The sequence below is a fragment of the Sphingomonas sp. 2378 genome, assembly GCF_038084995.1.
Taxonomy (GTDB): Bacteria; Pseudomonadota; Alphaproteobacteria; order Sphingomonadales; family Sphingomonadaceae; genus Sphingomonas.
On the sequence record NZ_JAXCMJ010000014.1, the window covers coordinates 1 to 55,927 of the forward strand.

Sequence of the window (55,927 nt, forward strand, 5' to 3'; positions counted from 1 at the left end):
GTGGGGCGCTTCCACAAACGCAGGGGCCCGGGGGTGATGCCCCACCCCAACCCCTCCCCTGAAGGGGAGGGGCTCGGCTCAGGTCGATTCCATGTCATACGGCCACCTCGTTCAGCCGCATCTCCTCCTCACAAGCCCGCCACCCCTATGCGGGTTTGTCCCGGACGAAGCGAAGCACCCCGGCCAGCCGCGCCGGTTGGTGAGTGTCGCTGGGGTGGTTCACCCCGTCATTGACCGGAACCTCGGCGAAGTCGAAGGGCGATACCCCCTCCAGACAGGCAACGTTGACGCCATATTGATCGGGATTCGATCGCCGCTGATGATGGGTATAGATGCCGCACACCGAGCAGAAGAAATGCTCCGCTTGCCGCGTGTTGAACCGATAGCTGGTCAGCCTGTCCGCCCCCTGAAGGATGGTGACGCCGCCCATTTCGGCGGAGACGACGACCGCTCCGCGCATCCGGCAATAGGAACAGGTACAGCGTCGGACCGTGTCGAACCCGGCGGTCAGCCTCGCCTCGAATCGGACCGCCCCGCAATGGCAGTTTCCCGACACCATGTCGCTCATCCCGCTCTCCCTGTCAGCGCGCCCGCAGATCGAGCGCGAAAAACTGGTTATGCGGGCTGGGCGCATAGTCCGCGAACGCCTCGCACGGCACGAACCCCGCGCTGCGATACAGCGAGACGGCGGGCGCATGGAGCGGCGCGGTTCCGGTTTCCAGGCTGAGGCGGTCATAGCCCCGCGCCCGAGCCTCGCCGATGATATGAGTGAGCATCGCGCGTCCCACGCCCTTCCCACGCGCCTCCGATGCGGCGCGCATCGACTTCACCTCGCCATGGCGCGGGTCGAGTTGCTTCAGCGCGCCGAAGCCGAGCAGCGCCTCCCCCTCCCACGCCGTCCAGAAGGTCACCGCCGGCGCCGACAGGCCCGATGCGTCCAGCGCGAAATCATATCCCTCCATCGCCCCCTGCAATTCGCGTAAGTGGAGCGCCAGCAGATCGGCGACATAGGGTGCGTTCGGGTCGTCCTGTCTGATCTCCACCGGGTCCTCCTTGTCACCACCCCGCGATCGTATCCCGATCGCGGCGGGTGGCAAGGCCGCCGGGTTCAGCGTCCCAGCGCAAAGCCCGTGCGATAGGCGGGCTTCACCGCCGCCAGGATCGCCCGCGTCACCGGCAGGGTCACCTCATAGCTGCCCTCGGCATAGGAGCCCGCGACATAAGGGTCGGCGATCAGGCCGATCCTATCGATCGCCCGGCCGTTGCTCGATCCCAGCAACAGGGTCAGGTCCTTGAGCGGCGGGCAGGCGTTCATCGACGACAGATCCCCCTGGTTGCGCCGCATCTGTTCCGCCTTCAGGCGGGCGCAGTAATCGGTGCGGGTCGCGGCTTGCAGCGCGGCCAACGAGACGAAGACCGATTGGGTCTCCAGCCGCCGCCCCGCCGCCTTGTCCCAGAGCAGCGCCGAAGAGGCGGGCTGACCATGCGCGCCGCCGGTGTAATGATAGCTGTCGCTCGACAGGCTGAGGAAGCGCGGCGTGTCGGTCACGACCTTCCACGTCTTCTGGTAGGAATAGGGGCGAAAGGGGAAGCCGGAAGCCTTGGCCTCCCGCCGATCCGATGCCGCGTCCTGCGCCATTTTCCGGCGAAGGTCGGCCGCCTCGGCATCCAATGCCCGCTTCAACGGCCGGATGCGGCCCGCGACGGCGGGATAGCGATAGGTGAATTCATAATCCGCCGTCTTCGCCTCGATCGCCGCCGTCTGGGCCGCCGCCGGGCCCGCGACGCCCGACAGCGCCAGTGCGATCATCGTTTTCCGCATCGTCCATCTCCCTCAAGCCCACGCAATCTGGATCAACCCGGCTGTACGAACGATGACCGGCGGCCTGCGCCTTGTTCCGCGCCCCGTGAGAACGTATATCGAACAAATGGCGCAACTCGACACCCGTGAGAAGCTGGCGATCCTGGCGGACGCCGCCAAATATGACGCCTCCTGCGCGTCCTCGGGCACGTCGAAACGCGATAGCCGCGATGGCAAGGGGATCGGCTCGACCGAGGGGATGGGCATTTGCCACGCCTATGCGCCCGACGGCCGCTGCATCTCGCTCTTGAAGATATTGCTGACCAATAGCTGCATCTTCGACTGCCATTATTGCATCAACCGCAAATCCTCCAATGTCCGCCGCGCGCGCTTCACCGCGCACGAGGTGGTGAACCTCACCCTCGCCTTTTACCGGCGCAATTATATCGAGGGGCTGTTCCTTTCCTCGGGCATCATCAAATCTTCGAATTACACGATGGAGCAGATCGTCGAGGTGGCGCGAAGCTTGCGCGAGGATCATGGCTTTCGCGGCTATATTCACCTGAAGACCATCCCCGACGCCGATCCCGAACTGGTGCGGCTGGCCGGGGTTCATGCCGACCGCGTGTCGATCAATGTCGAACTGCCCACAGTCGGCGGGTTGCGTCGCCTTGCGCCCGAAAAGGATGCGGCCCGGATCGAGGGCGCGATGGCCGAGGTGAAGACCGCGATCGACGACCGGCAGGACGCGGCCAAGAAGTACAAATCCGCCCCCGGCTTCGCACCAGCGGGCCAGTCGACCCAGATGATCGTGGGCGCGGATGCCGCAACCGACCGCGATATCGTCGGACGCGCGGCGACGCTCTATGACCGCTTCCGCCTTCGCCGCGTCTATTATTCGGCGTTCAGCCCGATCCCCGACGCCTCGGCGGTGCTGCCGCTGCAACGCCCGCCGCTGATGCGCGAGCATCGGCTGTACCAGTCCGACTGGCTGATGCGCTTCTACGACTATCAACCGCGCGAAGTCGCCGCCGCCGCCGATGAGGCGACGGGGATGCTGCCGCTCGACATCGATCCCAAGCTCGCCTGGGCGCTGAAATTCCGGCAGCATTTCCCGGTCGATGTGAACCGTGCCCCGCGCGAGATGCTGCTGCGCGTGCCCGGCCTGGGGGTGAAGGCGGTGGACCGGATCATCGCCAGCCGCAAATGGCGGCGGCTGCGGCTGGAGGATGTGGGACGGCTGACCGTGTCGATCGCCAAGTTGCGCCCCTTCCTGATCGCGGAGGACTGGCGGCCGGTCGCGCTGGCCGAGCGGGCGGACCTGAAACCGCTGGTCAAACCGAAGGACACGCAGCTCGAACTCTTCGCCTGAATGAGAGTGATTCGCGGGTGAAACGGGCGGCGTGGTTCGCCGTTTGCCCTCGCGAAGGAGACGATCATGGCCACCGCCGACATCTATGCCGATCTGAAGCGCGATCACGACAAGCAGCGCGAAATGCTGAAACAACTCGCCGAACTCAAGGGCGACGGGGCCAAGCGCAAGAAGCTGTTCGAGGCGTTCCGCATCGAGATCCAGAGCCACGCCGCCGCCGAGGAGGAGTCGCTCTACGCCACCATGCTGGGCGAGCCCGAACTGCGCGACGACGCCCGCCATTCGGTGTCCGAGCATAAGGAGATCGACGATCTGCTGGGCGAGATGATGGACCTCGACTTCGCCTCGGACGAATGGGAATCGAAATTCTTCCACATGCGTCATCGCTATGAGCATCATATCGATGAGGAAGAGGAAGAGATGTTCCCCGCCGCCGAAAAGGAACTCGACGACGCGACCGAACAGAAGCTCGCCGAAATCTATGAGACGCGCAAACCCATCGAGGCGAAGGAGGCCAAGGCCAACCCGCCCGGCGGGGACGATCGCGATTGATATCCGATGACCTTGATCCTCCCCGGCACGGGGAGGGGGACCATGCAAAGCATGGTGGAGGGGGGGAGCCGCAAAGGACGACCTATGGGGAGCCCCCCCTCCGTCAGGCCTGCGGCCTGCCACCTCCCCGTACCGGGGAGGATCGGTGGGCGATTGCCGCTCACCGCCACTAACCCATGCGCATCGTTACCCTCCCCGCCCCCGACGATTTCGACGCCTGGCGCGACGCCGCACGGGGGCTGATTGCCGACAGCGTGCCGCCCGATCAGGTGGTGTGGCAGGTCGGCGAACAGGTCGGCGACCTGTTCGGCGCGGTGGCGGAAAAGGCCCCGGCCACAGACGCCCCGCGCTTCTCCGTGTCGCGCGGTTTCCTCGACCTCGCGCGCAGCGTCATCCTGTCCCACGACCCGCAGCGTTTCGCGCTCCTCCACACCGCGCTCGACCGGTTGCGTCGCCAGCCGCGGTTGATCGAGGATCAGGCTGACCCGCTGGTCCGCCGCCTCGATCGACTGGCCAAGGCGGTGCGACGCGACATCCACAAGATGCGTGCCTTTCTCCGTTTTCGCGAGACCGAGGATGACGAGGGCTTACGCTATGTCGCCTGGTTCGAGCCCGAACATCATATCGTGCGCGCCAATGCGGCCTTTTTCGTCAACCGCTTCACCACGATGCGCTGGGCGATCCTGACGCCCGAGGTGTCGCTGCACTGGGACGGCAGGACGCTGTCCGAGGGCCCCGGCGCGACCCGGGCGGACGCGCCGGAAGGCGATCCGACCGAGGCGGTGTGGAAGACCTATTATGCCAGCATCTTCAACCCCGCCCGCGTCAAGGTCGGCGCGATGCTGAAGGAGATGCCGCGCAAATACTGGAAAAACATGCCCGAAACCGCGTTGGTCTCAGCACTGATCGCAGGAGCGCAGGCGCGGGAGACGGGCATGATCGACGCCGCCAGAACGGATGTGCGGACGGGGCGCGGCGGCAATGCCCAGAGCGCCTGGGCGGCGTTGCGGGACGAGGCGATGGGCTGCACCCGCTGCCCGCTCCACACGCCCGCCACCCAGACGGTGTTCGGCGAAGGCCCGGTCGACGCGCCGCTGATGTTCGTCGGCGAGCAGCCTGGCGATCAGGAGGATCTGGCGGGCCATCCCTTTGTCGGGCCCGCCGGCCAGGTCTTCGACCGCGCGGTGGCGGAGGCCGGGATCGACCGCGCGCGCGCCTATGTCACCAACGCGGTCAAGCATTTCAAGTTCGAGCCGCGCGGCAAGCGCCGCATCCACAGCTCGCCCAATGCGGGCGAGATCCAGGCCTGTCGCTGGTGGGTGGAGCAGGAACGGCTGCTGGTCCAGCCGCAGGTGACCGTGGCGCTGGGCGCGACGGCGGCGCGCTCGCTGTTCGGCAGGGTGATGACCATCGGGCACGCGCGGGGCAAAGCGTTGACCCTGCCCGATGGCGGCATGGCCTTTATTACCGTGCACCCAAGCTATCTGCTCCGCCTGCCCGATCTGGAGGCGAAGAAGGTGGAATATGCGCGATTCGTGGAGGATTTGAAGCTGGCGGCGGAAGCTTTGGGCTAACGACACGGCTTGGATATGGCCCCATTTTCGTCCAGACCGTGACATAAGCGGAATGACGGGGGTGGACACATGGCGATGGACTTTCGATGGACCGGCATGGTCCTGACGGGACTTCTGGTCCTATTCGCCACGCCCGCTCGAGCGCAGCAGAAGCCGCCTTCGATAGTGCGATCCTCCGTTCGGACGACACCGGTGGTCGATACGGATATCGCCCGTTTCTGGCGCGCATTCGATGCGATCAACGCCGCCACTCCCGCCGATCGGCTGCGGCTGATCCAGACGCTCTACATCGATCCAGGCACGCCCGGCCTTCACGCGCTGATGGCGGCGCGGCGCTACACGGCGCAGGAATATGTCGACGCCATCGCCAAATGGCCCAAATTCTGGGCCTCGGTCCGTCCCCTGACCGCACGGTCGGCCGATGCCACGACGACACTGAATGGCGATGTGGAGCGGTTCCGCCGCCTCTATCCCCAACTCCGCCCCGCCACCATCACCTATGCCATTGGGGTGCTGAGAACCGGGGGTACGACGGTCGGCGACAAGGTGCTGATCGGCGCGGAACTGGGGCTGGGCGATGAGAGCGTCGACGTGTCCGAACTGCCCGAGCCGTTGCGGACGCGGCTGGGCACCTTCTTCCGATCGCGCCCCTTCGCCAACAATGCGCAGAACAATATCCATGAATATGTCCATACGCAGCAGCAGGAAACGCAAGGCAATCTGCTCCAGCAATCGCTGCGCGAAGGCGTGGCGGAACTGGTCGCCGAACTGATCACCGGTCGCAAGCCCGCGCTGCCGGTCTATAGCTATGGCCCATCGCACGAGGCGGCGATCAAGGCGCGTTTCGTGATCGAGATGGGCGGCAACGATTACGACAACTGGCTGTGGAACAGCGCCGCCAATCCCTTCGGTGTCAGCGACTTGGGCTATTTCGTCGGCTATCGGATCGCGCGCCGCCATTATGACGCCGCGAAGGATAAGCGGGCGGCGATCAGGACACTGATCGAGCTGCCCTATGACGATGCGTCCGCCATTCGCGGCTTCGTGGAGCGGACGGGATATTTGCGGGGGGCCTGAGCGCCCTCACATCTCCCTGGGATCAGGCCCGATGCGCCCGTCCGCATCGTCCAGCGCATCGATCGCGGCGATATCCTCGTCGTCCAACCTCAGGTCGCTGGCCGCGAAATTGTCCGCCATGTGCGCCGCATCCGCCGCCTTGGGGATCACCGAAAGGCCATGCGCCAGATGCCAGGCGAGGACCACCTGTGCCGCCGAACGGCCATGCTTCTCCGCGATCCGAACGATCTCGGGGAGTTGCAGCAAATCCCCACCCCGACCCAACGGGCTCCAGCTTTGGGTGACGATGCCCTTGGCCTCATGATAGGCCCGCGCCTCGCGCTGCTGGAAACGGGGGTGGAGTTCGATCTGGTTGACGGCGGGCACCACGCCCGTCGCCTCGATGATCCGGTCGAGATGCTCGGGGAGAAAGTTCGATACGCCGATCGACTTCGCCTTGCCCACCTCGCGCAAGCCGATCAGGCTCCGCCACGCCTCGACATAGGCGTCCTCGGCAGGCACCGGCCAGTGGATCAGATACAGGTCTACCGCCTCGACGCCCAACAGCGCCAGGCTCTCGTCCAGCGCCGCTTCGGCATCACGGTGGCGGTCGTTCCACAGCTTGGTGGTCAGGAAGACATCGGCGTCGCGCAGACCGTCGCCCACTCCCCGCTCATTGCCATAGATGGCGGCGGTGTCGACCAGCCCGTATCCGGTATCCAGCCCGCGCCGCACCACCAGCGCGACCTGCGAATCGGGAATCTGATAGGTGCCCAGCCCCATTCGGGGCATGGACCGGCCGTCGTTCAGGGTCAGCATGGTCATGGCGTCCCAAACCGACCGATGCGCGCGCCGGTTCCGATTGACCCCCGCCCCCCGATCGCGCAAGTCGCTGGCCCCATGGTCGAGCATATTCTTTCCGCGCTGGCGAGCTTCGCCATCTGGGTGATTTCCACCGGTGGCTATCTGGGCATCATGCTGCTGATGGCGATCGAGAGCGCCTGCATCCCGCTGCCCTCCGAAATCATCATGCCGTTCGCGGGCTATCTGGTATCGACCGGACAGTTCAACCTCTACCTCGCCGCGACGGCGGGGGCGCTGGGGTGCAACCTCGGCTCGATCGTCGCCTATGAGATCGGCAAGCGCGGCGGGCGTCCGGTCGCGGAACGCTGGGGCAAATATCTGCTGATCGGGCCGGGTGAGTTGGACGCCGCCGACCGGTTCTTCGCGCGCTATGGTTCGATCGCGGTGCTGATCGGGCGGCTGCTGCCCGTCATCCGCACCTTCATCGCCTTTCCGGCGGGGGTGGCGCGGATGAAGCTCGTCCCCTTTCACCTCTATACGTTTCTCGGCAGTTGGCCCTTCTGCCTGGTCCTGGCGATCGTCGGGCGCGAACTGGGAGAGAAATGGGATTCGGACCCGCGCGTGAAGGCCTTTTTCCACCGCGCCGATCTGGCGATCGGGATCGTGCTGGTCGTGCTGCTCGGCCTTTATGTCTGGCACCGGGTGCGCGGGCTCAAGCGCGCGCAGGACTGAACCAGCCACAGCGACAAGGGGACGGCGATCAGGGCCCAGAGTGCCAGGCCGTTCCACGGGGTCCATCCCCACCATTCGGACGCGACGGTGCGGAGGTCGCCGAAGCGGAAATGCTGCTGGATCACCGCGTCCCACCAGGCCCAGCGGAACGGCGGCGGCGCGAAGATTTCCGCCGCCGCAATGGTCAGGTTGATACCGATCGACACCAGCAGGAACGCGACATTCACCCCGCGCAGCCAGATCGACCGTGTCGCCGCCCAGAAGGGCGCGAGGCCCAGCGCCGCCACCCCCGCCAGCGGCATGGCATGGCGCGGGCCGGTCGCATTGCCGCCCTCCCAATAGACATAGGCGGCATTGACCAGCAGCGCGACCAGCGCCACCCCGCCCGCCGTCAGCGCCAACCCGCGCGTGTCCCGCTCCTCCCCCAGCCGCCACAGTCCGAAGGGTGCCAGGACCAGGATCGGCGCGACCCAGATCAGCCCGCGCGTCGGCCCCGCCAATATCGCCAACAGCACGCGCGGATCGGGGGCGGTCAGGCCGAACAGCCCCCGGTTCATCCCCTCGAACCCGACCACGCCCGAATAGCCGATGCGGAACAGCGTCCCGAACGCGAAGAGATTATAGGCGAGCAGCGGCAGCAGCCCGATCAGTCCCCCCGCGATCAACGGCCATAGCGCCATGGGGTCACGGCGATCACGCCATAGCGCCCATAGCCCGATCAGCGATCCCGCCAGCACCGCCTGATACTCGACCACCACGGCCCAGCCCAGAGCGAGCCCCGCCACCCCCAGCCATCGCCCTCCGCCGCGCGCGATGGCGGCCAGCGCGATGACGAACAGCGCCGCGACGCTGGCATGACCGAGCAGGGTCGTCGCATAGCCCCAGATCGGCGTCCCCAGTGCATAGCCCAGCGCCGCGAACAGCCCCGCGCCCGCCTGCCCCGTCACGCGGCGGCCCAGGTCGAACAACAGGACCGCCGCGATCGCGGTCAGCAGCGCCGAGCCCAGCGCCGAAGCGACCCGCGTCCGCAACCGAAGATAACGGACAAAGCCTTCGTCCCCCGCCGACATCGGATGCCGGTCCGCCCGGTCGCCGGTGATCGCATCGACCATCGCCACGGCGGGCAATGCCATCAGGGTCATGCCCGGCGCCTTGTCGAGATAGACATGGTCCCCGAACTGCGCCTTGTCGATCGTCAGCGGCGCCATCGGGTCGATCGTCGCGGTGCCGTTCTCCACCATGCGGATCGTGGCGAACAATCGGGTGGCGTTGTTGGGGTTCAGCTCCCACGACCCGAACCAGCTCGCCGAGAACCAGACCAGCAGGAAAAGGCCGATCCGGATGCCGCTCAAGCTCTTGCCCCTTGTCATCGTCTTCTCCCCGCTCCGCCGCCGCTATCGCCCCCATTCCTCGCCTGCAAGGGGAGGAATGATCGGACCTATCCCGCCGGAATGGGCAGTGCGCTGGTCGATTTGATTTCCGACAGCGCGACGGTCGAGTTGATTTCCTGCACGCCCGGCAGGTTCGACAGCCGCTCGAAGAACAACCGCTCATAGGATTCGATGTCCGCCGCGACGATGCGCAGCATGAAGTCGACCGAGCCCATCAGGACGTGACACTCCATTACCTCGGGGATGTCCCGGATCGCGGCGGCGAATTCGTCGAGATTGGCGCGGCCATGGGCATTCAGCTTCACCTGCGCGAAGATCTGCGCCTTGAGCCCGACCTTGGCGCGGTCGACCAGTGCCACCCGCCGCTTGATGATCCCGTCGCGTTCCAGCCGGTCGATCCGCCGCCAGCAGGGCGAGGCGGACAGACCCACCGCTTCGGCGATGGCGGCGGTGGACAGACTGGCATCCTCCTGAAGCAGAGCGAGGATACGCCGTTCCCAGACATCGAGATCATGCGGCATGATTATCCGATTATGTCTTCTTTATAGGTATATTCAACCGAAAACAGCGCGTTCGTCCTTGCAATGCGGCCAGTTTCGCCTCGCATCCTGCGCTATCACTCCCCTCGTCAGACCATTCAGGGATTACCGCATGTCGTTCACCGCCCAACATCACCAGGATCTGCCGCCCGAAGAGGTGGTGACATTCTATGACCGGGAAAGCGGCGCGCGGGGGATCATCGCGCTCCATTCGACCACCCTGGGACCGGCGGCGGGCGGGTGTCGGTTGTGGCGTTATCCCGATCACCACACCGCCACGCTGGACGCGCTGCGGCTGGCCGAGGGCATGGCGCTCAAGAACGCGCTGGCCGAGCTGCCCTTTGGTGGGGGCAAGGCGGTGATCTGCCTGCCCGATGGACCGTTCGACCGGGCCGCGCTGTTCCGCACGTTCGGCCGGCAAGTCGCCGCGCTCAAGGGCCGCTATGTCACCGCCGAGGATGTCGGCACCAGCGTCACCGACATGAGCGAGGTCGCCACCCAGACCCGCCATGTCGCCGGACTTCCCGCCAAGGGCGCGCAGCCGGGTGGCGATCCGTCGCCCTGGACCGCGCTGGGCGTGATGCAGGCGATGCAGGTCGCCGTCCGCCACCGGCTGGGCGCGGAGCTGTCCGACGTGACCGTGGCGGTGCAGGGGCTGGGCCATGTCGGCTATGCCCTGTGCGAATTGCTGCACGAGGCGGGAGCCAAGCTGGTCGTCGCCGAACCGCGCAGCGAGGTCGCGGCGCGCGCCGCCGACCGGTTCGGCGCGATGGTGATGAGCAGCCGCGCGCTGCTGTCGGCGAGGGTCGATGTGCTGGCGCCCTGCGCGCTCGGTGGTGTCCTGAATGCCAGGAGCGTGGCGGAACTGAAGGCCAGCGTGGTGTGCGGCGCGGCCAACAACCAGCTGGTCGATGACGGCATGGCGGAGCGCCTAGCCGAACGCGGCGTGCTCTACGCGCCCGACTTCCTCGTCAATGCGGGCGGAATCGTCAATGTCGCGGGCGAGTATCTGGGCTGGCGCAAGCCGGAGGTCCGCCGTCGCGTCCTGGCGATCGGCGCACGGATGAAGACCGTGCTCGCCCAGGCCGAGCGAGGCGGGCTGACCCCGCACCATGCCGCGCGTGGAATCGCGCACGACCGTATCGCGCAGAGCCCGCGGGTGCAGGCGGAGGCGGCCTGACCCATGGCCTTGGACTTCGCTCAGGCCGAACGGAGGGTGGGAAAGTATCCCAACCCCCGTTCACGCTAAGCGAAGTCGAAGCGCGCGTCTCGCCCTATCAACAAGCACCATTCCTCCCTGTAAGGGGAGGGGGACCATGCGCAGCATGGTGAAGGGGGGATTCCGCACAGGTCACCCTCGCGGAAATCCCCCTCTCATACCCCTCCCCAATTCCGGGGAGGACGCGATCAAGGATTCTGCGGTTCCTCGTCCCGCTTGCGCTGGGCGTTGACCGCGCGATTCTCCCGCGCGCGCTGGACGAAGCAGCCCGTCGCGCCGCCCGCGCCGACCGCCGAGCAACTGCCGATGCTGTTCACACCGGTCCCCTCGTTGAGCGTACCGGTCGCGCGCGCGGCCCAGCTTTCATTCTCGGGCGTCACCTGAAGCTCGCGAAGCTCCTTGGGAACACGGAACTGCTCCTCGGCGCTGCGGCGAACGCAGACGACGATCTCGTTGCCATTGGTGTCGGTCGGGCAGCGTTCGTTGCCGAACAGGGTCAGCACGCCGTTGACCGGCGCGTTGCGGGATACCTCGCCCGGCCCCTCGATCGGCTTGGCCTTGATCGCGCCCGGTGCCGCGACCTGCTGCGCCATGACGGGGCCGCCCGCCGCAATCATCGCCAAGCCCGTCAGCGCTGCCCAGCGCCATGAACGGTGGAACATCCTCTCTCTCCCGCTCGTCCGACGTCAGACCCGCTTGGCCGCGGCGATCGCGACCTTGCAGCCTGCCCGGATCAATCCATACAGCACCGGATAGGCGATCGCCTCCTCCGCGCCCGCGCCCAGCGCATGATCGCGATGCTCCAGTTCCTCGGCCTGGAAATCGGCGATCGCGTTCGACAATTCGGGGTCGCTGTCGCCCAGTTCGTCGAGCTGCGCCTGATAATGTTTGTCGATCTCGGTCTCCACCGCCGCGGTGCAGGCCATCGCCGCCTTGGGGCTGATCGCCGCCGTGATCGCGCCCAGCGCGAAACCCGCCTTGTCCCAGAAGGGCTGGAACAGCGTCGGGCGGACCCGGCGCTCGGCGATCATCCGGTCGAAAAAGGCGCGGTGACGCTCCTCCTGTTCGGCCATGTGGTGGATGGCGCGGGCGAAGGGATGCCGGTCGCCCAGCACCGCCAATTGCCCCGCATAGATGCGGGTCGCGCCATATTCCCCGGCCTGGTCCACCCGGACCATCGCCTTCATCGGTTCGCGCCGGTCGCCCGGCATCCAGCGAAGCTGGCTCATCGTGCCTTCCTCATCAACACCAGGATCGCCGCCGCGCCTCCCAGCGACAGGATCGCGTTGAAGCCGGCCAGCGAAATCCCGCCCAGGGTCCATTGCGCCACGTCGCAGCGAATGACCGGCGCATGCATGATCGCATTCAGCCGGTCGGTCGCGCTCAACCCATCCAGGTTCACCGTCGAGGTGCAGGCGGTAAAGCCCTGCCACCAGCCATATTCGACCCCGGCATGGGCGACACCGATCGCCCCCGACACCGCGATCAACAACGCGGCAAGGATGACAAGCGATCCCCGGATGCTGCGCTGGGCCACGAAGAAGGCGGCAAGTGCGGGCACCAGCGCGGCGTAATGCGGCCAGCGCTGCCAATGGCACATCTCGCAGGGGTAGAGGCCGGCGAACACCTGGCTGCCCCAGGCCCCGGCGAGCAGCGCCAGCGGCAGGAAGAAGGCGATCAGGTTCGCCCGTGTCTCGTTGCGGGTGCGGGGGGTGCTCATCGTCACTTCACCGGCGGCTTGGTGGCGGCGGCAACCTGCGCGGGACCGCCCAGCCGTGCGACGGTCTTCAGCGCATAATAAAGCTGGAAGTCCTCGACCCCCTGCTTCTTCAACGCTTCGGGTGTCATCGCGAAGCGCGGATCGTCCTTGGTATCCTCTTCCAGGATCGCGTTATCCGCCTTCACCTCGTTGATCAGGTGGCGGCGCAGATCGGCCTCGCGAAAGACGGGACGCGTCTTGTAATCGGGGTCGGAGATCTGCGGCACCTTGATGTCCGGCTCGATCCCGCCCTCCTGCACCGACCGGCCCGAGGGGGTGTAGTAGCGCGCGGTGGTCAGGCGGAGCGCCGTCTCCGGCCCCAGCGGCAGCAGCGTCTGGACCGACCCCTTGCCAAAGCTGCGCTCACCCATCACCAGCGCGCGGTGATGATCCTGGAGCGCGCCCGCGACGATCTCCGACGCGGAGGCGGTGCCGGAGTTGGTCAGCACGATTACCGGCAAGCCATGCGCGTCGTCGCCCGGCTTGGCGTAATAACGCTCGATATCGGTCTTCTCGCGACCGCGCTGCGACACGATCTCGCCATGGTCCAGAAAGGCGTCGCTGACCGCGATCGCCTGGGTCAGCAAGCCGCCGCCATTGTCACGCAGGTCGACGACATAGCCCAGCGGCCGATGCCCCAGCGCCTTGTCGATCGCCATGATCGCCGCGCGCGTGTCCGCGCCGGTATTCTCGGAGAAGGTGTTGATGTTGATATAGCCGACATCGCCCTTCACCTCCCACTTGACCGGGCGCTGGACGATGACCTCGCGAGTCAGGGTCAGCTCGATCGGCTTGTCGCGGCCGGGACGCACGATGGTCAGGTTGATCTTGGTGCCCGGCTTGCCCCGCATCTGGCCGATCGCCTCGTCCAGCGACTGGCCGTAGATCAGCTTGCCGTCGATATGGGTGATATAGTCGCCCGACTTCACGCCCGCCCGGCCCGCAGGCGTATCCTCCTGCGGCGCGATGACCTTGATCGCGCCGTCCTCCATCGAGACGGTCAGGCCCAGACCGCCATAATTGCCCTCGGTCTGGATCTTCAGATTGTCGAAATCGAGCGCGTCGACATAGCTGCTATGCGGGTCGAGCGCCGCCAGCATCCCCTGGATCGCGCCCTTGATCAGCGTGTCGTCGTCGACCTTGTCGACATAATCGGCCTTGATCCGGTTATAGACGTCGAGGAACCGGTCGAACTGGCGGACCGTGGAACTGTCGACCGCCGCCATCGCGGAGGTGGTGATCGGCACCATGGCCAGCGCGCCGACAATGGCAGTAGCAGTCAGAAGCGGACGTTTCGGCAGCGTACGGGGCATCGAGGGTCCTGGACCAGAAAAGCGGACCGCCTGTGTAGCGGCAAGCCGGGAGCAATCAAAGCGCAACCGTGCTGAACGAGGGCTGAGCGGGGGTGGGGTTCGCGTCGAGAGTGGGGAGCAACGACGATGCCGGAGAAGGGGCCATTTCCGAAGGGACCAGATATAGGGAAACCGACTTCGCCACACTGATCGCCAGCGATCCTCAATATGACCGCTGCTTGATGCCCCATCGGCCTTCATCGAAGGTGACGATCCAAAGATTACTGTGGTGGCTCACCGCTGTCCCATCGGCCCGGTCCCGCGTGTATTCAACAACAAGGTGAACCTTGCGGGGGCTGGTGAGAACCGCCCGCTTGTCATGGTAGGTAGTGCGGTCCCAACCTGTTGATGCACTCAGGTCGTCAAAGAAGGAACTCGGAAGCTGACCGGGGCCATCCCAAACTACCAGATTTTCGCCGGACAGGATAACGTGCGGAAAATGTAGCAACCCATCCATTCCGTGAAGGTTGCGCGCGTTGAACTGATCTGTGAAAGCCTCAACGCATCGCAGTGCAGCTTCAACCATCGCTGCTTCGTCAGCGCCGTCTTCGATCGGGATAAATAGTGCGTTCGGGTCACTCATCCCGGCAGTTTGGTGCATTAAGTGCCAAGCCGCAATGTTGTGCGCCACCCATTCCCAGAAACGAACCAGTGACAAGATCCGGTTGCGCCGATCATGCTGATGGACACCTACCGGCTTCGCTTTCCCAAAACCTGTTCCCGATTGCGCCTCCCCAAAACGGCCGTTTGAAGACGGGAAAATGGGAAAGATCGCGCTGCAAGAACGGCAACGTCGATGACGCGAACGGCGCGATGGATCGGGGAGCAAGCAAAGCCCTTGCGCGCCCTCACCCCAAGATCGCCGCGATATCCATCGGTCGCCCGTCACGCCGCAACTCCACCGTCACGCGCGGCTCCCAACCGTTCCGCCCCCGCCCCGCACGGCCGAGCACCGTGCCCGCCGCGACCCGCTGGCCCGGCTTGACCGCGATGCCGCCCAGGCCCGTGACCAGGCTGGTCCACCCTGCGCCATGGTTGACGATGACGATCCCGCCATAGCCCCGGAACGCCCCCGCATAGCGGACCTCGCCGCCCGCAGGTGCGACGACGGGCGCATAGGGGACGGTCGCCAGCGTGATGCCGCGCGCACGGACGCCCGAGTCCGAAATCTCGCCGAAGCCGCCCGCGACCTTGCCTCGCACCGGCAGGCGATAGGTGCCGGGCGCGATGGCCGGGCCGATGACGCCGGGCGCAAGCGGGCGTGAGAGCGGCCCCGGAAGCGCCAGCAATTCGCCCGCCGTCGCATGGGCCTCGCCGCGTTCGGCCATGCGGTCGACAATGTCGCGCGCCGCTTCGCCCAGTGCCAGCGCGCGGTTGGATTCGTCGACCGCCACCTGCACCAGCGCATCGGCACGACCACGATGACGCGCCTCCAGCCGGGCCAGCGTCTGGCGTTCGGCCTCCAGCCTGGTGGTCGTGGCGGCCAGCGCCCGCGCCGCCACGACCACCTGCGCGCGGACGCGGCGGGTGGCGGCCAGTTCGGTGCGAACCGCCGCCGACCGCGCGGCGATGACCGGCGATACGGTGGCGAAGACGGCGCGGACATGCGCCAGATCGGCGATCGAGCCGGGTTGCGCCACCGCCGCGACCGGGGGCCTTGCCGCCATGCTCTGCATCGCCGCCAGCAGATGCGCGAGCGGGGCCTGCGCCTGCGCCAGCCGCGCCCGTTGCCGGGCCAGCAAACCGGCGACCAGATCGACCCGCGCGCGCGCCGCCGTCACCTCCGCCTCCGCCGCCGCGACGCGCGCCGCCATGGCCCGCTCCCTGGCCTGGGCGATGGCGGCGGCATCGCGTTCGGCCCCGGCCTGTCGCTCCAGCGCCGCCGCCCGTGCCTGTGCCGCCGCCGCGCCCGCGCGCGCATCGGCCAGGCGGCGCTGGTCGGCGGCGATGTCGGTCGCGCCGAGCAGCGCCAGGGCCGCCAGCGCCAGCACGCCATGACGCCGCTTCACACGCCTATCCCTCGCGGTGATAGGGATGGTTGGCGAGGATGCTGGTCGCGCGGAACAGTTGCTCGGCCAGCATCGCGCGCGCCATCATGTGCGGCCAGGTCGCCCGGCCATAAGAGATGAGCAGGTCGGCGCGGGCCCGGTCGGCATCCTCGAACCCGTCCGCCGCGCCGATCATGAACCGGCACTCGCGCACGCCATCGTCGCGCCAGCGCTCCAGCCGACGCGCGAAATCCATCGAGGACAGGTTCTCGCCCTTCTCGTCCATCAGGACCAGGCGCACCTGTCCTTCCAGCGGAGGGACCTTCCCCCCTGTGTCGGGGAGTTCGGTGACCTTGGTCGGCCAGCCGATCCGCTTGATATAGCGATCGACCAGCTCGGCCTCGGGCGAACGGCCGATCCGCCCGCGCGCGACGATATGCAGCAGCACGGGGCGGACCCTAAAGCGTCAGAGTTGGCGGTCGGCGGGACTCGCGGGCGGGGTCGGCGCATCGCCAAAGGCCCACATGCGCTCCAGATTGTAGAAGGTGCGGACCTCGGGCCGGAACAGGTGGACGATCACGTCATTGGCGTCGATCAGCACCCAGTCGGCGGTCGGCAGGCCTTCGATCCGCACCGAGCGGCCGAACTCGGCCTTGATCTTCTCGGCGAGCTTCATCGCCATCGAGGCGACCTGCCGGGTCGAGCGACCGCTGGCGATCACCATGAAATCTGCGATCGACGACTTGCCCGCGAGCGGGATCGAAATCGTCTCCACCGCCTGGTCGTCGTCGAGCGAGGCGAGAATGAGGCGGTGCAGCGCCTCCACCTCGGCAGGATCGGACGGACGCGGCGATTGCGGGGAAGTGGCCAAGTGAGCTCCTGTTCAGGGGACGTTCCGGCCCATATGCCGAAACCAGTCCGGATCGCGGGCCCGAAGGCCCGTGGCGGAAGTCGGGTCGGGGCGGAAGCGCAACAGCACGAAGGCCGGCAAACTCCACATCGTCCAGTTCTTCGCCTGGCCCGGACGCCTCTGGAAACGTCTGAACCAGCCCAGCGCGGGTGTCGCGTGGGCGGCGGCATTGTACCCCGGACGGCCGATAACCGCAATCGGGATCGCGCGCGCAATCGAACGCCACCCGCGCCACCTATGAAATTGCTCCAGATTATCCTCGCCCATCAACCAGATAAAGTCATGGCCGGGATAGCGCCGGGTGATCGCGCGCACCGTATCCAGCGTGTAGCGGGTGTGCAGGTCCCGCTCGATCGCGCTCGCCCGGATCGGTGCGCGGCGCGCCATCCGCTCCGCCGATGCCAGCCGCGCCGCGAAGGGCGCCATGTCGCTGGCGCCCTGCTTCAACGGGTTGCCCGGCGACACCAGCCACCACATTTCGTCGAGGTCGAGCGCGCGGATCGCGTCCAGGGTGATGCGGCGATGGCCGCGATGCGCGGGATTGAACGACCCGCCGAGCAGGCCGATCCTCACCCTCTGATCTGCCCCGTGCCCCGCCCGATCCATTTATAGGTGGTCAGCCCCTCCAGCGCGACCGGGCCGCGCGCGTGCAGTCGCCCGGTGGCGATGCCGATCTCCGCGCCCAGCCCGAACTCGCCACCATCCGCGAACTGGGTGGAGGCGTTCCACAGCACGATCGCGCTGTCGACTTGCGCCAGAAAGCGTTCGGCGACGGCGTCATCCTCCGCGACGATCGCGTCGGTATGGTGCGATCCATGCGCGGCGATATGCGCCATCGCGCCGTCCACCCCATCGACCAGTGCCACGCTGGCGATCGCGTCGAGATATTCGGTATCCCAGTCCTCAGCCGTCGCGGCGTCGAGCCCCGGCACGATCTCCCGCACCGCGTCGTCGCCGCGCACCGTGCATCCGGCGTCCACCAGCGTCGCGACCAGTTCGGCGGCATGGCAATAGGCCCGGTCGATCAGCAGCGTCTCCATCGCGCCGCAAACGCCGGTGCGTCGCATCTTGGCATCGCGCACGACGCGCCGGGCCATCTCGTGATCGGCCGAGCCATCGACATAGACATGGTTGATCCCGTCGAGATGCGCGAGCACCGGCACCTTCGCCTCGGCCTGCACGCGCGCGACCAGGCTCTTGCCGCCGCGCGGGATCAGCAGGTCGATCAGCCCCTCCGCCGCCAGCATCGCGCCCACGGCCGCCCGGTCGGTGGTGGGGACGAGTTGCACCGCGTCCGCCGGACCGCCCGCCGCCGTCCAGCCCGCGACGAAGGCGGCATGCAGCGCACGGTTGCTGTGCACCGCCTCCGAGCCGCCGCGCAGGATCGCGGCATTGCCCGCCATCGCGCACAAAGCGGCGGCATCGACGGTGACGTTGGGGCGGCTTTCATAGACGATGCCGATTACCCCCACCGGCACACGGACGCGCGAGAGATGGAGGCCATTGGGCCGGGTGCGTTCGTCAATCCGGTCGCCGACGGGATCGGGCAGCCCCGCCACCGCCTCGATCCCTTCGACGATGCCCGCGATCCGTGCGTCGTTCAGGCGGAGCCGGTCGAGCATCGCGGACGACAGACCATTGGCCTCACCCGCCGTCACGTCGCGCGCATTGGCCTCCAGCACCGCCGGGATCGCGTCGCGGATCGCCCGCCCTCCGGCACGCAGCGCGTCGGCCTTGGCTGCGGTCGGCATCCGGGCGAGCCGCTTCGCGGCGGTGCGGGCGCGGGCTCCCATGTCGGCGATCAGGGCGGGAATGTCGTGATGGTCGGCCATTCGGGCTCGGTATCATGGTCGGGCGTGGGGCCCAAGCATGGTAATCTTGGTCGGCGGAAAGCGCAGGGCTCTGCCCCTCCACCATGCTTCGCATGGTCCCCCTCCCCAAGCACAGCTTGGGGAGGATTTGGGATACGCCATTCCTCCCCAAGCTGTGCTTGGGGAGGGGGACCGCGCCCGAAGGGCGTGGTGGAGGGGCTTTCCCCTCTCCATTTGTTCATCCCAAGCCCCTATGACATTCCCCATGCACAGCCGTTTCGAATCCCTCCCCAACCGTCGCGCCATCGTCGATCGCCGGGCGCTCGCCGAACAGGTCGCCGCGCTCGGCATCACCGGGCCGGAGGGGCGGACGCGGGTCACGCCGATCCTTCGCGCCGCGCTCGACGCCGGGCGGCAGGAGGTGGCGCGGCGGCTTTCGGTCCATCCGTCGCGCGGGCTGGAGGCGGCGGCGGCACAGGCCTATCTGACCGATCAGGTGCTGCGGGTGCTGTTCGATTTCACCACCGAGACGCTCTACCCGCTCAGCAACCCCACGGCGGGCGAGCGGCTGACCCTGATCGCGGTGGGTGGCTATGGCCGGGGCGAAATGGCGCCCTATTCGGACGTCGATATCGGCTTCCTCACCCCCTTCAAGCAAACGCCCCATGCCGAGCAGGTCATCGAATCGATGCTCTATTCGCTCTGGGATCTGGGGTTGAAGGTCGGCCATTCCAGCCGATCGATCGACGAGATGATCCGGCAGGCGCGCGCCGACGTGACGGTGCGCACCGCGCTGCTCGAGGGGCGGTTCCTCTGCGGCGACCAGGCGCTGTATGACGAGGCGTCTCGCCGCTTCAAGGCGGAGATCCAGACCGATTCGCACCGCCAGTTCATCGCCGACAAGCTGGCCGAGCGCGACCTGCGCCACCGCAAGATGGGCGACACCCGCTATGTCGTCGAACCCAATGTCAAGGAGGGCAAGGGCGGGCTTCGCGACCTGCACGCGCTCTTCTGGATCGGCAAGTACGTCTATGACGTGGACCGCGCCGCCGACCTGATCGACCGGGGCCTGTTCACCCGCGAGGAATATCGCCAGTTCCACCGCGCCGACAATTTCCTATGGGCGGTGCGCTGTCACCTCCACACCATCACGGGACGCGCGGAGGACCGGCTGACCTTCGACGTGCAGCGCCAGATCGCCGAGCGGATGCGCTTCTCCGACCGGCCCGGCAAGGCCAAGGTCGAGCGGTTCATGCAGCTCTATTTCCTGCAGGTGAAGACGGTCGGCGCGCTGACCGGCGCGTTCCTGGCGCATCTGGACGAGCGGTTCGCGGCGCGCGGCCATCGCTTCGGCCTGCCCACCATCCGCCGCCGCCCGCGCCGGTTGAACGGCTTCGTGCTCGATCGCGGGCGGCTGGCGCTGCCGCGCGACGATTTCTTTCAGGAAGACCCGGTCCGCCTGATCGAGATATTCCAGCTCGCCGACCGCTATGAACTGGAGGTCCATCCGCTGGCGATGCGCGCCGCGTCGCGCGATGCCAAGCTGGCCGACGATATCCGCCACGACCCGCGCGCCAACGCCCTGTTCCTCGATGTGCTGACCAGCCGCCACGACCCCGAACTCGTGCTGCGCTGGATGAACGAGGCGGGGGTGTTCGGTCGCTTCCTGCCCGATTTCGGCCGCATCGTCGCGCAGATGCAGTTCGACATGTACCACCATTACACCGTCGACGAGCACACCATCCGCGCGCTGGGCCTGCTCGCCCGGATCGAGCGGCAGGATATGGTCGAGGAGCACCCCGTCGCCTCGGCGATCATCGGCCAGATCGTGTCGCGGCGCGTCCTCTATGTCGCGGTGCTGCTGCACGATATCGCCAAGGGGCGCGGCGGCGACCATTCGATCCTGGGGGCGGAAGTCGCCGAACGGCTCTGCCCGCGCCTGGAGCTGACCGACGCGGAGACCGAGACGGTGGCCTGGCTGGTCCGCTGGCACCTCCTCATGTCCGCGACCGCGTTCAAGCGCGACCTGTCGGATTTCAAGACGATCCTCGATTTCTGCGAGACGGTGCAGAGCCCCGAGCGGCTTCGCCTGCTGCTGGTCCTGACCATCGTCGATATCCGCGCGGTCGGCCCCGGCACCTGGAACGGGTGGAAGCGCCAGCTGCTCTCCGACCTGTACGAAGCCGCCGAGGAGGTGCTTCGCCTGGGCCACAAGCAGCGCGGGCGGACCGAGCGGATCGCGGCCAAGCAAGCGCGGCTGGGCGAAGCGCTGGGCTGGCCCGAGGCGCAGATAGCCGCGCATGTCCGCCGCCTGCCCGAGGCCTATTGGATCGCCGAGCCCGAGGATGTGCTCCTCCATAACGCACGGCAGATGGCGGCGGCGGGTGATGCGCAATTGTCGATCGACGCGCAGGTCTATGCCGAGCGTGGCGCGACGCTGGTGTCCATCTACGCCGCCGACCACCCGGGGCTGTTCTACCGCATCGCGGGGGCGATCCATGTCGCGGGCGGCAACATCATCGATGCGCGCATCCACACGACGCGCGACGGCATGGCGATCGACAATTTCCTGGTGCAGGACCCGTTGGGCCGCCCCTTCGACGATCCGGGTCAGCTCAGCCGCCTGCGTCGCGCGATCGAGGATGCGCTGGCCAATCGCAACAAGCTGGCCGACCGGCTGGTCGCCAAGCCCTCGATCCGCCCGCGCGCCGACGCCTTTCCGATCGCGCCCAATGTGTTGATCGACAACCGCGCATCGAACCGCTTCACCGTGGTCGAGGTCCATGCCCGCGACCGCCCGGCATTGCTCAACCAGCTCGCCCATGCGCTGTTCCAGTCGAAGGTGACGATCCATTCGGCGCATGTCGCGACCTATGGCGAGCGCGCGGTCGACGTCTTCTACCTGACCGACCTGACCGGCGACCAGATCACCAATGGCGGGCGGTTGAAGACGTTGGAGAAACGGTTGCTGGGCGCGGCGGCGGGGGAAGCGTTGGAGATTGCGGCTTAGGGCGCCATTGCCCCACTTCCGTTCAGCCTGAGCGAAGTCGAAGGCCACGGGATAACGCTCGCGGCAGAAGTTCGGGCATGCACTTCGACTTCGCTCAGTGCGAACGGGCTCTGGGTTGGCGCGGAGGCGCAGAGGACGCCGAGACAGGGGATCGCGCATAGCGCCTGAACCCGCCCTATCCTTACCACCCCGGCGAAGGCCGGGGTCCAGTTCCTCTGCCCTAAGTGATATGCCATGGCGCATCCACGACATCGCGCCTGAATCGCTGCTGGCCCCCGGCCTTCGCCGGGGTGGTGCGAAACGCGGGACGGTTCTGCTTTCGTCAGCGCCCCCCCAATCCTCCCCTGCCCTTCTGGAAAAGAAGGAACATAGAGCGGGCGGATGGTCGTGCCGATTTCGCTCAAGTTGAACGGCGGCGACGAAGGGCAAATCCTCTTCGCGCCCTCGCGACTTCGCGCGAACACGATCTCCGCGTCCTCCGCGCCAACCAAAGAAAAACCCCGGCAGCCCAAAGGACTCCGGGGTCTTTCAAAGCCATCACCCGGAGGTTCACACCCCCGAGTCGACCAAGCTCACTTCGGCGCCAGCACCATCAGCATCTGGCGGCCTTCCATGCGCGGATAGGCTTCGACCTTGGCGACCTCGGCCACCTGTTCCGCCACGCGCTGGAGCACGTTCATGCCGAGCTGGCCATGGCTCAGCTCGCGACCGCGGAAGCGCATGGTGACCTTCACCTTGTCGCCCTCGCCGATGAATTCGACCACCTTCTTCATCTTGGTGTCGTAATCATGGTCGTCGATGTTCGGACGCATCTTGATCTCCTTGATCTCCTGCGTCTTCTGCGACTTGCGGGCGAGGTTCGCCTTTTTTTGCGCCTCGTACTTATACTTGCCGACGTCGAGGAACTTGGCGACGGGCGGATCGGCGTTGGGCGACACCTCGACCAGGTCGAGTCCCAGTTCCTGGGCCTGGGCCATCGCTTCGCGCGTGTACATCACGCCGAGATTCTCGCCCTCATGGTCGATGACGCGAACCTTGGGGCTTTGGATCCACTCGTTGAATCGGGGACCGTTCATCGGCGGCGCCTGCATCGGACGGCGCATCATGGGAGGACGTATGGGTATTTCTCCTGTGGCAATTACCCTCGCAATATAAGCGATCGGGCGTCAATTTGAAAGGGCGAGACAAACGCCTCGCCCTTCGATTCGATATTCGGTGGTTCAGCCGCGCAGATCGGGCGGAGTCGCTTCCTCGCGCAGCATCGCGATGGCCTCGTCCAGCGTCATCACCTCCTGCGCCTGGCTGCCCAGACGGCGGACGGCGACCTTGCCTTCCTCCGCCTCGCGCTTGCCGACGACCAGCAGCACCGGCACCTTGGCGACCGAGTGTTCGCGCACCTTGTAGTTGATCTTCTCGTTGCGCAGATCGGTTTCGACCCGGATGCCCGCCGCCGCCAGCTTCGCCGCCGCCTCTTCCGCATAGCCGTCCGCGTCCGACACGATCGTCGCGACCACCGCCTGCACGGGTGCGAGCCAGACGGGGAAGCGGCCCGCATAATGCTCGATCAGGATGCCGATGAACCGCTCGTACGAGCCGAAGATCGCGCGGTGGAGCATGATCGGGCGATGCCGTTCGCCATCCTCGCCGATGTACGACGCATCGAGTCGCTCGGGGAGAACGCGGTCCGACTGGATGGTGCCGACCTGCCAGGTGCGACCGATCGCATCGGTCAGATGCCATTCCAGCTTGGGCGCATAGAAAGCCCCCTCGCCCGGCAGCTCTTCCCAACCATATTGCTCGGTCGCCAGCCCCGCCCGCACGACCGCGTCGCGCAGCTCGGTTTCCGCCATGTCCCACATCTCTTCGGTGCCGAAGCGCTTTTCGGGGCGCAGCGCCAGCTTGATCGAATAGGTGAAGCCGAAATCCTTGTAGATCCGGTCCGCCAGTTCGCAAAAGGCGCGGACTTCCTCGACGATCTGGTCCTCGCGGCAGAAGATATGCGCGTCGTCCTGGGTGAACTGGCGCACACGCATCAGGCCGTGCAGCGCACCATGCGGCTCGTTGCGGTGGCAGCAGCCATTCTCATAGAGGCGCAGCGGCAGGTCGCGGTACGACTTGATCCCCTGGCGGAAGATCAGGACGTGCGCCGGGCAGTTCATCGGCTTCAGCGCCATCCACTGCGCATCGTCCGACACCAGCGGGCCTTCGTCCTCGGTGTTCGGCACCTCGTCGGGGATGACGAACATATTCTCGCGATACTTGCCCCAGTGCCCGGACTGCTCCCACTGGCGCGCGTCCATCACCTGCGGGGTCTTCACCTCGCGATAGCCGGTGCCGTCGATCGCGCGGCGCATATAGGCTTCCAGCTCGCGCCAGATGCGATAGCCCTTGGGATGCCAGAAGACCGAGCCATGCGCTTCCTGCTGGAGGTGGAACAGGTCCATCTCGTTGCCCAGCTTGCGATGGTCGCGCTTGGCGGCTTCCTCCAACCGGGTCAGATGCTCGGCGAGCTGTTTCTTGTTCAGCCAGCCGGTGCCGTAGATGCGGCTGAGCATCGCGTTGTTCTGGTCGCCGCGCCAGTACGCGCCCGACACGCGGGTCAGCTTGAAGGCATTGGGATCGAGCTTGCCGGTCGAGGCCAGATGCGGCCCCCGGCACATGTCGAGCCAGGCATCCTCGCCCTTGCCGGCGCGATAGACGGTTAGTTCCTCATCGTCGGGCAGTTCGGCGGCCCACTCGGCCTTGAACGTCTCGCCCTGCTGCTTCCAGCGCTCGATCAGTTGCTCGCGGGTCCAGACCTCGCGGATCAGCGGCTCGTCGCGCGCGATGATCTTGCGCATCTCGGCCTCGATCGCGGGCAGGTCCTCTTCGGTGAAGGGCCGGTCCTTGGGCGCGAAGTCGTAATAGAAGCCGTCATCGGTCGACGGGCCGAAGGTGATCTGCGTGCCGGGAAACAGTTTCTGCACCGCCTCGGCCAGGACATGCGCATAATCGTGGCGCGCGAGTTCGAGCGCGTCGGCCTCGTCCTTCGCCGTCACCAGCGCGAGCGCGGAGTCGCCCTCGAACGGGCGCATGATGTCGCGCAACTCGCCATCGACGCGCGCGGCGATCGCAGCCTTGGCCAAGCCCGGTCCGATCGCGGCGGCGATGTCCGCGGGAGTAGTTCCGGGCGCGACCTCACGGACGGAACCGTCGGGCAGCGTGATACGGAACATCGCGGACATGGATACTCTCTTCGATAGCTATAGGGTGATGCGCCCGCGGAACCGGACGCGCGGGGCTCTATAGGGAAGAATCCGCGCGGCGTATATGGGGTGGCTCAGGCGCGCCCCTGCACCCTCGGCAGCGTCCCCAGCGCGGGACGGGCATACCAGTAACCCTGATGATAGCGCACGCCCAGTTCGTTCAGGGTCGCGGCCTCGGCGGCGGTTTCGATCCCCTCCGCGATCAGCAGCGTGTCGAGTTCCGCGCACATGCCCACCATGGCGCGGACGATGGCACGGCGGCGAGGATCGGTGTCGATGTCGCGGACCAGTTCCATGTCGAGCTTGACCTCGTCGGGGTGGAAGCGAACGAACCGGTCCAGCCCCGAATGGCCCGAACCGAAATCGTCGATCGCGACGGAGAAGCCGATCTGCTTATAGGTGTCGATGATCCCGGCGACATGCTCGGGCGAGCCCATCTGCTCATTCTCGGTGAACTCGAAGATCAGCCGCTCGACCGGCAGGCCCTGGGCCTGGGCGGTGCGCAGGGTCAACTGGATACAGGCCATCGGCGAATAGACCGCATTGGGCAGGAAGTTGATCGACAGCCGCGCGTCACCCCCCATGATCCCCGCCGCCATCGCGGTCTCGATCGCCTTGACCCGGCACGCCTGATCGAAGGAATAGCGATTGGCCTCGGTCACCTGCGACAGGACGCTGTACGCGCCCTCTCCCTCCAGCCCCCGGATCAGCGCCTCATAGGCGAAGGGCAGACCGGTGGTCGTATCCACGATCGGCTGAAACGCCATCGCGAACGGGATATCGAAATCGACACCATCGCGGCATCCGGTACAGATTTTACGCATTTCCATCCACTTGCCCTAGGCGCAAATGGTTAACGCAAGCTGCCGTGCCGAAAGAAAAGGGCGGCGCCGGTCCGTTACCGCCGCCGCCCCTGTCGGTCAGCGACCGCCGCTATGGCTGGCCTGACCGCCCTTGGAACCGGCTTCCGCCGCGCGTTCGGGATCGTTCTTGAAATTGCCGCCGCTTTCCTGGCCACCCTTGCGCCCGGCTTCGGAAGCCTTTTCGCGGTCATTGGCGAAGTTGCCCGGATTGTTCTCGCGGCCACCGCCGCCATTGCTGTCTGCCATGATGGCTCTCCTATGTGCGCCCCCGGCGACAGACGATGGTACGGCCCTTCAAGTTTCGGAAAGCACGCGAACAATATTATTCTGCATAAACGCCTAGAAATGATCTGGTTTATGGAGCGAAGCGGCAGGAATGCCGCGTCACTTCACCCACATCATTATCCGTATCAGAGAAGATACCGCTTCAAGCGCCCCCAGGGACGCGCAATGTCGAGCGACATCACGCACCCCGGGTGCGATCATTGATCGATTGCGTAGGATACCATCAATGTCACGCGCGTCTGGATCGGCTCGGGCGTGAGGACGATGGCAACGGGCGGTGGCATGACGACCGTCATCGGCGGGGCAGGAGTCGCGAACCCCTTGTCCAGCATCATATCCCTGTCGTCGCTCAGATAATCCGAATCCTGCACGCGCAACAGCGGCCCCAGCTTCGCGCCAGAACCTTCGGCAATCAACCGCGCCTGCTCGCCGGCATTGACCAGCGCGGCGCGAAGAGCCTGTCGTCGCGCACCCTGGGGATCGCTGAGCCCGAACTCGCCGACGCTGACATCTTGACCGCCGAGCCGACCGATCAGGCTCACCACGCTCCCGGCCTCATCGACCTGTGGGGTTTCGATCGTGACGGGCATCGTCGCCGCATAGCCCTGGATCGCACATGAACCGGCAGCGGGTTTCGCGATAACGGGGAAATCGGAAGCACCCGGTTCACACCGGGCGGGGCGAACCGGTCGAATGGAAAATCGCGACGCCTGCCAGCGCATCTTCCCCTTCAGATGACCCGAGACACCTGAACTGATCGCCTTCGCATCATCGCGAACCTTGGCGGCGGCCTCATCGGAGGTCTTGCCTTCTCCAGCCACCGTGAAGCCGATCGTGACCCGGCCGGGCGGGGCTTGTACGACACCCGTTGCCGATACCATGATCTGCGGTCGCGACGGCACTTGCGCTCCCGCCGTCGCGGCCATCCCGAGCATCATTCCGAACAGCATAGCTCGCATAGTCTCCCCCCTCGTCCTCACACGATCCCGAACGGCACCACATGATTGTCCTGGATATGCCCGATCCGCGCGCGTCCCAGATAGGGCACGCCCATCTCGCCGCACCAGCGCTGGATCATATATTCCAGCGTCTCGCCCCATTCTGGTTCGTTGGGCTGGACATTGCTGACCGCGCCCAGCCTTACGCCCGCCACGCCCTTCAACTGGGTGGCGTTGGCCATGGTGAACAGCATCCGGTCGACCGCATAGAGATGCTCCGACACCTCCTCGATGATCAGGACATGGTCGGTCAGGTCGGGCAGCCAGGGCGTGCCGATCAGCGCGTGCAGGATCGACAGGTTGAACGCCGCCGCCGGACGTCCGTCGAGTCCGGGCTCCAGCCCCTGCCGGTCGCCGCTGACCAGCCAGCCGAGCGAGCGCGCCACCGTGACGTCGCCCTGCTGGCGCCGGATATCGCTCGCCATCGGCCCGTGCACCGGCCGCCCGATCCGCCGGGCGTAGAGCGCGGCCAGCACGAAGCCGAGATCGGAATAGCCGATATAGGTCTTGTACCCCGCCGCCGCGTTGAGGTTCGGCATGACCCGCGACAGGATGCGGTTCGATCCATAGCCGCCCCGCAGGAACCAGATCGCATCGATCCCGGGATCGTTGGCGAATTCCAGGAAGGCCGAGGCGCGGCGTTCGTCGGACCCCGCGAAATGCCCGTCCTGCTCATAGCATTGCGGGTGAAAGATCAGGTCGACCTCTGGATAGGCGATGGCGGCGAAGGCGCCGACCGGCGCTTCGGCGGCGGGGTTGCCGATGCTGGCCGGGGCGAGGATTCCGATCTTCATTTCAGCGCGTCCCTTCACTGCCGATTTGGGGCTGCCCATCCGGCCGGGCATTGCCCTGCACCACCAACTCGCCGATAGCGTGGCGCCATGACCAACGGCAATTCCTGTTTTCTGGTGGGCATCGGCGGATCGGGGATGATGCCCCTCGCCATGATCCTGCGCGCGCGTGGATGGACGGTGGCGGGCTCCGACAGGGGACTCGACCAGGGGCGGGTCGCGGCCAAGTTCGATGCGCTGCGCGCCGCCGGGATCGCGCTGTTCCCCCAGGACGGATCGGGGGTGACCTCGCCCGATCAGCTGGTCATCGCCTCGGCGGCGGTGGAAGAGACGGTGCCCGACATCGTCGTCGCCAACCGGCTGGGCTGCCCCCGCGCCACCCGCGCCCAGATGCTGGCCACCCTGTTCAACGACAGCCGCCTGCCGATCGGCGTGGCGGGGACCAGTGGCAAGTCGACCGTCACCGGCATGATCGCCTTCATCCTGCATGAAACCGGCCGCGATCCGACCGCGATGAACGGCGCGGTGATGAAGGACTTCGTCTCGCCCGACAGCCCCTTCGCCAGCGCGCTCGTCGGCGGCGGCGAGGCGTTCGTCAGCGAGGTGGACGAAAGCGACGGTTCGATCGCGCTCTATGACCCAGCCATCGCGGTGCTGAACAATGTCAGCCTGGACCATAAGTCGCTGGAGGAATTGCGCACCCTGTTCGGCGGATTCGCCAAGCGCGCGCGCCACGTCGTCGCCAATGCCGGCGATGCCGAGACGGCGGCGTTGCTGGCGGACCTGCCCAACCTGACGACCTTCGCGGTCGGGGGGGCGGCCGATCTGGTCGCCGAAGCGCTGAAGCCCGAGCCCTTCGCGATCCGGTTCGACCTGGTGACCGGCGGCGCGGGCTATCGGGTCCGCCTGTCGGTGCCGGGCCGCCACAATGTCTCCAACGCGCTGGCCGCCATCGGCGCCAGCATGGCGGCGGGCGTGCCGTTGGTCGACGCGATCCGCGCGGTCGAGCGCTTCACCGGCCTGAAACGCCGGTTCGAGAAGGTCGGCGAGGCAAAGGGCGTGACCGTGATCGACGATTTCGGCCACAACCCCGACAAGATCGCCGCGACGCTCGACACGCTCCACGCCTTTCCGGGACGCTTGCTGATCCTGTTCCAGCCACATGGCTATGGCCCGTTGAAGGTCATGCGCCGCGAACTGGTCGACAGCATCGCCGCGCGAATGAAGCCCGGCGACGTGCTGGCGATGCCCGACCCCGCCTATTTCGGCGGGACCGTCGCGCGCGAGGTGACCAGCGCGGACCTCATCGCGGACCTGCGCGATCGCGGAGTCGACGCCCGCCACATCGCCGACCGTGCGGCGGCAGCGGAGGCGCTGGTCGCCGAGGCGCGGGCGGGCGACCGCATCGTGGTGATGGGCGCGCGCGACGATACGCTCAGCCTGCTGGCGCAGGACATGGTGGGGCAACTCGCCGCCACGTAAAGGACGCTTGACGTAAAGCGAGCTTTTCATGTAAAGTATCCTTCACATTCGAAGGAGGTTCGTCATGGCTTTGTCGTCCGCAACACGTCGTTATCAGCGTCGGGTCATCCTGCTCGCGATCCTCTATGCGGCCCTGCTATTCTCGGCGGTATATCTGCTGAACCGCCATATGGTTGGCGGTGCGGCGGCCTATCTTATCGGGGTGTTGCCCGCCTTGCCGGTCATCGGTTTCTTCGTCGCGATCGGCCTGTACATGACCGAGGAGCGGGACGAGTATCTGCGGATGCTGCTGGTCCGGCAGTCGCTGATCGCCACCGGCCTTTCGATGACGGGAGCGACACTGTGGGGCTTTCTGGAAGGGTCCGATCTGCTCCCGCATCTCGTCGGCTATGCCTGGCCGATCCTGTGGTTCGGGGGACTGGGCGTGGGCGCGTGCGTCAACCGGTTCGTCGAGGGCCGCACGGAATGAACAACCATCTTCGCACCTTGCGCGCCGAGCGCGGCTGGAGCCAGCAGGACCTTGCCGAGCGGTTGGAGGTCAGCCGCCAGAGCGTCAACGCGATCGAGACGGGCCGCTACGACCCTTCGCTGCCCCTCGCCTTCAAGATCGCCGAGTTGTTCGAACGCCCGATCGAGGAGATTTTCGTCAGCCCGTCGCGAGGCTGATTTGGCCAATCCCCATCGTCATGATAGGATCGATGCGAACGGCCATAGGAGATCGCAGACCATGTTCCGTCGCCTGTTTACCGATCATCCCGACAGCGTCGGCGAAAGCTATGTCCAGCATTTCGGCGTCGCCGCGCGGTTCGGTGGGATCATGATCATCGGCGGACTGGGCGCGATCGTCCATGCGGTGGTGCCGGGGCTGTGCACCACGACCGGCAGCGATACGGTGGCGCGGCTCCACGCCGAGATGGTCGCCAAGCGGCGCAAGGTTCAGGCGGCGCAGGCGCAGATGAAGAGCGTGGAATATGTGATCTGAGGGGGAACGCCCCTCCACCACTCGCTGGCGCGAGCGGTCCCCCTCCCCAAGCAAGCTTGGGGAGGAATGATCCCCACACCCTGTTCCACCCCCACCGTCCGTTCGGCCTGAGCCAAGTCGAAGGCCACGCCCCGAATCTTCGCCCGGATCCCCCTTTGGCGACGCGACTCCCGTGGCCTTCGACTTCGCTCAGGCTGAACGGAGGTTAGGAGTGGCGCTTTCCATCGTCCCGCCCAGACCCTAAATCCTCCGCATGACCGACACCGCCACCGCGCCTCGCCCCAACCTCGCCTATCACTGGACCGAGGGCACCGGCCCCGCGATCGTCTTCCTGCCCGGCTATGCCTCGGACATGCAGGGGTCGAAGGCATTGGCGCTGGAGGCATGGGCACGCGCACAGGGCCGCGCGTTCCTGCGCTTCGATTATGGCGGGTGCGGCCAGTCGGAGGGGGCGTTCGAGGATCAGGCGCTGGCCGACTGGCGCGACGATGTCCTCGCCATGCTCGACGATGTGGTGAAGGGCCCCGCCGTGCTGGTCGGATCGTCGATGGGCGGCTGGCTGATGCTGCTCGGCGCCAAGGCGCGGCCCGACCAGGTCAAGGCGCTGGTCGGGATCGCGCCCGCGCCCGACTTCACCGACTGGGGCTTTTCGACTGAGGAGAAGATGACGCTGCTCCAGAGCGGTCGACTGGAACGTCCCAATCCCTATGGCCCCGCCCCCACCGTCTATACCCGCCGTTTCTGGTCGTCGGGGGAGGCCAACCGCCTGACCTTCGGCCCGATCGCCTTCGACGGACCGGTCCGGCTGCTCCAGGGCATGGCCGACCCCGATGTGCCGTGGCACCGCACCACCCATCTGGCGCAGCTTTTCCGTTCAGCCGATGTGCAGACTCTGTTGATCAAGGATGGCGACCACCGCCTGTCGCGCGACGGCGACATCGCGCTGCTGATCCGCGCCGTCGAAGAAGTGTCGAGCCCGCTATGATCCTGTTCCCCCTCGCACTCGCCGCCGCCGTTCAGGCGTCCCCCAAGCCCGCCGCCAAGACACCGCCGCCGCCATCCGCCGCGCTGCCCGCCGACCCGCGCGAGGCGCGCTATCAGCACTGCGTCGTCATGGCCGAGCGGAGCCCTGCCGCCGCGCGGATGGAGGCGAGCAGTTGGACGCTGGCGGGCGGCGGCTATTTCGCGCAGCAATGCCTGGGTCTCGCCTACACGACCGAGCGGCAATGGGCGGCGGCGGCCAGCGCCTTCGAACAGGCGGCGCGCGCCGCCGAAACCGCGCATGACATACGCGCCGCCAATTACTGGTCGCAGGCGGGCAACGCCTTTCTGGCGGCGGGCGATGCAGCGAAGGCCCGCGCCGCGCTGGATGCGGCGCTCGCCTCGGGCGACCTGGCCGGCTTCGCGCGGGGTGAGGCACAGCTCGACCGTGCGCGGGCGCTGGTCGCAGCGGGACAGCCCGTGGCGGCGCGGGTCGATCTGGACGCCGCGCTGGTCAACGCCCCCGCCGATCCGCTCGCCTGGCTGTTGTCGGCGACGCTGGCGCGGCGGATGAAGGATCTGCCGCGCGCGCAGAAGGACATCGCCCAGGCGCTGGCCCGCTCCGCCGACGACCCCAATGTCCAGTTGGAGGCGGGCAATATCGCCGCCACCGCTGGGGACGAAGCGACCGCGCGCAAGGCGTGGAGCGAGGCCGCCCGGCTCGCCCCGCCGGACAGCCCGATCCGCGCCGAAACCGCCAAGGCGCTGTCGCAATTCCCGTCACGCTGATCCTTATCGCACGTCAAAGCCGCCCGGCCCCCGACGGATTAGAATGACCATCGCGTCACAGGCAGGAGCTTCCATGCGCTATCTTCACACCATGATCCGCGTCAGCGACCTCGACGCCAGCATCCGCTTCTTCGAACTGCTGGGCCTGAAGGAGGTGCGCCGCATCGATAACGAGGCGGGGCGCTTCTCGCTGATCTTCCTGGCTGCGCCGGGGGACGAGGGCCGTGCCGAGGTCGAGTTGACCCATAATTGGGACCCGGAAATCTATACCGGCGGCCGGAATTTCGGCCATCTCGCCTACCGCGTCGACAATATCTACGAGACGTGCCAGCGCCTGATGGACGCGGGCGTGACGATCAACCGGCCGCCGCGCGACGGGCATATGGCCTTCGTCAAGACGCCCGACGGCATCTCGATCGAATTGTTGCAGGACGGTGCCCTGCCCTCCGCCGAACCTTGGGCCTCGATGCCGAACGTCGGAAGCTGGTAAGAGAGCTTCCATGGAAATCGTCCGAGTCCCGGTCCTCAGCGACAATTACGCCTGGCTGATCCACGATGCGGGCCACACCGTCGCGCTCGATCCGGGCGAGGCCGCGCCGGTCGCCGCCGCCGCGTCGGCGCGCGGCTGGACCATCGAGCAGGTCTGGCTGACCCATTGGCACCCCGATCATGTCGGCGGTGCGCAGGCGTTGCAGGCGCAGGGCGCGCGGGTGGCGGGCCCGGCGGCGGAGGCGGCGAAGATCGCCGGGCTCGACACGCTGCTGGCCGAGGGAGACGACATCGCCATCGGCGACGCGCGCGCGACCATCTGGTCGGTGCCGGGACATACGGCGGGGCATATCGCCTTTCACTTCGACGACCGGGCGGTGATCTTCACCGGCGACACGCTATTCGCCATGGGCTGCGGTCGGCTGTTCGAGGGGACGGCGGAGCAGATGCATGCCAATATGCGCCGCTTCGCCGCGCTGCCCGGCGACACGCGAGTCTATTGCGGCCACGAATATACGCTGTCCAACGCCCGGTTCGCGGCGGTGGCGGAACCCGACAACGGCGCCATCGCCGACCGGCTGGTCGAGGTGACGGCGATGCGCGAACAGGGCGAGCCGACCATTCCGACGACCATCGCGCTGGAACGGGCGACCAACCCCTTCCTCCGTTCGGTCGATGCGGCCGAACTGGCGGAGCGGCGTGCAGCCAAGGACGCGTTCAAGGGTTAAGTCATTGCTACGGGGGTTTTTGTGATGGAGGCTGAAAGATGCGTTTCCGAACCCTGCTCCCCCTGACGACCATGGCCGCGGCGATCGCCGGATGCACGCCCACCCCGGCGCAACAGGCGCGGATCGAACAGGCCGCCGCGACCAACCGGGCCGATCTCACCGCCGCCTTGCGCGGCCTGACGCCGGGCAAGCCGACCCAATGCATCGGCCAATATACCACGCGCCAGGTCAACGCCTATGGCCCGACCATCGTCTATACGATCAGCCCGCGCCTGAAATTCGTCAGCCAGACGGCGGGCGGTTGCGAGGGGATCGGGCAGCGGTCACGCAACGACATCCTCGTCACGCGGACGACCACGGGACAACTCTGCTCGGGTGACATCGCCCAGACGGTGGACCGTACCTCGGGCTTCTTCACCGGCAGTTGCAGCTTCGGGGCGTTCGTCCCCTATCGAAAGGAGCGGTGATGCGCGCGCGTTTCGCCACCGTCGCGGTACTGGCGCTCGGCCTGACGGCGGCCAGGTCGGACCCCTTTGCCGGACGGACCGCCGGACCGCCCGCGCAATGCGTCGACACCAGCGTCACCATGTCGGGACCGTCCATCTATGACGACAATAGCATCGTCATCAATCCGGGCGGAAAGCGCATGTGGAAGGCCAAGGTTCGCGGCCAGTGCCCGGGCTTGCGCCCCTTCAACACGCTGATCGTCGAGCGCTGGGGATCGCAGATCTGTCGCAACGACCGGTTCCAGGTGCTGCAACAGGGGATGTCGATTCCGTCGCAATGGTGTTTCTTCGACGGGTTCGTGCCCTATGAGCGGGGGAGGAAATAGGGGGGTGTCTCAAGCCGCGTGGCTTGGGGCCTTCCCTCCCCCATCCCCTCCCGCCCGCGGGAGGGGAGCGGCAAGGACCAACGGTTACGCTTCAATTCCGCCGCCTCGAACGGGGCACGCCCCTCCCGCAGGCGGGAGGGGATGGGGGAGGGCCCGGTGTCTCACCGAGCCCCACCCCGATCACAAGACGAACCGGCTCAAATCCGTATTCCGCGCCACCGCCGACAATTGCTTGTCCACATAGGCCGCATCCACGGTCAGCGTCGTGCCCTGGCGATCCTCCGCCTCGAAGCTGATCTCTTCCAACAGCTTCTCCATCACCGTCTGGAGCCGCCGCGCGCCGATATTCTCGACCTGCCCGTTCACCTCGGCGGCGATGCGGGCGATGGCGGCGATGCCGTCCTCGGTGAAGGAAATCTCCACCCCCTCGGTGCCGATCAGCGCCTTATACTGGGCGGGCAACGACGCCTTGGTGTCGGACAGGATGGCGACGAAATCCGCCTCGGTCAGGGCCTTCAATTCGACCCGGATCGGCAGACGCCCCTGAAGCTCGGGCAACAGGTCTGACGGTTTGGCGACATGGAAGGCGCCGGATGCGATGAACAGGATATGGTCGGTCTTCATCGGGCCGTATTTGGTCGAAACGGTCGTGCCCTCGATCAGCGGCAACAGGTCGCGCTGCACACCCTCTCGGCTGACCGAGCCGCCGCGCACGTCCGACACCGCGATCTTGTCGATCTCGTCGAGGAAGACGATCCCATTCGCCTCGGCATCGGCCAGCGCCGCGCGGCTGACCTCGTCCTGGTCGAGCCGCTTGTCCGCCTCTTCCTCGACCAGCTTGGTCCAGGCGGCGGAGACGGTCAGCTTGCGGCGCTTGAGCGGCTGGCCGCCGCCGAACGCCTTGCCCATCATTTCCGACAGGTTGATCATCTGCGGCGCGGCGCCGGGAATCTCGAACGGCATGGCCGGGGCCTGTTCCAGTTCGATCTCGATCTCGGTCTGATCGAGATGGCCGTCGCGGAAGCGCTGGCGGAACGCCTCGCGCGTCGCCTGGCTCGAATCCTTGCCGACAAGCGCATCGAGCAGGCGGTTCATCGCCGCCTCTTCCGCCTTGTCCTTCACCGCGACGCGGCGACGTTCCTTCTCCAGCCGGATCGCCTCTTCGACCAGGTCGCGCGCGATCTGCTCGACATCGCGGCCGACATAGCCGACCTCGGTGAACTTGGTCGCCTCCACCTTGACGAAGGGCGCATCGGCCAGCTTGGCCAGACGGCGGCTGATCTCGGTCTTGCCGCAACCGGTGGGGCCGATCATCAGGATGTTCTTAGGCGTCACCTCGTCGCGCAAATCCGCGCCCAGCCGCTGGCGACGCCAGCGGTTGCGCATCGCGACGGCCACGGCGCGCTTGGCGTCGGCCTGGCCGATGATATGCGCGTCAAGCGCGGCGACGATCGCCTTCGGGGTCAGCTGGTCGTTCATGGGAGCTTTCGGATTTCTGGGAAGTTACTGCGCGCCGTCGATGGCTTCGAGCGTGACGCGATCATTGGTGTAGACACAGACATCGGCGGCGATCGCCATCGCCTTGCGCGCGATCGTCTCGGCATCCTGTTCGTAATCGACCAGTGCCCGCGCCGCCGCGAGCGCGTAATTGCCGCCCGAGCCGATCGCACAAATGCCGTTCTCCGGCTCCAGCACGTCGCCGTTTCCGGTCAGGATCAGCGTCACGTCCTTGTCGGCGACGATCATCATCGCCTCCAGGTTGCGGAGGAACTTGTCGGTCCGCCAGTCCTTGGCGAGTTCGACCGCCGCGCGCAGCAACTGGCCGTTATGCCGCTCCAGCTTGGCCTCCAGCCGCTCGAACAGGGTGAAGGCATCCGCCGTCGCGCCCGCAAAGCCGCCGATGACCGAGCCGTCGCCCAGCCGCCGGACTTTGCGCGCATTGGGCTTCATGACCGTCTGGCCCATCGAAACCTGACCGTCCCCGGCCACCACCACCCGGCCGCCGCGACGGACCGAGCAAATCGTCGTGCCATGCCAGGTCGGCATGGCGTGTTCATTCCCGCTCATGCGCGGCGATATGGAGGTGGGGGGCGGCGGGTTCAATGGAGACCTGTTGCGGCCGTTCGGCCTGAGCGAAGTCGGAGGCCGCGCTCGACCATTGCGGCTCACGATCCTCCCCGGCACGGGGAGGTGGCAGGGCGCAAGCCCTGACGGAGGGGGGCTTCCACACAGGACCTTCCTCGCGGCAAGCCCCCTCCACCGCCGCTTCGCGACGGTCCCCCTCCCCGTGCCGGGGAGGATCGATTACTCGCCCAGCTTCTCGATCTTGTCCTTGAGCGCCGCGAGTTCGGCCTTCAGCGCGGCCATCTCCGCATCCTTGCCCGCCGCAGGAGCCGCAGCGGGAGCCGGCCCCGCCGCACCGGGCTTGAACCCCTGGGTCGCCGCCTCGAACATCGCCAGGTTGCGCTTGGCGAGATCGGCGAAGGGCGTGTTGGCGAAGGCCCCCTCGACCGCCGACTTGAACTGTTCCTGGTTCCGGCGGAAGCTGTCCATCGACGCCTCCAGATAGCCGGGCACCATCGCCTGCATCGAGTCGCCGTACATCGAGATCAACTGGCGCAGGAAATTGACCGGCAGCATCGTCTCACCGCGGCTTTCCTCTTCCATGATGATTTGCGTGAGGACATTATGGGTGATGTCTTCGTCGGTCTTGGCATCGACCACCTTGAAGTCGCGCCCCGCCCGGATCATCGCCGCGAGATGGTCGAGCGTGATGTAGGAGGAGGTTTCGGTGTTGTAGAGCCGCCGGTTCGCGTATTTCTTGACGATCACGATGCCGTCCGCCGCCTGCTTCTTCATCGACCCCCGCCTTTCCTGTCATGATTTTGGTGCAGCCTAACGCCATGGATTTCGCATCGCAACACGGACCGCGCCCTCTGCCCCTGTTCCTGGCGATGTTGCGCAGCGAGGCCACGGCGAATCCGGAATTGGTGCAACGCGCCATGGAGGGCTTGCGGCGATTCCAGGCGGCGAAGCGCGAGCGCTCGATGCGCGCCCTGCCGGTGCGGCGACGGCGCGGGCGGGTGAAATTGCGGGATGCGGGAGGAGAAGGTCGCCCCGTCCTGTTCGTGCCCTCGCTGATCAACCCGCCATCGATCCTCGACCTGTCTCGCGACCGCTCGCTGATCCGCTGGCTTCGCGGACGGGGCTTCCACCCCTGGCTGATCGACTGGGGCACGCCCGGCGCGAAGGATCGCGACATGGACGTGGCAGGCCATGTCGAGCGTTTCCTTCTGCCGCTGATCGCCACCTTCCCCGAGCCGCCGGTGCTGGTCGGCTATTGCCTGGGGGGCACGCTCGCCATGGCGGCGGCGGCGCGGAGCAAGGTGGCGGGATTCGCCACCATAGCCGCGCCCTGGCATTTCACCGGCTATGGCGAGGAGGCACGCGCCGCGATGACCGCGATATGGGCCGCGATCAAGCCGACCTCCGAGGCTCTGGGCCTCGTTCCCATGGAGGCGTTGCAGGCGGGCTTCTGGCAACTCGATCCGGCGCGGACCATCGCCAAATATGCCGGTTTCGCCGATCTCGATCCGCGCAGCGAGGCGGCGCGCCGCTTCATCCGGCTGGAGGACTGGGCCAATCAGGGCGCCCCCCTGCCCCATGCCTTTGGGCGCGAATTGTTCGAGGAATTGATCGCGCTGGATCGTCCCGGCCAGGGACAATGGCGCGTGGCGGGCGATATCGTCACACCATCGCAATGCGACGCCCCTAGCGTCGAATTCGTCGCCACCGCCGACCGGATCGTCCCCGCCGCCACCGCGATCGGGCTGGCCGACCGGCGGGCGGGCGGTACGGGCCATGTCGGCATGGTCGTCGGGGGACGCGCGGAAGAACAGCTATGGCAGCCATTGGCCGACTGGATCGCCGCGCTGCCCGCGCCTAGATAGAGAGAAAGTCGAGAGGAGCCTTCATGACCGAGATCGTCATTACCGCCGCCAAGCGCACCCCCGTGGGCAGCTTCCTGGGCGCATTCGCCGCCACCCCCGCGCATGAACTGGGCCGGATCGCGATCACCGCCGCGCTCGAACAGGCGGGCGTGAAAGGCGAAGAGGTGTCCGAGGTGATCCTCGGCCAGGTGCTGACCGCCGCGCAGGGGCAGAACCCCGCGCGTCAGGCGTCGATGGCGGCGGGCATCCCCAAGGAAGTCCCCGCTTATGGCGTCAACCAGGTCTGCGGATCGGGCCTGCGCGCGGTGGCGCTGGGCCTTCAGGCGATCGCCAATGGCGATGCGACCATCGTGGTCGCGGGCGGGCAGGAGTCCATGTCGCTGTCGCCCCATGCCCAGACGATGCGCGGCGGCACCAAGATGGGTCCGCTGACCATGGTCGACACCATGGTGAATGACGGCCTGACCGACGCCTTTGCGGGCTATCACATGGGCATCACCGCCGAGAATCTCGCCGAGCAATATCAGGTGACCCGCGAAGACCAGGACCGGTTCGCGGTCCGCTCGCAGAATCTGGCCGAAAAGGCGCGGGGCGAAGGCCGTTTCAAGGACGAGATCGCGCCCGTCACCCTCAAGACCCGCAAGGGCGAGACGGTGGTCGCCGACGACGAATATATCCGCGCCGGGGCGACCATCGAAAGCGTGTCGGGCGTCCGCCCGGCCTTCAAGAAGGACGGCACGGTGACCGCCGCCAACGCCTCCGGCCTGAACGACGGTGCCGCCGCGCTGGTCCTGATGAGCCGCGAAGAGGCGGAGAAGCGCGGCACCCCCATCCTCGCCACGATCAAGAGCTGGGCCTCGGCAGGCGTCGATCCGTCGGTGATGGGCATCGGCCCGGTCCCCGCCACCAAGCGTGCGTTGGAAAAGGCGGGCTGGACCGTCGGCGACCTCGACCTGATCGAGGCGAACGAAGCCTTTGCGGCGCAGGCGCTGTCGGTCGGCAAGGAACTGGGCTTCGATCCCGACAAGGTGAACGTCAATGGCGGCGCGATCGCGCTGGGCCACCCGATCGGCGCCAGCGGTGCGCGGGTTCTGACCACGCTGATCTACGAAATGCAGAAGCGCGACGCGAAGAAGGGCCTGGCGACGCTGTGCATCGGCGGCGGCATGGGCATCGCCATGTGCGTCGAGCGCTGACCCGGACCTTTTCCCGACCAAAGCCCATGCAGGGGGTGTGACGGAGCCGTCACGCCCCCTTTTTCATTTCCCCTCGGTAACGACACGGATCGCCGATTCCGTCGATCCGATTCCCCTCTTTCCGCATCGTGTCGGAGGGTGCACCGACGCGCCTCAATCCACCTTCGACCGCAAAAATGCCGCGGTGCGTATTTGGCTTGGAAAGTTCATGATAATTTCGTGACTTACCGGCTTTCCGAACATAAGTGACAAACCTGTCACATACATGTCACATGACATTCACAATAGTCGCCTGCTCGCAGCTATGACCTTGTTTTTGATCGAATAATTTCTTTCCCTGAGGGCAGCGGACGGAATGATCCGCACTTAAGGGGTAAAACAGAATGAAGATGCGTACCCTGCTGGGAGCGTCCGCGCTCGCCAGCACCCTGGTGCTTTTCCCAGTGGCGGCGCTCGCGCAGACCAGCACCACCTCGACCACCGCGCCGGAGGTTCAGGAAGAGGATGCCGACACCACGTCCGACGCCGCGACGCCGGGCAATCGCGCGGGCGGCGGCGATGTCGTCGTCACCGGATCGCGTATCCGCCTGACCAACAAGTTCGACGCCGCCATCCCGGTCGAATCGATCAACGCGGCGGAATTGCTCGGCACGCGCGGCGACATCTCGCTGGGTGACGCGATCAGCCAGTTGCCACAGCTCCGCAGCACCTTCAGCCAGGCGAATTCGACCGGGTCGATCGGCACGGCGGGCATCAACCTGCTCGATCTGCGCGGTCTGGGTACGGCGCGCACGCTGACGCTGGTCAACGGCCGTCGCGTCGTGACCGCCGTCCCCGGCTCCTATACGCCCGATATCAACACCATCCCCTTCGACCTGTTGGAAGGCGTCGATATCGTCACCGGCGGTCAGTCGGCCGTTTATGGCTCGGACGCCATTTCGGGCGTCGTCAACTTCAAGCTGAAGCGCGACTTCGAGGGCACCCGCCTTCGCGCACAGGGCGGCGCCACCAGCTATGGCGACCGGGGTACCTATCTGGTCAGCGGCATCACCGGCGCGAACTTCGCCGACGGGCGCTTCAACCTGACGGTTTCGGCGGAATATTCGAAGAGCAACCCCGTCTTCTTCGCCCAGCGTCCCTATCTCGGTGCCTATGGCGGCACACCCGCCTTCATCAATTCGCAGATCACGACCGCGCCGAACCGCAATTTCGACGGCATCCCCAACACGACGTTCGTTCCGCGCGGCAGTGTGTTCGGCAACCGCTCGATCGGCGGCACGATCGTGACCACCTGCCCCGGCACGGCGACGGCCGCCAACGCGGCGCAGCGGGCCGCCATCTGCACCGGTCAGAACTCCCCGACCGGCAGCCCGATCGCCTATAACTATCTGTTCCAGCCCGACGGCTCGCTGCTTCGCGATTCGCCGTCCACCACGGGCCTGGTCGACAATCGCGCGATCGGCGGCGGCGTCCTGTTCGGCGGGACCGCATCGGGCCTGGAAGGCGCGATGCTGATGCCCGGCCTGGACCGCTTCCTGGCCAACATCCTGCTCAACGGCGATATCTCGCCCGCGTTCAAGCCCTTCGTCGAGTTCAGCTTCGCCAATGTCAAGGCGACGCAGCAGTCGACCCAGCCCAGCTTCACCGGCGGCACGCTGAGCAGCACGTTCAGCACCAGCAATCCGTTCCTGACGCCCGCCGCGCGCGCGACGCTGGGGACGATCCTGGCCCCCGGCGCGACGAGCTTCACGCTCAACCGCTTCAACAACGATCTGGGCACCCGCGCCGAATTCCACACCCGCCGCACCTATCGCGGCGTCGTCGGCGTGCGCGGCGACATCACCTCGTCGGGCGACCTGTATTACGAAGTGGCCGGCAATTATGGCCGGACCGAAAACTTCTATCGCACCGGCGGCAACGTCCTGCTGGACAATTATCGCAACGCGGTCAACGCGGTGCTGGCGCCCGCCGGTTATGCGGGTTCCAACTATGTCCTGAATTCGCAGGGTGCCCGGGTGATCTGCGCCGTCAACGCCACCAACAGCAACGCCGCGCCGGGCTGCGTGCCGTTGAACCTGTTCGGCCAGAATGCGGCGGACCCGCGTGCGATCGACTACATCATGCACACCTCCACCCGCAATCAATGGGCGGAGCAGATCAACGCGACGGCCTTCATCTCGGGCAATACGGGTTCGTTCTTCAAGCTGCCGGGCGGTCCGGTCTATTTCTCGTTCGGCGGTGAATATCGTCGCGAGGACGCCTTCTCCGGCCAGGACGCGATCACCGCTTCGGGCGCGACCTTCCTGAATCCTGCGGCGACGTTCGATCCGCCCGCCGTCAATATCAAGGAAGCTTACGGCGAACTCCGCCTGCCCCTGCTGGCCAACATCCCGTTCCTTCAGGAACTGACGGTCGAGGGTGCCGGTCGCGTGTCCGACTATGGCGGCACCACCGGTTCGGTCTGGGCATGGAATGCCGGCCTGATCTGGTCGCCGGTCCGCGACGTGCGCTTCCGGGGCACCTTTTCCCGCTCGGTGCGCGCCCCGAATCTGAGCAACCTCTATGCTTCGGCGGCTCAGACCTTCGCGACGATCAACGATCCCTGCGATCAGCCGGGCGGCACCAATGCCGGCAACAACATCACGTCGAACCCCAACCGCGCCCGCAACTGCGCCGCGGCGGGCATTCCGACGACGATCAGCTTCACCGACCCGACGACGGGCGCCCAGCTGGTCCGCCCCTGGACCAACCAGTCGCCTTCGACCATTCCGGGTATCAACCAGGGCAATATCGGCCTGACCCCGGAAGTCGGTAACAGCTTCACCCTGGGCATGGTCTATCAGCCCCAACAGGTGCCGGGTCTGACCCTCAAGGTTGATTACTATAACATCCGGGTGAAGAACGTGATCTCGGGCCTGACCGGCCAGCAGATCGTCAACCGCTGCTATGACGACACCAACGGCATCGACAATCCGTTCTGCGCGGCGGTCTTCCGTCGCCAGTCGAGCGACCCGGTCCAGAACAACACCTTCCTGGGCCAGACCGGGCGGACCATCGACCAGTCGCAGTTCATCTTCGACCGGTCCGGCAACGGCGTCAGCTTCATCAACCAGCCGTTCAACTTCGCCGCGCTGAAGACCAACGGGCTGGACGTCGATGTGCAATATGCCAAGCGGTTCAGCGAAAACGCCTCGCTGAACGCCAATCTGACGGTCAGCTACATCTTCAACCGCCTGAACTATGTCTATATCGCCGAGCCGGATCGGTATGACCGTCAGGACAGCATGCTGGGCGATCCGAAGTGGCAGGCCCGCTTCAACCTGAACGGCAAGGTCGGCCTGGTCGATTTCGGCTATACCGCGCGCTATGTCGGTCGGCAGATCGTGTCGGGGCTGGTCTACGAGACCTTCTTCGCGTCTCAGGGTCGCCCGGCGCTCAACCCGGATGCCCGCCCGTTCGTCTATTACAGCCCGATCGTCTATCACGACGCGCGGATCGGGGTGAACGCGACGGAGAAGTTCCGCCTCTATCTCGGCGTGGACAACATCACCAACCAGCTGCCGCCCTATGAACTGACCGGCATCGGCAACACCGCCACGGGCAACGACGCGATCTATCCGAACATCGGTCGCTTCCTGTATGCGGGCGTGGAAGCGCGTTTCTAAGACACGCAGCGATTACCCACCAACTCGGGGCCGCCTCTTGGAGAGGCGGCCCTTTTTTCTTACCCCCGCGCGAAACGTTGTCCCAGGCCGGTCAGCAATTCATATTGCGACACGCCCGATGCGACGGACGCGGCGGCGAGGTCGTAATCCATCGCCAGCCAGTCGCCCTCCGCCAGATCGGGCCGCGCGGTGACGTCGATGGCGAGCAGGTCCATCGATACACGCCCCAGCACGGGCAGGGTCTTGCCGTCCGCCATCGCCGCCCCCAGGCCCGACAGCGCGCGACGATAGCCATCGGCATAGCCCAGGTTCAGGATCGCCACCTCGGTATCGGCCGGGGCGGTCCAGGTGGCGTTATAGCCCACCGTCTCCCCGGCGGGTACGCGACGGCGTTGCAGAATCTGCGCCTCGGGAAAGCCTACCTGCCGCAGGTGCCCCGCCATGTCGGGGCGCGGTATGCCGCCATAGAGCGCCAGGCCGGGGCGGGTCAGATCGAAATGATAGTCGGCGCCCAGCCCGATCCCCGCCGAATTGGCGAGGCTCATTCTCCGTGCGGAACTGTGGCCCTTTAGGCTGGCGAACGCGCTACGCTGCCGCGCATTCATCGGCACATCCTCGTCCGCGCAGGCCAGATGGCTGAGCAGCGTCTCGATCTCCAGCCCGTCGAGAAGACCGTCGCGCACCGCCTCCACCGAGACGCCGAGCCGGTTGATGCCGGTATCGACCATCACGTCGCACGGGCCCCCGCCGCTTTCGCGCCAGCGCGCGACCTGTTCGGGGCTGTTGAGCACGGGCCGCGCCACGCCTGCTCGTGCGGTCGCCACGTCCTCGGCCCGCAGGCCGTGGAGGACCGACACGGTCAGCCCCAGCGGGGCCAGCGCCAGCGCCTCGGCCCAGTTGGCGACGAAGAAATCGCGACACCCCGCGCCCGCCAGCGTCTCGGCGACCAGCGATGCCCCCAGGCCATAGCCATTGGCCTTCACCGCCGCACCGCATGCCGCCGCACCGCTCCAACGGTCGAGCGCCTGCCAGTTGGATCGAAGCGCGTCACGGTCGACGCGCAGGCGGAGGGGAGCGGCTATGTCCATCACCCGCCGGGCTTTAGGCCGCATTGCCGGGCGGGAAAAGGCGGGTCGGGTTTTTCCCATCATCCCCCCCTCCGTTCAGCCTGAGCGAAGTCGAAGGCCAAGGGAATCCCTGCGCCACAGGCTTGTGGCGAAGGCATAGCGTGGCCTTCGACTTCGCTCAGGCCGAACGGGGGTTGGGTTATCGCAGGGTGCGGATGATCCCGGAAAAGTCGACCGGTTGCTGGCCCTCGCCCACGAACGCCGCATAGAGTTCCGCCGCGCGCTCGCCCATCGGCGTAGTTGCGCCCGCATCGCGTGCGGCCTCCATCGCCAGCTTCAGATCCTTCAGCATCAGTGCCGCCGCGAAGCCGCCCTGATAGTCGTGATCGGCGGGCGTATCCGGCCCGACACCGGGGACCGGGCAATATTTGGTCATCGACCAGCTCTGCCCCGAGGATACGGAGGCGATGTCGTAGAAGGTCCGCGCCTCCAGCCCCAGCTTTTCGGCCAGCACGAACGCCTCGCAAGTGGCGATCATCGTCGCGCCGAGCAGCATGTTGTTGCAGATCTTGGCCGCCTGCCCCGCGCCATTGCCACCGGCATGGATCACCGCCTGGCCCATGGCCGACAGGAAAAGTTCGGCGCGCTCGAAGGCCTGTTCCGCGCCACCGACCATGAAGGTGAGCGTGCCCGCCCGAGCCGCCGCGATTCCGCCCGAGACGGGGGCGTCGACCGCCATCATGCCCTTGGCCTGCGCCGCCTCCGCCACCCGGCGCGCGGTGGCGACGTCGATGGTCGAGCAGTCGATCAGGATCGCGGAGGGCGGCGCGGCGGTGAAGACGGCATCGGCATAGACGCGCTCGACATGGGTTCCGGCGGGCAGCATGGTGACGACCGCCTCCACGCCTTCCATCGCCGCGACGGCGCTGTCGACGGCCAGGCACCCTGCCGCTTCCGCCGCCGCCAGCGCGTCCGCCGACAGGTCGAAGGCGCGGACGTCATGCCCCGCCTTCGCCAGATTGGCGGCCATCCCGCCGCCCATATTGCCCAGGCCGATAAAGGCGATCCGCGCCATGATGCTCTCTCCTACGTTTTCTTTTTCTTCCCCCCTCCCGCAGGCGGGAGGGGCTGGGGGAGGGCAAGGCCACAGGCGATGGTCTCGGTGAGACTTCCTGCCCTCCCCCATCCCAGTTTCAGGTAAACGATGCCCCGCATCGTTTAGGTCATGCCGGGGGCATGACCGACCTGAAACTCGTTTACGGGAGGGGCGTGAGACTCACTGCCCTGTCCAGTTGGGGCTGCGCTTCTCCACGAATGCCGCCATGCCTTCCTTCTGGTCCGCCGAGCCGAACAGGCCGTGGAACAGCCGCCGCTCGAACTGCACGCCCTGGGCCAGCCCCATGTCGAAGGCGGCGTTGACCATTTCCTTGTTCGCGCGGACCGCGATCGGGGCGAGCCCCGCGATGGTCGCGGCGGTCTTGAGCGCTTCCTCGACCAGATCGGCGGCGGGGACGATGCGCGCCACCAGCCCGGCGCGCTCGGCTTCCTCGGCGTCCATCATCCGGCCGGTCAGGCACATCTCCATCGCCTTGGCCTTGCCGACCGCATGGGCGAGCCGCTGCGATCCGCCCATGCCCGGCGTCACGCCCAGCTTGATCTCGGGCTGGCCGAACCTGGCGGTGTCGGCGGCGAGGATGAAGTCGCACATCATCGCCAGTTCGCACCCGCCGCCCAGCGCATAGCCCGCCACCGCCGCGATGATCGGCTTGCGGATACGGGTGAACTCGTCCCAGCCGGAGAAGTGATTCCGCCCGTACATGGCGGCGAAGTCCATCTCCTGCATTTCCTTGATGTCCGCGCCCGCCGCGAATGCCTTGGGACTGCCGGTGATGACGGCGCAGCGCTGGTCCGGATCGGCGTCATAGGCGCGCATCACGTCCAGCAATTCGGCCAGCAATTCGGCATTGAGCGCGTTCAGCGCCTGGGGCCGGTTGAGCGTCACCAGGGTCACCGCCTCGCGGCGCTCGACGATCAGGGTGTTATGGTCGGTCATGCTGCGTCCTTCTCAGCGGTCGTCGGGTGTCCAGGCCTGCCCCTCGGGGAGGGGGGCGAAGATATGGTCGATCATCGTGTCGGTGACGCCTTCCGGGGTCGCCGGGTTCCAGCGGGGCGCATTGTCCTTGTCGACGATCAGCGCGCGGACGCCCTCGACGAAATCGGGCCGCTGCACGACATGGGAGGCGACGCCATATTCGCGAGCCATCTCCTCGGCGAAGTCGGTGGTCAGCCTGCCCTCGCGCAGCAGTCGGAGCGAAACCTTGCAGGCCTGCGGCGACTTGGTGCGAAGGACCCCCAGTTGCTGCGTCGCCCATTCGCCGCCGTCAGCCTCCAGCGCGGCCAGTATCTCCTCCAGCGTGTCGGCGGCGAAGAGCCGGTCGATCTCCGCGGCATGGGCCATGATCTTCGCGGTCGGCGCAGGCGTGGAGAGCCGGTCGAGCGTGGCGGCGATCTCTTGCGGCGCGGCGACGATCGCGACCTTGGCCTCCTCCAGCATGGACGATGGAAGATAATGGCTGGCAAGGCCCAGCGCGTGCGCCTCCGCGCCATCGAGCCGATGCCCGGTCAGCGCCAGAAACTCGCCCATCCGCCCCGGCAGCCGCGAAAGATACCGGCCGCCGCCGACATCGGGGAACAGGCCGATGCCCGTCTCCGGCATGGCGAAGCGGGTATTCTCGGTGGCGACGCGGAAGCGGGCGGGCGCGGCAATGCCGACGCCGCCGCCCATGGTGATGCCGTCCATGAAGGCGACGATCGGCTTGGCATAGGTGAACAGACGGTGGTTCATCCGGTATTCGGCATGGAAGAAGCCCCGTGCCGCCTCACCATCGCCCGCGCCGCTTGTCGCCAGCAGGCGGATATCGCCGCCCGCGCAAAAGCCGCGCCCCTCGGCATGGTCGATGATGATCGCCTCCACGCCCAGATCGCCGCGCCAGTCCTCCAGCGCGGCGAGCACGCCCTCGCACATGTCCTGCGTCAGCGCATGGATCGCCTTGGGCCGGTTGAGCCGCAGCCGCCCGACCGGGCCTTGGCGGGTGACGATCAGATCCTGGGTCATGCGATCCTTTTACCTTCTTCTTCCCTACCGTCATCCCAGCGGAGGCTGGGATCTCTCTCAAGAACGCGACGCCTGTGGAGAAAGGCCCCAGCCTGCGCTGGGGCGACGGATTCACGCTTTCAACAAATCGCGCCCAACGATCATCCGCATCACCTGGTTCGTCCCCTCCAGGATCGAATGGACCCGCAGGTCGCGCCAGAAGCGCTCGATGGGATAGTCCATCAGATAGCCATACCCCCCATGGAGTTGCAGCGCCCGGTCGACCACCGACGATCCGGTATCGGTCGCGAGCCTTTTCGCCATGGCGGCGAAGCGGGTCTTGTCGGGCGCATTGTCGGTCACCTTGGCGGCGGCAAGGTAGAGCAACGCTCGCGCCGCCTCCAATTCGGTCGCCATGTCGGCGAGGGTGAACTGGGTGTTCTGGAATTCGGCGATCGCCTTGCCGAACTGACGGCGGTCCTTCACATAAGCGACCGCCTCATCCAGACAGCGCTGCGCCCCGCCCAGCGAGCAGGCCCCGATGTTCAGCCGCCCGCCGTCCAGCCCCATCATCGCGATGCGGAATCCCTCGCCCTCCGCGCCCAGCCGGTTGGCGACCGGAACGCGAACCTGATCGAACATCACCTGCCGCGTCGGCTGCGAGTGCCAGCCCAGCTTGCGCTCGTTCGCACCGAAGGAGACGCCGGGCATGTCCTTGTCGATCACCAGGCAGGAAATGCCCTTCGGCCCCTCCTCGCCGGTGCGGACCATGGTGACGTACACCTCATTCTCGCCGCCGCCCGAGATGAACTGCTTGGAGCCGGAGACGACATAATGGTCGCCATCGAGGACCGCACGGGTCTTGAGCGCGGCCGCGTCGGACCCCGAGCCCGGCTCGGTCAGGCAATAGCTCGCCATCCGTTCCATGGTCACGAGGTCGGGCAGGTAGCGGCCCTTCACGTCCGCGTCGCCGAAGCGGTCGATCATCCACGACGCCATGTTATGGATCGAGATGAAGGCGGATGTGGAGGGACAGCCATAGGCCATCGCCTCCATGATCAGCGCCGCCTCCAGCCGCCCGAGCGCGATGCCGCCCGATTCCTCCGAGACATAGATGGCGGCGAAGCCGAGTTCCGCCGCTTCCTTGATCGTGTCGCGGGGGAAGATGTGCTTCTCGTCCCACTCGGCCGCGAAGGGGGTGATGCGGTCGGCCGTGAAGCGGCGCGCCAGATCCTGGATTTCGCGCTGTTCGTCGGTCAGGTCGAATTGGGTCATCGAAATCTCTCGCTTCTTTAAGCCCCTCCCGCAGGCGGGAGGGGTTTGGGGAGGGCATGGAGTCTCATCGAGACCATCGCTTGTGGCCTGCCCTCCCCCATCCCCTCCCGATTTCGGGAGGGGCGTGCTGTTACGCCATGGTCGGGATTACGAACGCGTTCCCGCCATCGGCCGAGCCATCGGGCCAGCGCTGCGTCACCGTCTTCACCTTGGTCCAGAAGCGGACGCCCTCCATGCCGTGCTGGTTCACGTCACCAAAGGCCGAACGCTTCCAGCCGCCGAACGTATGATAGGCCACCGGCACCGGGATCGGCACGTTGATGCCGACCATGCCCACCTCGACCCTTGCAGCGAACTCCCGCGCGGCATGGCCGTTGCGGGTGAAGATCGCGACGCCGTTGCCATATTGATGCTCGCTCGGCAGGCGGACCGCCGTCTCGAAATCGGGAGCGCGGACGATTTGCAGGACGGGGCCGAAGATCTCCTCCCGATAGCTTTGCATGGCGGGCGTCACCCGGTCGAACAGCGACGGGCCGATGAAGAAGCCTTCCTCATAACCCTGCAACTGGAAGCCGCGCCCGTCCACGACCAGTTCCGCGCCCTCGTCGACGCCGGTCTGGATCCAGTCCTCCACGCGGCGTTTGTGCGCGGCGTTGACCACGGGGCCGTAATGCGCCTGCGCATCGGTCGACACGCCGACCCGCAAAGCGTCGATCGCGGGGATCAGCTTCTCGCGCAAGGCATCCGCCGTCTTGTCCCCCACCGGCACCACCACGGGCAGCGCCATGCACCGCTCCCCCGCCGAGCCGAAGGCCGCGCCCGACAGGTCGGCGACCACCTGGTCCAGATCGGCATCGGGCATGACGATGCCGTGATTCTTGGCCCCGCCCATCGCCTGGACGCGCTTGCCCGCCTCGACTCCGCGCCGATAGACATAATGCGCGATGTCGGAAGACCCGACGAAGCTGACCGCGCTGATCGCCGGATGGTCGAGGATCGCATCGACCATCGCCTTGTCGCCGTGGACGACCTGAAGGATGCCCTCGGGCGCCCCCGCCTCGCGCATCAGTTCGGCGAGGCGCACCGGCACCGAAGGATCACGTTCCGACGGCTTCAGGATGAAGGCATTGCCGCAGGCGATGGCGACGCCGAACATCCACATCGGGATCATCGCCGGGAAGTTGAACGGCGTGATCCCCGCCCCGATGCCCAGCGGCATGCGCATCGAATAGACGTCGATGCCCGGCCCCGCCCCTTGCGTATATTCACCCTTCAATGCGTGGGGGATACCGCAGGCGAACTCGATCACCTCCAGCCCGCGCTGGATGTCGCCCTTCGCGTCGGCGATCACCTTGCCATGTTCGGAGGAGAGCAGATGCGCCAGCGCGTCCATATTCTGCTCGACCAGTTCCTTGAAGCGGAACATCACGCGCGCCCGGCGCTGCGGATTGGTCGCGGCCCAGCCGGGTTGCGCCACCTTTGCAGCGGCGACGGCACGCTCCAGCAGCGCGGCATCGCCCAGCAGCACGCGGGCCTGCACCTGGCCGCTATTGGGGTCGAAGACGTCGCCCAGACGACCCTCGGGCCGGGCGGTGGCACTATCGGTCGCGGGCTGTCCACCGGCGACCACATGGTCGATCACGCGCATACACTCTCCTGTCGCGGGTCTGATGCCCGACTCTTGGGCTTGTAATTATATTGCCCTCGCGTGAAATCCAAGTCGCGTCCGAACAAAAGCGGCCAAGCCTCCGCTCCCGCGTCAGGGTGCCCTGTGGAGCCACCATGATGCCCCCGCACCGATCAGCGCCGCGCCCGAAGCCGCCGCCAGGGCGACCATGCCGCACCAGGGAAACAGCCACGCCCCCAGTCCCGCCCCCAGCAGGAACCCGACCCATAGCGCCAGATAGGGCACCCACGCCCAACGACCGCGCCCCGCGATCATCCGCGCCAGATGCTGCCCGATCTTGACCAGCGTTCCTGTCATATAGGTGACGCCGATGCTGACCTCTCCATCACGCTCGAACGTCGCGTTGAGCGCCCCCATCGCCACGACCATCGCCAGCGCGGGCCATCCCCCGCCCCCTGCCGCCACCGCCAGAAGCATCGCGACCAACATCAGGACCGCGACCTGCCCATAACGGGGCGAGGCCAGCCGGATCAGCGTGCCGATCATCACGCCACCGACGAACAGGCCGAGCAGCAGGGCAAGGATTGAGACGGCCCCCGAAGGCCGCCCCTCCGCCGACACGATGCGCACGGCCAGCATGGTGCCGTTCCCGCTCATGAAGGAGACGAAATAGCCGCCCAGATGCTGGAAACCGATCGCGTCCACATAACCCGCCAGCAACGCCAGACCGGTGGCGAGGGGCCAGAAGCGTCGGTCGGATCGGATCATGGTTTCACGTCATAGCAGCCGGAATTGCTGCCGCCACTCCCATCGTCGTCCGGGAAAGTCCAGGGTGCGCCGGATCGGATTCCCTGTCACGGCGTTGGGACGGCTCCAGTCTGGGAAGAAAGCATGGCCGGGGCGCTCGTGGAAATCTGGTTGACCATATCGGCGCTGTCGTCGCTGGTGATCCTGTCCCTGGCGATCGGCTATAGCGACATGCGCCTGGAACGTCGTTTCCGCCCCAGGACGATACGCCTGCCCAAGGCCGTGGTCGGAAAGCGCCCCCTCCCGCGCTGAGGCGAGGCATTGGGAGCCCGTTCGCGCCGGGCTCGCCAGGGGATCAGATCATTTGCAGCAACCGGTGCAACAGACCGGGACGGCGCGTGCGCATTTCCATGTAACGGGCCCGATCATCGGCGAAGCGGCGATAAAGGGCGTCCAGGCGCTCTTCGCGCGGAAGGTCCGAAATCCGCGGTGGCGGCATATGACTGGCCATGATGATCCCCCTCCTGTTGAAGCGTTGCATTTCAACGACGAACGGGGTGACTTGTTCCCCTTCGATGACAACATGGTCATCGCGTTTCGCGGTTCCATTCCCCCTGCGGATCATGTCCATCCCGCCGGACATGCCCGGATCGGCACCACCATTCATGAACGTCTCGTAAGATTTCCGTAAGGGGTGCGTCAGGGCACACCCCCTATCGCCCGGCGCTAATATCCAAGCCTCTCGCGCCGAAAGAAGCCGATGCACGCCAACCCTGCCGACGAAACGCTACCCGAAACCCGTCGACTTTCCTCCGCGCAGCAATGGCGCTGGGTGGGGATCGCCGCCGCCGTGCTGGTGGGCGCGCTGATCCTGATTACGGTCATCGGCAAGCTGACCCATAAGGAAGAGGTGCCGCCGCCCCCGCCGCCGCCGGGCACGCTGCGTCTGTCGAAAGACCAGTTGGACGCGATGCCGACCATGCGCGTCGGGCTGGGCGCGTCGGGCGACCAGACGATGGCGACGGGGGCGATCACCGTCGATGGCACCCGCTCGACCCCGGTGCTGATGCCCTATGCGGGGCAGGTGGTGCGCGTGCTGGCCGATGCGGGTCAGGTGGTGCGCCAGGGCCAGCCGCTGCTCCTCATCAAGACCAGCGATTTCGTCGATGCGCGGTCAGGCCTGTTCTCGGCCCGTGCCGCCTATCAGAACGCGCAGGCGCAACTCGTCGCGGCGCAGCGCAATGCCGACCGCCAGCAGCAGATCTATGAAACCGCCGGCGGCGCGCTGAAGGATTATCAGCAGGCCAGGGCCGACCTCGCCGCCGCGCAGGCGAGCGCCCGCACCGCCGCCGCCTCGCTGGGCGCCGCGCGCGACAAGCTGGCGATCCTCGGCAAGTCGCAGGGTGAGATCAACCGGCTGGAGAATGTCGGCGAAGTCTCCGGCATCCACGACATCACCACGCTGCACGCGCCGATCAGCGGCGTCATCGCCTCGCGCGATGTCGCCGCCGGGCAATATGTCTCGCAGGGCGGCGACAAGCCGGTGATGACCATCACCGACCCCTCGCGCGTCTGGCTGGTCGCGCAGGTGGCCGAGAGCGATGCCGAGAATGTCCGCGTCGGCGATCCCGTCGAGGTGACGACGCCCGCGCTGCCGGGCCGCGTCTTCCACGCGACGATCGATCTGGTCGGCGCCGCGCTCGATCCGCAGACCCATCGCCTGCCGGTGCGCGCCTCGATCCCCAACCCCGACAAGGCGCTGAAGCCGCAGATGTTCGCCAGCTTCGCGATCAAGCATCGGAATGCGGGCGAAGCGATCCGCGTCCCCGCCGCCGCCGTCATCCATGAAGGCGACACCGCGCGCGTCTGGATCATGCGCCCCGACGGCCTGCTGGTCGCGCGCGACGTGCAGACGGGCGACTCGGCGGGTGGCCTCGTCACCATCACCTCGGGGCTCAAGCCGGGCGAGAAGATCGTCACCTCGGGCGCGCTGTTCGTCAACGAAGCGGGGATCGGCGAATAATGAACCGCATCGTCGACTTCGCGCTGCGTCAGCGATTGCTGATCGTCGGCCTGTTCATCGCGATGATCGTCGCTGGCGTCATCGGCTTCATCAACCTCAATATCGAGGCCTATCCCGACCCGGTCCCCCCGATGGTCGAGGTCATCACCCAGACACAAGGTCTGTCGGCCGAGGAAATGGAGCGCAACGTCACCATCCCGATCGAGGTCCAGATGGCGGGCATCCCGCATCTGACCGCGATCCGCGCGATCAGCCTGTTCGGCCTGTCGGACATCAAGATCCAGTTCACCTACGATTACACCAACGAGCAGGCGCGCCAGCAGGTCATCAACCGCCTGTCGCAGCTTCCGCCGCTGGCCGGTGGCGCGCAGCCGACGCTGTCGCCGACCTCGCCGGTGGGTGAAATCTATCGCTACCGCATCGCCGCGCCCAAGGGCTATTCGGTGATGGACCTGAAGACGTTGCAGGACTGGGTGCTCCAGCGCCGGTTCAAGCGGATTCCGGGGGTGATCGACGTGACCGGCTGGGGCGGCAAGTTGCGCGCCTATGACGTGGTGATCGACCAGAACCGGCTGAACGCGCATGGCGTGACGGTGGCGCAGGTGCTGGCGGCGCTGTCGAAGAGCGACGGCAATGTCGGCGGCCAGACGATCAACTTCGGCGAACAGGCCGCGATCGTGCGCGGTATCGGCCTGATCCAGTCGCCCGACGCGATCCAGAACGTGCTGGTCGGCGAAGCGGGCGGCGCGCCCGTGCTCATCAAGGACGTGGCGACCGTCAAGGTCGGCAACGCGCCGCGCATGGGCATCGCCGGCTACAACAATGACGACGACATCGTGCAGGGCATCGTCCTGATGCAGCGCGGCGCCCAGTCGATGCCGACGATCAAGGCCGTCCAGGCCGAGGTCGCCAATATCAACGACAGCGGCGTCCTGCCCCCCGGCGTCCATCTGGAGCGGATCTATGACCGTTCCGACCTGATCAACCTGACCATCCACACCGTCATGGAAAACATGGTGGTCGGCATCCTGCTGATCTTCGCGCTGCAATGGCTGTTCCTCGGCAATCTGCGCTCGGCGATCATCGTGGCGGCGACCATCCCCTTCGCGCTGGCCTTCGCGATCCTGATCCTGGTGTTGCAGGGGGAGAGTGCGAACCTGTTGTCGGTCGGTGCGCTCGACTTCGGCCTGGTGGTCGATGCCTGCGTCATCATGGTGGAGAATATCTTCCGCCACATGGTCGAACGGTCCGCCGCCGTGGAGAACGGCCAAGGGCGCTATAGCATGGCCAGCCGCTTCGGCGCGGTGCTGGGCGCGTCGTCCGAGGTCAGCCGCGGCATCTTCTTCGCCGCCGCGATCATCATCGCCAGCTTCCTGCCGCTGTTCACCCTGACCGGGGTGGAGGGGCATATCTTTGGCCCGATGGCCAAGACCTATGCCTATGCGATCAGCGGCGGCCTGCTCGCGACCTTCACCGTCGCGCCGGTGCTGTCGACGCTGCTGCTGCCGGACAAGCTGGCCGAGACCGAGACCTTCATCGTCGGCAAGCTTCGCCGCGTCTATGAACCCGCCGCCTCCTTCGCGCTGCGCAACAAGATCGTGACGATCGGCGGCGCGGTGCTGATGATGGGTCTGGCGGTCGTCGGCGTGCGCTCGCTGGGCATCGAATTCCTGCCGCATCTCGAAGAAGGCAATATGTACATCCGCGCCACCCTCCCCTCCTCGATCAGCCTGGAGGCGGGCGAGAAGGTGACCAACGAGGTGCGCAAGATCATCGCCAGCTATCCGGAGACCACGGCGGTCCTGTCCGCCCATGGCCGCCCGGATGACGGCACCGACGCGACCGGCTTCTTCAACATCGAGTTCTTCGTGCCGCTGAAGCCGTTCGACACCTGGCCGAGCGGCATGACCAAGGAGAAGCTGATCGAGGAGTTGTCGGGCAAACTCGCCAAGCAATATCCGGGCGTAGACTTCTCTTTTTCGCAGATCATCGAGGACAATGTCGAGGAAGCCGCCTCGGGCGTGAAGGGCGCCAATTCGATCAAGCTGTTCGGCCCTGACCTCGTCACGCTGGAAAAGCTGGCCAACCAGATCAAGGCGCAGATGGCCAAGGTGAAGGGCATCGAGGATCTCGGCGTGTTCGAAATCCTGGGCCAGCCGACCGTCCGGATCGATGTCGATCGCGCCAGGGCCGCGCGCTATGGCCTGACGCCCGACGACATCAACGCGACCGTCGCGGCCGCCATCGGTGGCCAGTCGCCCGCCGACCTGTACGAGCCCGGCACCGATCGCCACTTCCCGATCATCGTGCGGTTGCAGCCGACCCAGCGCGACTCGCTGGAATCGGTGCGCAACATCACGATCGGCGCGCCCTCGCCCGACGGCAACGGGACCATCCAGGTGCCGCTGTCCGAGGTCGCCAATGTCAAGCTGACCACCGGTGCCTCGTTCATCTATCGCGAGCATCAGGAACGTTACGTGCCGATCAAATTCTCGGTGCGTGGGCGCGATCTGGGCAGCGCGGTCGAGGAGGCGCGGTCGCGGATCAACCAGAATGTCCATCTGCCGCCGGGCTATCACCTGGAATGGGCGGGCGAACTGGACAATTTGAAGAACGCCATCGCCCGGCTGGAGATCGTGGTGCCGATCAGCCTCGTGCTCATCCTGCTGCTGCTCTATGCCAATTTCGGCTCGATGCGGGACAGCCTGCTCGCCTTCTCCGCGATCCCGATGGCGATCGTGGGCGGCGTGCTGGCGCTGGCCCTGACCGGCACGGCGTTCAGCATCTCGGCAGCGATCGGCTTCGTGGCCTTGTTCGGCATCGCGGTGATGGACGGGATCCTGGTCGTCACCACCTTCAACAACGCCATCGACGAAGGCGCGCCGCGTGAGAATGCGCTGGCCACCACCGTCAAGAACAGCCTGCGCCCCGTGGTCATGACCTGTCTG

General features: G+C 66.5%; 56 protein-coding genes (1 of these 56 cut by a window edge). 23 read left to right on the top strand and 33 right to left on the bottom strand.

Going from position 1 to position 55,927, the window contains the following annotated elements; all coding sequences use genetic code 11:
• Positions 1–145: 145 nt before the first annotated feature.
• The 3 genes from SM191_RS09170 to SM191_RS09180 all read right to left on the bottom strand — a co-directional run bounded on the left by SM191_RS09170 (position 146) and on the right by SM191_RS09180 (position 1,822).
• Positions 146–568 (bottom strand): GFA family protein, encoded by a 423-nt coding sequence (locus SM191_RS09170; protein WP_306998340.1) that lies wholly within the window; start codon positions 566–568, stop codon positions 146–148.
• Positions 569–581: 13 nt separating this feature from the next.
• The gene (locus SM191_RS09175; RefSeq protein WP_341505930.1) at positions 582–1,043 is read right to left on the bottom strand and encodes a GNAT family N-acetyltransferase; all 462 of its coding nucleotides are present in this window, start codon (positions 1,041–1,043) and stop codon (positions 582–584) included.
• A gap of 65 nt (positions 1,044–1,108) precedes the next feature.
• Positions 1,109–1,822, bottom strand: coding sequence for a DUF4163 domain-containing protein (locus tag SM191_RS09180; protein ID WP_341505931.1), 714 nt, complete (start codon positions 1,820–1,822; stop codon positions 1,109–1,111).
• A 106-nt stretch (positions 1,823–1,928) separates the two neighbouring features.
• Here SM191_RS09180 and SM191_RS09185 point away from each other — a divergent pair, with 106 nt between their 5' ends.
• From SM191_RS09185 to SM191_RS09200, 4 genes are all read left to right on the top strand, one after another.
• Positions 1,929–3,173, top strand: a complete 1,245-nt coding sequence (locus SM191_RS09185; protein WP_341505932.1) for a putative DNA modification/repair radical SAM protein — start codon at positions 1,929–1,931, stop codon at positions 3,171–3,173.
• A gap of 66 nt (positions 3,174–3,239) precedes the next feature.
• Positions 3,240–3,725 carry a hemerythrin domain-containing protein gene (locus tag SM191_RS09190; protein ID WP_306998334.1) on the top strand — a complete coding sequence of 162 codons (486 nt, stop codon included), beginning with the start codon at positions 3,240–3,242 and terminating at the stop codon, positions 3,723–3,725.
• 176 nt (positions 3,726–3,901) lie between these two features.
• Positions 3,902–5,299 carry a UdgX family uracil-DNA binding protein gene (locus tag SM191_RS09195; RefSeq protein WP_341505933.1) on the top strand — a complete coding sequence of 466 codons (1,398 nt, stop codon included), beginning with the start codon at positions 3,902–3,904 and terminating at the stop codon, positions 5,297–5,299.
• 192 nt (positions 5,300–5,491) lie between these two features.
• Positions 5,492–6,376 (top strand): hypothetical protein, encoded by an 885-nt coding sequence (locus SM191_RS09200; protein WP_341505934.1) that lies wholly within the window; start codon positions 5,492–5,494, stop codon positions 6,374–6,376.
• Positions 6,377–6,382: 6 nt separating this feature from the next.
• Here SM191_RS09200 and SM191_RS09205 read toward each other — a convergent pair whose 3' ends face one another.
• Positions 6,383–7,180: an aldo/keto reductase gene (locus tag SM191_RS09205; RefSeq protein WP_341505935.1), complete on the bottom strand. Its 798-nt coding sequence runs from the start codon at positions 7,178–7,180 to the stop codon at positions 6,383–6,385.
• A 75-nt stretch (positions 7,181–7,255) separates the two neighbouring features.
• On the opposite strand from SM191_RS09205, the gene SM191_RS09210 reads away from it, so the two are divergent.
• Positions 7,256–7,891, top strand: a complete 636-nt coding sequence (locus SM191_RS09210; protein WP_341505936.1) for a DedA family protein — start codon at positions 7,256–7,258, stop codon at positions 7,889–7,891.
• Here SM191_RS09210 and SM191_RS09215 read toward each other — a convergent pair.
• Entirely contained in the window at positions 7,846–9,243 is a 1,398-nt protein-coding gene (locus SM191_RS09215; RefSeq protein WP_341505937.1) for a glycosyltransferase family 39 protein, read from the bottom strand. The two genes, SM191_RS09210 and SM191_RS09215, sit on opposite strands and share 46 nt — an antisense overlap.
• 86 nt (positions 9,244–9,329) lie before the next feature.
• Positions 9,330–9,803 carry an Lrp/AsnC family transcriptional regulator gene (locus tag SM191_RS09220; protein WP_341505938.1) on the bottom strand — a complete coding sequence of 158 codons (474 nt, stop codon included), beginning with the start codon at positions 9,801–9,803 and terminating at the stop codon, positions 9,330–9,332.
• 130 nt (positions 9,804–9,933) lie between these two features.
• Here SM191_RS09220 and SM191_RS09225 point away from each other — a divergent pair, with 130 nt between their 5' ends.
• Positions 9,934–11,001: a Glu/Leu/Phe/Val family dehydrogenase gene (locus SM191_RS09225; protein ID WP_341505939.1), complete on the top strand. Its 1,068-nt coding sequence runs from the start codon at positions 9,934–9,936 to the stop codon at positions 10,999–11,001.
• A 227-nt stretch (positions 11,002–11,228) separates the two neighbouring features.
• On the opposite strand, the gene SM191_RS09230 is transcribed toward SM191_RS09225, so the two are convergent.
• From SM191_RS09230 to SM191_RS09275, 10 genes are all read right to left on the bottom strand, one after another.
• Complete coding sequence (locus tag SM191_RS09230) at positions 11,229–11,702, bottom strand: hypothetical protein (RefSeq protein WP_445949837.1); 474 nt, start codon at positions 11,700–11,702, stop codon at positions 11,229–11,231.
• Positions 11,703–11,726: 24 nt separating this feature from the next.
• Positions 11,727–12,269, bottom strand: coding sequence for a demethoxyubiquinone hydroxylase family protein (locus SM191_RS09235; protein WP_267434204.1), 543 nt, complete (start codon positions 12,267–12,269; stop codon positions 11,727–11,729).
• The gene (locus tag SM191_RS09240) at positions 12,266–12,760 is read right to left on the bottom strand and encodes a disulfide bond formation protein B (RefSeq protein WP_341505940.1); all 495 of its coding nucleotides are present in this window, start codon (positions 12,758–12,760) and stop codon (positions 12,266–12,268) included. The genes SM191_RS09235 and SM191_RS09240 overlap by 4 nt, the downstream gene beginning before the upstream one ends.
• Before the next feature lie 2 nt (positions 12,761–12,762).
• Entirely contained in the window at positions 12,763–14,112 is a 1,350-nt protein-coding gene (locus SM191_RS09245) for a S41 family peptidase (protein WP_341505941.1), read from the bottom strand.
• A 202-nt stretch (positions 14,113–14,314) separates the two neighbouring features.
• Positions 14,315–14,980: a hypothetical protein gene (locus tag SM191_RS09250; protein ID WP_341505943.1), complete on the bottom strand. Its 666-nt coding sequence runs from the start codon at positions 14,978–14,980 to the stop codon at positions 14,315–14,317.
• Positions 14,981–14,999: 19 nt separating this feature from the next.
• Positions 15,000–16,160, bottom strand: a complete 1,161-nt coding sequence (locus SM191_RS09255) for a murein hydrolase activator EnvC family protein (RefSeq protein WP_341505944.1) — start codon at positions 16,158–16,160, stop codon at positions 15,000–15,002.
• Between the two features lie 4 nt (positions 16,161–16,164).
• Entirely contained in the window at positions 16,165–16,587 is a 423-nt protein-coding gene (locus SM191_RS09260) for a 23S rRNA (pseudouridine(1915)-N(3))-methyltransferase RlmH (protein WP_267434199.1), read from the bottom strand.
• Between the two features lie 18 nt (positions 16,588–16,605).
• A complete protein-coding gene (rsfS, locus tag SM191_RS09265) occupies positions 16,606–17,010 on the bottom strand; it encodes a ribosome silencing factor (protein ID WP_230482605.1) in 405 nt (134 codons plus the stop codon).
• Between the two features lie 12 nt (positions 17,011–17,022).
• Positions 17,023–17,622 (bottom strand): nicotinate-nucleotide adenylyltransferase, encoded by a 600-nt coding sequence (locus SM191_RS09270; RefSeq protein ID WP_341505945.1) that lies wholly within the window; start codon positions 17,620–17,622, stop codon positions 17,023–17,025.
• The gene (locus SM191_RS09275) at positions 17,619–18,881 is read right to left on the bottom strand and encodes a glutamate-5-semialdehyde dehydrogenase (protein ID WP_341505946.1); all 1,263 of its coding nucleotides are present in this window, start codon (positions 18,879–18,881) and stop codon (positions 17,619–17,621) included. The genes SM191_RS09270 and SM191_RS09275 overlap by 4 nt, the downstream gene beginning before the upstream one ends.
• Before the next feature lie 244 nt (positions 18,882–19,125).
• Between SM191_RS09275 and SM191_RS09280 the strand changes: the two genes are divergently transcribed.
• Positions 19,126–21,870, top strand: coding sequence for a [protein-PII] uridylyltransferase (locus tag SM191_RS09280; RefSeq protein WP_341505947.1), 2,745 nt, complete (start codon positions 19,126–19,128; stop codon positions 21,868–21,870).
• Positions 21,871–22,442: 572 nt separating this feature from the next.
• Here the strand turns inward: SM191_RS09280 and infC are convergent.
• The 6 genes from infC to SM191_RS09310 form a co-directional block, all read right to left on the bottom strand.
• Positions 22,443–22,976, bottom strand: a complete 534-nt coding sequence (gene infC, locus SM191_RS09285; protein WP_037569087.1) for a translation initiation factor IF-3 — start codon at positions 22,974–22,976, stop codon at positions 22,443–22,445.
• A gap of 114 nt (positions 22,977–23,090) precedes the next feature.
• Entirely contained in the window at positions 23,091–25,094 is a 2,004-nt protein-coding gene (gene thrS, locus SM191_RS09290; protein WP_341505951.1) for a threonine--tRNA ligase, read from the bottom strand.
• Between the two features lie 95 nt (positions 25,095–25,189).
• Complete coding sequence (locus tag SM191_RS09295; protein ID WP_341505952.1) at positions 25,190–25,939, bottom strand: EAL domain-containing protein; 750 nt, start codon at positions 25,937–25,939, stop codon at positions 25,190–25,192.
• Positions 25,940–26,035: 96 nt separating this feature from the next.
• The gene (locus tag SM191_RS09300) at positions 26,036–26,224 is read right to left on the bottom strand and encodes a general stress protein (RefSeq protein ID WP_261268887.1); all 189 of its coding nucleotides are present in this window, start codon (positions 26,222–26,224) and stop codon (positions 26,036–26,038) included.
• A gap of 236 nt (positions 26,225–26,460) precedes the next feature.
• Positions 26,461–27,222 (bottom strand): SIMPL domain-containing protein, encoded by a 762-nt coding sequence (locus tag SM191_RS09305; RefSeq protein WP_341505953.1) that lies wholly within the window; start codon positions 27,220–27,222, stop codon positions 26,461–26,463.
• Between the two features lie 17 nt (positions 27,223–27,239).
• Positions 27,240–28,055: an LD-carboxypeptidase gene (locus SM191_RS09310; RefSeq protein ID WP_341505954.1), complete on the bottom strand. Its 816-nt coding sequence runs from the start codon at positions 28,053–28,055 to the stop codon at positions 27,240–27,242.
• An 87-nt stretch (positions 28,056–28,142) separates the two neighbouring features.
• Here SM191_RS09310 and SM191_RS09315 point away from each other — a divergent pair, with 87 nt between their 5' ends.
• From SM191_RS09315 to SM191_RS09360, 10 genes are all read left to right on the top strand, one after another.
• Positions 28,143–29,534 (top strand): UDP-N-acetylmuramate--L-alanine ligase, encoded by a 1,392-nt coding sequence (locus tag SM191_RS09315; RefSeq protein WP_341505955.1) that lies wholly within the window; start codon positions 28,143–28,145, stop codon positions 29,532–29,534.
• 64 nt (positions 29,535–29,598) lie between these two features.
• On the top strand, positions 29,599–30,003 hold the full coding sequence (locus SM191_RS09320; protein WP_341505956.1) for a hypothetical protein: 405 nt from the start codon (positions 29,599–29,601) through the stop codon (positions 30,001–30,003).
• On the top strand, positions 30,000–30,200 hold the full coding sequence (locus SM191_RS09325) for a helix-turn-helix transcriptional regulator (RefSeq protein ID WP_306998285.1): 201 nt from the start codon (positions 30,000–30,002) through the stop codon (positions 30,198–30,200). The genes SM191_RS09320 and SM191_RS09325 overlap by 4 nt, the downstream gene beginning before the upstream one ends.
• A 61-nt stretch (positions 30,201–30,261) precedes the next feature.
• Positions 30,262–30,516, top strand: coding sequence for a DUF6356 family protein (locus tag SM191_RS09330; RefSeq protein WP_341505957.1), 255 nt, complete (start codon positions 30,262–30,264; stop codon positions 30,514–30,516).
• A gap of 253 nt (positions 30,517–30,769) precedes the next feature.
• A complete protein-coding gene (locus tag SM191_RS09335; protein WP_341505958.1) occupies positions 30,770–31,501 on the top strand; it encodes an alpha/beta hydrolase family protein in 732 nt (243 codons plus the stop codon).
• A complete protein-coding gene (locus tag SM191_RS09340; RefSeq protein ID WP_341505959.1) occupies positions 31,498–32,286 on the top strand; it encodes a tetratricopeptide repeat protein in 789 nt (262 codons plus the stop codon). Before SM191_RS09335 ends, SM191_RS09340 begins: the two co-directional genes overlap by 4 nt.
• A gap of 73 nt (positions 32,287–32,359) precedes the next feature.
• Complete coding sequence (locus tag SM191_RS09345; RefSeq protein ID WP_306998277.1) at positions 32,360–32,776, top strand: VOC family protein; 417 nt, start codon at positions 32,360–32,362, stop codon at positions 32,774–32,776.
• Positions 32,777–32,786: 10 nt separating this feature from the next.
• Positions 32,787–33,503 (top strand): hydroxyacylglutathione hydrolase, encoded by a 717-nt coding sequence (gene gloB, locus SM191_RS09350; protein WP_341505960.1) that lies wholly within the window; start codon positions 32,787–32,789, stop codon positions 33,501–33,503.
• A 38-nt stretch (positions 33,504–33,541) separates the two neighbouring features.
• Positions 33,542–33,970: a hypothetical protein gene (locus SM191_RS09355; protein WP_341505961.1), complete on the top strand. Its 429-nt coding sequence runs from the start codon at positions 33,542–33,544 to the stop codon at positions 33,968–33,970.
• Complete coding sequence (locus SM191_RS09360) at positions 33,970–34,335, top strand: DUF6491 family protein (protein WP_341505962.1); 366 nt, start codon at positions 33,970–33,972, stop codon at positions 34,333–34,335. Before SM191_RS09355 ends, SM191_RS09360 begins: the two co-directional genes overlap by 1 nt.
• A gap of 180 nt (positions 34,336–34,515) precedes the next feature.
• Here SM191_RS09360 and hslU read toward each other — a convergent pair whose 3' ends face one another.
• From hslU to phaR, 3 genes are all read right to left on the bottom strand, one after another.
• Positions 34,516–35,814, bottom strand: a complete 1,299-nt coding sequence (hslU, locus tag SM191_RS09365; RefSeq protein WP_341505963.1) for an ATP-dependent protease ATPase subunit HslU — start codon at positions 35,812–35,814, stop codon at positions 34,516–34,518.
• A gap of 24 nt (positions 35,815–35,838) precedes the next feature.
• Positions 35,839–36,381, bottom strand: coding sequence for an ATP-dependent protease subunit HslV (hslV, locus tag SM191_RS09370; protein ID WP_058744342.1), 543 nt, complete (start codon positions 36,379–36,381; stop codon positions 35,839–35,841).
• Positions 36,382–36,639: 258 nt separating this feature from the next.
• Positions 36,640–37,194, bottom strand: a complete 555-nt coding sequence (gene phaR / locus SM191_RS09375) for a polyhydroxyalkanoate synthesis repressor PhaR (protein WP_306998264.1) — start codon at positions 37,192–37,194, stop codon at positions 36,640–36,642.
• A gap of 44 nt (positions 37,195–37,238) precedes the next feature.
• On the opposite strand from phaR, the gene SM191_RS09380 reads away from it, so the two are divergent.
• The 3 genes from SM191_RS09380 to SM191_RS09390 all read left to right on the top strand — a co-directional run bounded on the left by SM191_RS09380 (position 37,239) and on the right by SM191_RS09390 (position 43,146).
• Entirely contained in the window at positions 37,239–38,285 is a 1,047-nt protein-coding gene (locus tag SM191_RS09380; protein ID WP_341505964.1) for an alpha/beta fold hydrolase, read from the top strand.
• Between the two features lie 23 nt (positions 38,286–38,308).
• Entirely contained in the window at positions 38,309–39,481 is a 1,173-nt protein-coding gene (locus SM191_RS09385) for an acetyl-CoA C-acetyltransferase (RefSeq protein ID WP_341505965.1), read from the top strand.
• Between the two features lie 383 nt (positions 39,482–39,864).
• On the top strand, positions 39,865–43,146 hold the full coding sequence (locus SM191_RS09390) for a TonB-dependent receptor domain-containing protein (RefSeq protein ID WP_341505966.1): 3,282 nt from the start codon (positions 39,865–39,867) through the stop codon (positions 43,144–43,146).
• 59 nt (positions 43,147–43,205) lie between these two features.
• Here SM191_RS09390 and alr read toward each other — a convergent pair whose 3' ends face one another.
• The 7 genes from alr to SM191_RS09425 form a co-directional block, all read right to left on the bottom strand.
• Positions 43,206–44,234, bottom strand: a complete 1,029-nt coding sequence (alr, locus tag SM191_RS09395) for an alanine racemase (protein ID WP_341505989.1) — start codon at positions 44,232–44,234, stop codon at positions 43,206–43,208.
• Between the two features lie 178 nt (positions 44,235–44,412).
• On the bottom strand, positions 44,413–45,288 hold the full coding sequence (gene mmsB / locus SM191_RS09400) for a 3-hydroxyisobutyrate dehydrogenase (protein WP_341505967.1): 876 nt from the start codon (positions 45,286–45,288) through the stop codon (positions 44,413–44,415).
• Between the two features lie 201 nt (positions 45,289–45,489).
• Positions 45,490–46,266, bottom strand: coding sequence for an enoyl-CoA hydratase (locus SM191_RS09405; protein ID WP_341505968.1), 777 nt, complete (start codon positions 46,264–46,266; stop codon positions 45,490–45,492).
• 12 nt (positions 46,267–46,278) lie between these two features.
• Positions 46,279–47,328: an enoyl-CoA hydratase/isomerase family protein gene (locus SM191_RS09410; RefSeq protein WP_341505969.1), complete on the bottom strand. Its 1,050-nt coding sequence runs from the start codon at positions 47,326–47,328 to the stop codon at positions 46,279–46,281.
• Between the two features lie 111 nt (positions 47,329–47,439).
• On the bottom strand, positions 47,440–48,582 hold the full coding sequence (locus SM191_RS09415; protein WP_341505970.1) for an acyl-CoA dehydrogenase family protein: 1,143 nt from the start codon (positions 48,580–48,582) through the stop codon (positions 47,440–47,442).
• A gap of 130 nt (positions 48,583–48,712) precedes the next feature.
• Entirely contained in the window at positions 48,713–50,230 is a 1,518-nt protein-coding gene (locus SM191_RS09420) for a CoA-acylating methylmalonate-semialdehyde dehydrogenase (protein ID WP_341505971.1), read from the bottom strand.
• Positions 50,231–50,341: 111 nt separating this feature from the next.
• Positions 50,342–50,977, bottom strand: a complete 636-nt coding sequence (locus tag SM191_RS09425; protein ID WP_341505972.1) for a YoaK family protein — start codon at positions 50,975–50,977, stop codon at positions 50,342–50,344.
• A gap of 123 nt (positions 50,978–51,100) precedes the next feature.
• On the opposite strand from SM191_RS09425, the gene SM191_RS09430 reads away from it, so the two are divergent.
• Positions 51,101–51,268, top strand: coding sequence for a hypothetical protein (locus SM191_RS09430; protein ID WP_341505973.1), 168 nt, complete (start codon positions 51,101–51,103; stop codon positions 51,266–51,268).
• A 43-nt stretch (positions 51,269–51,311) separates the two neighbouring features.
• Here SM191_RS09430 and SM191_RS09435 read toward each other — a convergent pair whose 3' ends face one another.
• A complete protein-coding gene (locus tag SM191_RS09435; protein ID WP_341505974.1) occupies positions 51,312–51,623 on the bottom strand; it encodes a hypothetical protein in 312 nt (103 codons plus the stop codon).
• Between the two features lie 93 nt (positions 51,624–51,716).
• On the opposite strand from SM191_RS09435, the gene SM191_RS09440 reads away from it, so the two are divergent.
• Positions 51,717–52,979: an efflux RND transporter periplasmic adaptor subunit gene (locus tag SM191_RS09440; RefSeq protein ID WP_341505975.1), complete on the top strand. Its 1,263-nt coding sequence runs from the start codon at positions 51,717–51,719 to the stop codon at positions 52,977–52,979.
• Positions 52,979–55,927, top strand: partial view of an efflux RND transporter permease subunit gene (locus SM191_RS09445; RefSeq protein WP_341505976.1) — the 5' portion only. The gene runs 231 nt beyond the window's last position; 2,949 of the gene's 3,180 nt are visible here — the first part of the coding sequence; its start codon is at positions 52,979–52,981; its stop codon lies off the right edge, out of view. Before SM191_RS09440 ends, SM191_RS09445 begins: the two co-directional genes overlap by 1 nt.

Excerpts from the sequence above, each read along its gene's own strand:
- SM191_RS09170 (WP_306998340.1), bottom strand. The coding sequence starts at position 568 with ATGAGCGACATGGTGTCGGGAAACTGCCATTGCGGGGCGGTCCGATTC.
- SM191_RS09180 (WP_341505931.1), bottom strand. The coding sequence starts at position 1,822 with ATGCGGAAAACGATGATCGCACTGGCGCTGTCGGGCGTCGCGGGCCCG.
- SM191_RS09185 (WP_341505932.1), top strand. The coding sequence starts at position 1,929 with ATGGCGCAACTCGACACCCGTGAGAAGCTGGCGATCCTGGCGGACGCC.
- SM191_RS09190 (WP_306998334.1), top strand. The coding sequence starts at position 3,240 with ATGGCCACCGCCGACATCTATGCCGATCTGAAGCGCGATCACGACAAG.
- SM191_RS09195 (WP_341505933.1), top strand. The coding sequence starts at position 3,902 with ATGCGCATCGTTACCCTCCCCGCCCCCGACGATTTCGACGCCTGGCGC.
- SM191_RS09205 (WP_341505935.1), bottom strand. The coding sequence starts at position 7,180 with ATGACCATGCTGACCCTGAACGACGGCCGGTCCATGCCCCGAATGGGG.
- SM191_RS09210 (WP_341505936.1), top strand. The coding sequence starts at position 7,256 with ATGGTCGAGCATATTCTTTCCGCGCTGGCGAGCTTCGCCATCTGGGTG.
- SM191_RS09220 (WP_341505938.1), bottom strand. The coding sequence starts at position 9,803 with ATGCCGCATGATCTCGATGTCTGGGAACGGCGTATCCTCGCTCTGCTT.
- SM191_RS09225 (WP_341505939.1), top strand. The coding sequence starts at position 9,934 with ATGTCGTTCACCGCCCAACATCACCAGGATCTGCCGCCCGAAGAGGTG.
- SM191_RS09230 (WP_445949837.1), bottom strand. The coding sequence starts at position 11,702 with ATGTTCCACCGTTCATGGCGCTGGGCAGCGCTGACGGGCTTGGCGATG.
- SM191_RS09235 (WP_267434204.1), bottom strand. The coding sequence starts at position 12,269 with ATGAGCCAGCTTCGCTGGATGCCGGGCGACCGGCGCGAACCGATGAAG.
- SM191_RS09240 (WP_341505940.1), bottom strand. The coding sequence starts at position 12,760 with ATGAGCACCCCCCGCACCCGCAACGAGACACGGGCGAACCTGATCGCC.
- SM191_RS09245 (WP_341505941.1), bottom strand. The coding sequence starts at position 14,112 with ATGCCCCGTACGCTGCCGAAACGTCCGCTTCTGACTGCTACTGCCATT.
- SM191_RS09275 (WP_341505946.1), bottom strand. The coding sequence starts at position 18,881 with ATGGCCGACCATCACGACATTCCCGCCCTGATCGCCGACATGGGAGCC.
- SM191_RS09280 (WP_341505947.1), top strand. The coding sequence starts at position 19,126 with ATGCACAGCCGTTTCGAATCCCTCCCCAACCGTCGCGCCATCGTCGAT.
- infC (WP_037569087.1), bottom strand. The coding sequence starts at position 22,976 with ATGATGCGCCGTCCGATGCAGGCGCCGCCGATGAACGGTCCCCGATTC.
- thrS (WP_341505951.1), bottom strand. The coding sequence starts at position 25,094 with ATGTCCGCGATGTTCCGTATCACGCTGCCCGACGGTTCCGTCCGTGAG.
- SM191_RS09295 (WP_341505952.1), bottom strand. The coding sequence starts at position 25,939 with ATGCGTAAAATCTGTACCGGATGCCGCGATGGTGTCGATTTCGATATC.
- SM191_RS09300 (WP_261268887.1), bottom strand. The coding sequence starts at position 26,224 with ATGGCAGACAGCAATGGCGGCGGTGGCCGCGAGAACAATCCGGGCAAC.
- SM191_RS09305 (WP_341505953.1), bottom strand. The coding sequence starts at position 27,222 with ATGCGAGCTATGCTGTTCGGAATGATGCTCGGGATGGCCGCGACGGCG.
- SM191_RS09310 (WP_341505954.1), bottom strand. The coding sequence starts at position 28,055 with ATGAAGATCGGAATCCTCGCCCCGGCCAGCATCGGCAACCCCGCCGCC.
- SM191_RS09315 (WP_341505955.1), top strand. The coding sequence starts at position 28,143 with ATGACCAACGGCAATTCCTGTTTTCTGGTGGGCATCGGCGGATCGGGG.
- SM191_RS09320 (WP_341505956.1), top strand. The coding sequence starts at position 29,599 with ATGGCTTTGTCGTCCGCAACACGTCGTTATCAGCGTCGGGTCATCCTG.
- SM191_RS09325 (WP_306998285.1), top strand. The coding sequence starts at position 30,000 with ATGAACAACCATCTTCGCACCTTGCGCGCCGAGCGCGGCTGGAGCCAG.
- SM191_RS09330 (WP_341505957.1), top strand. The coding sequence starts at position 30,262 with ATGTTCCGTCGCCTGTTTACCGATCATCCCGACAGCGTCGGCGAAAGC.
- SM191_RS09335 (WP_341505958.1), top strand. The coding sequence starts at position 30,770 with ATGACCGACACCGCCACCGCGCCTCGCCCCAACCTCGCCTATCACTGG.
- SM191_RS09340 (WP_341505959.1), top strand. The coding sequence starts at position 31,498 with ATGATCCTGTTCCCCCTCGCACTCGCCGCCGCCGTTCAGGCGTCCCCC.
- SM191_RS09345 (WP_306998277.1), top strand. The coding sequence starts at position 32,360 with ATGCGCTATCTTCACACCATGATCCGCGTCAGCGACCTCGACGCCAGC.
- gloB (WP_341505960.1), top strand. The coding sequence starts at position 32,787 with ATGGAAATCGTCCGAGTCCCGGTCCTCAGCGACAATTACGCCTGGCTG.
- SM191_RS09355 (WP_341505961.1), top strand. The coding sequence starts at position 33,542 with ATGCGTTTCCGAACCCTGCTCCCCCTGACGACCATGGCCGCGGCGATC.
- SM191_RS09360 (WP_341505962.1), top strand. The coding sequence starts at position 33,970 with ATGCGCGCGCGTTTCGCCACCGTCGCGGTACTGGCGCTCGGCCTGACG.
- hslU (WP_341505963.1), bottom strand. The coding sequence starts at position 35,814 with ATGAACGACCAGCTGACCCCGAAGGCGATCGTCGCCGCGCTTGACGCG.
- hslV (WP_058744342.1), bottom strand. The coding sequence starts at position 36,381 with ATGCCGACCTGGCATGGCACGACGATTTGCTCGGTCCGTCGCGGCGGC.
- phaR (WP_306998264.1), bottom strand. The coding sequence starts at position 37,194 with ATGAAGAAGCAGGCGGCGGACGGCATCGTGATCGTCAAGAAATACGCG.
- SM191_RS09380 (WP_341505964.1), top strand. The coding sequence starts at position 37,239 with ATGGATTTCGCATCGCAACACGGACCGCGCCCTCTGCCCCTGTTCCTG.
- SM191_RS09385 (WP_341505965.1), top strand. The coding sequence starts at position 38,309 with ATGACCGAGATCGTCATTACCGCCGCCAAGCGCACCCCCGTGGGCAGC.
- SM191_RS09390 (WP_341505966.1), top strand. The coding sequence starts at position 39,865 with ATGAAGATGCGTACCCTGCTGGGAGCGTCCGCGCTCGCCAGCACCCTG.
- alr (WP_341505989.1), bottom strand. The coding sequence starts at position 44,234 with ATGGACATAGCCGCTCCCCTCCGCCTGCGCGTCGACCGTGACGCGCTT.
- mmsB (WP_341505967.1), bottom strand. The coding sequence starts at position 45,288 with ATGGCGCGGATCGCCTTTATCGGCCTGGGCAATATGGGCGGCGGGATG.
- SM191_RS09405 (WP_341505968.1), bottom strand. The coding sequence starts at position 46,266 with ATGACCGACCATAACACCCTGATCGTCGAGCGCCGCGAGGCGGTGACC.
- SM191_RS09410 (WP_341505969.1), bottom strand. The coding sequence starts at position 47,328 with ATGACCCAGGATCTGATCGTCACCCGCCAAGGCCCGGTCGGGCGGCTG.
- SM191_RS09415 (WP_341505970.1), bottom strand. The coding sequence starts at position 48,582 with ATGACCCAATTCGACCTGACCGACGAACAGCGCGAAATCCAGGATCTG.
- SM191_RS09420 (WP_341505971.1), bottom strand. The coding sequence starts at position 50,230 with ATGCGCGTGATCGACCATGTGGTCGCCGGTGGACAGCCCGCGACCGAT.
- SM191_RS09425 (WP_341505972.1), bottom strand. The coding sequence starts at position 50,977 with ATGATCCGATCCGACCGACGCTTCTGGCCCCTCGCCACCGGTCTGGCG.
- SM191_RS09430 (WP_341505973.1), top strand. The coding sequence starts at position 51,101 with ATGGCCGGGGCGCTCGTGGAAATCTGGTTGACCATATCGGCGCTGTCG.
- SM191_RS09435 (WP_341505974.1), bottom strand. The coding sequence starts at position 51,623 with ATGAATGGTGGTGCCGATCCGGGCATGTCCGGCGGGATGGACATGATC.
- SM191_RS09440 (WP_341505975.1), top strand. The coding sequence starts at position 51,717 with ATGCACGCCAACCCTGCCGACGAAACGCTACCCGAAACCCGTCGACTT.